The sequence below is a fragment of the Pseudoblastomonas aquimaris genome (genome assembly GCF_035481675.1).
In the GTDB taxonomy this organism is placed as follows: Bacteria; Pseudomonadota; Alphaproteobacteria; order Sphingomonadales; family Sphingomonadaceae; genus Alteriqipengyuania_B.
Genome location: NZ_JAYJJW010000001.1, coordinates 620,401 through 675,586 on the forward strand (window position 1 = coordinate 620,401; position 55,186 = coordinate 675,586).

At 65.7% G+C, this 55,186-nt stretch carries 58 protein-coding genes and 1 tRNA gene (2 of these 59 running past the window's edge); 38 read left to right on the forward strand and 21 right to left on the reverse strand.

Going from position 1 to position 55,186, the window contains the following annotated elements; translation table 11 throughout:
- Positions 1-763: the 5' portion of a phosphopyruvate hydratase gene (eno, locus tag VCJ71_RS02960; RefSeq protein WP_324638969.1), read on the reverse strand. The gene continues 521 nt to the left of window position 1, outside the view; the window shows 763 of its 1,284 coding nt (coding positions 1-763); the start codon lies at positions 761-763; its stop codon lies off the left edge, out of view.
- 152 nt (positions 764-915) lie between these two features.
- On the opposite strand from eno, the gene VCJ71_RS02965 reads away from it, so the two are divergent.
- From VCJ71_RS02965 to VCJ71_RS02985, 5 genes are all read left to right on the forward strand, one after another.
- Entirely contained in the window at positions 916-1,467 is a 552-nt protein-coding gene (locus tag VCJ71_RS02965) for a hypothetical protein (RefSeq protein ID WP_324638971.1), read from the forward strand.
- A gap of 43 nt (positions 1,468-1,510) precedes the next feature.
- Complete coding sequence (locus VCJ71_RS02970; protein ID WP_324638973.1) at positions 1,511-1,924, forward strand: phage holin family protein; 414 nt, start codon at positions 1,511-1,513, stop codon at positions 1,922-1,924.
- Positions 1,921-2,262: a hypothetical protein gene (locus tag VCJ71_RS02975; protein ID WP_324638974.1), complete on the forward strand. Its 342-nt coding sequence runs from the start codon at positions 1,921-1,923 to the stop codon at positions 2,260-2,262. The genes VCJ71_RS02970 and VCJ71_RS02975 overlap by 4 nt, the downstream gene beginning before the upstream one ends.
- Positions 2,263-2,314: 52 nt before the next feature.
- Entirely contained in the window at positions 2,315-2,863 is a 549-nt protein-coding gene (locus VCJ71_RS02980) for a hypothetical protein (RefSeq protein WP_324638976.1), read from the forward strand.
- A gap of 115 nt (positions 2,864-2,978) precedes the next feature.
- Positions 2,979-3,203, forward strand: coding sequence for a DUF4170 domain-containing protein (locus VCJ71_RS02985; RefSeq protein WP_324638977.1), 225 nt, complete (start codon positions 2,979-2,981; stop codon positions 3,201-3,203).
- Positions 3,204-3,281: 78 nt separating this feature from the next.
- Here the strand turns inward: VCJ71_RS02985 and greA are convergent, their stop codons facing one another.
- The gene (gene greA / locus VCJ71_RS02990) at positions 3,282-3,749 is read right to left on the reverse strand and encodes a transcription elongation factor GreA (protein ID WP_324638978.1); all 468 of its coding nucleotides are present in this window, start codon (positions 3,747-3,749) and stop codon (positions 3,282-3,284) included.
- Between the two features lie 102 nt (positions 3,750-3,851).
- Positions 3,852-7,184 (reverse strand): carbamoyl-phosphate synthase large subunit, encoded by a 3,333-nt coding sequence (carB, locus tag VCJ71_RS02995; RefSeq protein ID WP_324638980.1) that lies wholly within the window; start codon positions 7,182-7,184, stop codon positions 3,852-3,854.
- A gap of 66 nt (positions 7,185-7,250) precedes the next feature.
- On the opposite strand from carB, the gene VCJ71_RS03000 reads away from it, so the two are divergent.
- Complete coding sequence (locus tag VCJ71_RS03000) at positions 7,251-7,598, forward strand: endonuclease domain-containing protein (protein WP_324638982.1); 348 nt, start codon at positions 7,251-7,253, stop codon at positions 7,596-7,598.
- Between the two features lie 448 nt (positions 7,599-8,046).
- On the opposite strand, the gene carA is transcribed toward VCJ71_RS03000, so the two are convergent.
- Positions 8,047-9,255 (reverse strand): glutamine-hydrolyzing carbamoyl-phosphate synthase small subunit, encoded by a 1,209-nt coding sequence (gene carA / locus VCJ71_RS03005; RefSeq protein ID WP_324638983.1) that lies wholly within the window; start codon positions 9,253-9,255, stop codon positions 8,047-8,049.
- 185 nt (positions 9,256-9,440) lie between these two features.
- Here carA and VCJ71_RS03010 point away from each other — a divergent pair, with 185 nt between their 5' ends.
- The 9 genes from VCJ71_RS03010 to VCJ71_RS03050 all read left to right on the forward strand — a co-directional run bounded on the left by VCJ71_RS03010 (position 9,441) and on the right by VCJ71_RS03050 (position 18,455).
- Positions 9,441-9,893 (forward strand): GatB/YqeY domain-containing protein, encoded by a 453-nt coding sequence (locus tag VCJ71_RS03010; protein WP_290135189.1) that lies wholly within the window; start codon positions 9,441-9,443, stop codon positions 9,891-9,893.
- Positions 9,890-10,648, forward strand: coding sequence for a hypothetical protein (locus VCJ71_RS03015; protein WP_324638986.1), 759 nt, complete (start codon positions 9,890-9,892; stop codon positions 10,646-10,648). Before VCJ71_RS03010 ends, VCJ71_RS03015 begins: the two co-directional genes overlap by 4 nt.
- Positions 10,648-11,298 carry a hypothetical protein gene (locus tag VCJ71_RS03020; protein ID WP_324638988.1) on the forward strand — a complete coding sequence of 217 codons (651 nt, stop codon included), beginning with the start codon at positions 10,648-10,650 and terminating at the stop codon, positions 11,296-11,298. Before VCJ71_RS03015 ends, VCJ71_RS03020 begins: the two co-directional genes overlap by 1 nt.
- Before the next feature lie 41 nt (positions 11,299-11,339).
- Positions 11,340-13,283, forward strand: coding sequence for a DNA primase (dnaG, locus tag VCJ71_RS03025; protein WP_324638990.1), 1,944 nt, complete (start codon positions 11,340-11,342; stop codon positions 13,281-13,283).
- A 9-nt stretch (positions 13,284-13,292) separates the two neighbouring features.
- A complete protein-coding gene (rpoD, locus tag VCJ71_RS03030; protein ID WP_324638992.1) occupies positions 13,293-15,302 on the forward strand; it encodes an RNA polymerase sigma factor RpoD in 2,010 nt (669 codons plus the stop codon).
- A gap of 222 nt (positions 15,303-15,524) precedes the next feature.
- The gene (gene rpiB / locus VCJ71_RS03035) at positions 15,525-15,974 is read left to right on the forward strand and encodes a ribose 5-phosphate isomerase B (protein WP_324638993.1); all 450 of its coding nucleotides are present in this window, start codon (positions 15,525-15,527) and stop codon (positions 15,972-15,974) included.
- Positions 15,971-17,254 carry a serine hydroxymethyltransferase gene (glyA, locus tag VCJ71_RS03040; RefSeq protein WP_324638994.1) on the forward strand — a complete coding sequence of 428 codons (1,284 nt, stop codon included), beginning with the start codon at positions 15,971-15,973 and terminating at the stop codon, positions 17,252-17,254. The genes rpiB and glyA overlap by 4 nt, the downstream gene beginning before the upstream one ends.
- A 3-nt stretch (positions 17,255-17,257) precedes the next feature.
- Positions 17,258-17,734: a transcriptional regulator NrdR gene (nrdR, locus tag VCJ71_RS03045; RefSeq protein ID WP_324638996.1), complete on the forward strand. Its 477-nt coding sequence runs from the start codon at positions 17,258-17,260 to the stop codon at positions 17,732-17,734.
- On the forward strand, positions 17,718-18,455 hold the full coding sequence (locus tag VCJ71_RS03050; RefSeq protein ID WP_324638998.1) for an RNA methyltransferase: 738 nt from the start codon (positions 17,718-17,720) through the stop codon (positions 18,453-18,455). The genes nrdR and VCJ71_RS03050 overlap by 17 nt, the downstream gene beginning before the upstream one ends.
- 11 nt (positions 18,456-18,466) lie before the next feature.
- Here the strand turns inward: VCJ71_RS03050 and VCJ71_RS03055 are convergent, their stop codons facing one another.
- Positions 18,467-19,489, reverse strand: a complete 1,023-nt coding sequence (locus VCJ71_RS03055; protein ID WP_324638999.1) for a hypothetical protein — start codon at positions 19,487-19,489, stop codon at positions 18,467-18,469.
- Between the two features lie 48 nt (positions 19,490-19,537).
- Here VCJ71_RS03055 and VCJ71_RS03060 point away from each other — a divergent pair, with 48 nt between their 5' ends.
- The 3 genes from VCJ71_RS03060 (at position 19,538) to VCJ71_RS03070 (ending at position 21,612) form a co-directional block, all read left to right on the forward strand.
- Positions 19,538-20,488, forward strand: coding sequence for a TauD/TfdA family dioxygenase (locus tag VCJ71_RS03060; protein ID WP_324639001.1), 951 nt, complete (start codon positions 19,538-19,540; stop codon positions 20,486-20,488).
- 193 nt (positions 20,489-20,681) lie between these two features.
- On the forward strand, positions 20,682-21,296 hold the full coding sequence (gene rpsD / locus VCJ71_RS03065; RefSeq protein WP_324639003.1) for a 30S ribosomal protein S4: 615 nt from the start codon (positions 20,682-20,684) through the stop codon (positions 21,294-21,296).
- Between the two features lie 109 nt (positions 21,297-21,405).
- Positions 21,406-21,612 carry a hypothetical protein gene (locus VCJ71_RS03070; RefSeq protein ID WP_290135201.1) on the forward strand — a complete coding sequence of 69 codons (207 nt, stop codon included), beginning with the start codon at positions 21,406-21,408 and terminating at the stop codon, positions 21,610-21,612.
- On the opposite strand, the gene VCJ71_RS03075 is transcribed toward VCJ71_RS03070, so the two are convergent.
- The 7 genes from VCJ71_RS03075 to VCJ71_RS03105 form a co-directional block, all read right to left on the reverse strand.
- On the reverse strand, positions 21,576-21,878 hold the full coding sequence (locus VCJ71_RS03075) for a chorismate mutase (protein WP_324639006.1): 303 nt from the start codon (positions 21,876-21,878) through the stop codon (positions 21,576-21,578). The two genes, VCJ71_RS03070 and VCJ71_RS03075, sit on opposite strands and share 37 nt — an antisense overlap.
- 17 nt (positions 21,879-21,895) lie before the next feature.
- Positions 21,896-23,023, reverse strand: coding sequence for a tRNA guanosine(34) transglycosylase Tgt (tgt, locus tag VCJ71_RS03080; RefSeq protein ID WP_324639008.1), 1,128 nt, complete (start codon positions 23,021-23,023; stop codon positions 21,896-21,898).
- A 17-nt stretch (positions 23,024-23,040) separates the two neighbouring features.
- The gene (gene queA, locus VCJ71_RS03085) at positions 23,041-24,069 is read right to left on the reverse strand and encodes a tRNA preQ1(34) S-adenosylmethionine ribosyltransferase-isomerase QueA (protein WP_324639009.1); all 1,029 of its coding nucleotides are present in this window, start codon (positions 24,067-24,069) and stop codon (positions 23,041-23,043) included.
- Positions 24,070-24,144: 75 nt separating this feature from the next.
- On the reverse strand, positions 24,145-24,834 hold the full coding sequence (locus VCJ71_RS03090; protein ID WP_324639011.1) for a peptidylprolyl isomerase: 690 nt from the start codon (positions 24,832-24,834) through the stop codon (positions 24,145-24,147).
- 74 nt (positions 24,835-24,908) lie between these two features.
- Complete coding sequence (coaD, locus tag VCJ71_RS03095) at positions 24,909-25,436, reverse strand: pantetheine-phosphate adenylyltransferase (protein WP_324639012.1); 528 nt, start codon at positions 25,434-25,436, stop codon at positions 24,909-24,911.
- The gene (locus VCJ71_RS03100; protein ID WP_324639014.1) at positions 25,436-26,350 is read right to left on the reverse strand and encodes a polyprenyl synthetase family protein; all 915 of its coding nucleotides are present in this window, start codon (positions 26,348-26,350) and stop codon (positions 25,436-25,438) included. Before VCJ71_RS03100 ends, coaD begins: the two co-directional genes overlap by 1 nt.
- 4 nt (positions 26,351-26,354) lie before the next feature.
- Positions 26,355-26,606, reverse strand: coding sequence for an exodeoxyribonuclease VII small subunit (locus tag VCJ71_RS03105; protein ID WP_324639016.1), 252 nt, complete (start codon positions 26,604-26,606; stop codon positions 26,355-26,357).
- On the opposite strand from VCJ71_RS03105, the gene VCJ71_RS03110 reads away from it, so the two are divergent.
- A complete protein-coding gene (locus VCJ71_RS03110; protein WP_324639018.1) occupies positions 26,605-27,405 on the forward strand; it encodes a hypothetical protein in 801 nt (266 codons plus the stop codon). The genes VCJ71_RS03105 and VCJ71_RS03110 overlap by 2 nt on opposite strands.
- 6 nt (positions 27,406-27,411) lie before the next feature.
- Here VCJ71_RS03110 and VCJ71_RS03115 read toward each other — a convergent pair whose 3' ends face one another.
- The gene (locus tag VCJ71_RS03115) at positions 27,412-27,708 is read right to left on the reverse strand and encodes an NINE protein (protein ID WP_324639020.1); all 297 of its coding nucleotides are present in this window, start codon (positions 27,706-27,708) and stop codon (positions 27,412-27,414) included.
- A 112-nt stretch (positions 27,709-27,820) separates the two neighbouring features.
- On the opposite strand from VCJ71_RS03115, the gene purL reads away from it, so the two are divergent.
- Genes purL through VCJ71_RS03130 form a run of 3 tightly spaced genes read left to right on the forward strand, consistent with a single transcriptional unit; the run spans position 27,821 to position 31,112 of the window.
- Positions 27,821-30,064, forward strand: coding sequence for a phosphoribosylformylglycinamidine synthase subunit PurL (gene purL, locus VCJ71_RS03120; protein WP_324639022.1), 2,244 nt, complete (start codon positions 27,821-27,823; stop codon positions 30,062-30,064).
- Positions 30,065-30,079: 15 nt separating this feature from the next.
- Positions 30,080-30,409, forward strand: a complete 330-nt coding sequence (locus VCJ71_RS03125) for a DUF6122 family protein (RefSeq protein WP_324639024.1) — start codon at positions 30,080-30,082, stop codon at positions 30,407-30,409.
- A gap of 16 nt (positions 30,410-30,425) precedes the next feature.
- Entirely contained in the window at positions 30,426-31,112 is a 687-nt protein-coding gene (locus VCJ71_RS03130; RefSeq protein WP_324639025.1) for a nitroreductase family protein, read from the forward strand.
- Positions 31,113-31,116: 4 nt separating this feature from the next.
- On the opposite strand, the gene VCJ71_RS03135 is transcribed toward VCJ71_RS03130, so the two are convergent.
- A complete protein-coding gene (locus tag VCJ71_RS03135; protein ID WP_324639028.1) occupies positions 31,117-31,959 on the reverse strand; it encodes a Coq4 family protein in 843 nt (280 codons plus the stop codon).
- A 57-nt stretch (positions 31,960-32,016) separates the two neighbouring features.
- Positions 32,017-32,901 carry a phosphoserine phosphatase SerB gene (serB, locus tag VCJ71_RS03140; protein ID WP_324639030.1) on the reverse strand — a complete coding sequence of 295 codons (885 nt, stop codon included), beginning with the start codon at positions 32,899-32,901 and terminating at the stop codon, positions 32,017-32,019.
- Here serB and miaA point away from each other — a divergent pair.
- The 5 genes from miaA to VCJ71_RS03165 all read left to right on the forward strand — a co-directional run bounded on the left by miaA (position 32,894) and on the right by VCJ71_RS03165 (position 37,648).
- The gene (gene miaA / locus VCJ71_RS03145) at positions 32,894-33,847 is read left to right on the forward strand and encodes a tRNA (adenosine(37)-N6)-dimethylallyltransferase MiaA (protein ID WP_324639032.1); all 954 of its coding nucleotides are present in this window, start codon (positions 32,894-32,896) and stop codon (positions 33,845-33,847) included. The genes serB and miaA overlap by 8 nt on opposite strands.
- 29 nt (positions 33,848-33,876) lie before the next feature.
- The gene (ilvC, locus tag VCJ71_RS03150; RefSeq protein ID WP_324640861.1) at positions 33,877-34,869 is read left to right on the forward strand and encodes a ketol-acid reductoisomerase; all 993 of its coding nucleotides are present in this window, start codon (positions 33,877-33,879) and stop codon (positions 34,867-34,869) included.
- Positions 34,870-34,873: 4 nt separating this feature from the next.
- Complete coding sequence (locus tag VCJ71_RS03155; protein WP_324639034.1) at positions 34,874-35,926, forward strand: amidohydrolase family protein; 1,053 nt, start codon at positions 34,874-34,876, stop codon at positions 35,924-35,926.
- 33 nt (positions 35,927-35,959) lie between these two features.
- A complete protein-coding gene (locus VCJ71_RS03160; RefSeq protein WP_324639036.1) occupies positions 35,960-36,598 on the forward strand; it encodes a rhomboid family intramembrane serine protease in 639 nt (212 codons plus the stop codon).
- A gap of 69 nt (positions 36,599-36,667) precedes the next feature.
- On the forward strand, positions 36,668-37,648 hold the full coding sequence (locus VCJ71_RS03165; protein ID WP_324639038.1) for an NAD(P)H-dependent flavin oxidoreductase: 981 nt from the start codon (positions 36,668-36,670) through the stop codon (positions 37,646-37,648).
- On the opposite strand, the gene VCJ71_RS03170 is transcribed toward VCJ71_RS03165, so the two are convergent.
- From VCJ71_RS03170 to VCJ71_RS03180, 3 genes are all read right to left on the reverse strand, one after another.
- Positions 37,645-38,187, reverse strand: a complete 543-nt coding sequence (locus VCJ71_RS03170; RefSeq protein ID WP_324639039.1) for an AHH domain-containing protein — start codon at positions 38,185-38,187, stop codon at positions 37,645-37,647. The genes VCJ71_RS03165 and VCJ71_RS03170 overlap by 4 nt on opposite strands.
- A complete protein-coding gene (locus tag VCJ71_RS03175) occupies positions 38,184-38,927 on the reverse strand; it encodes a hypothetical protein (protein WP_324639041.1) in 744 nt (247 codons plus the stop codon). Before VCJ71_RS03175 ends, VCJ71_RS03170 begins: the two co-directional genes overlap by 4 nt.
- Positions 38,928-39,065: 138 nt before the next feature.
- Positions 39,066-39,554 carry a flavodoxin family protein gene (locus VCJ71_RS03180; RefSeq protein WP_324639043.1) on the reverse strand — a complete coding sequence of 163 codons (489 nt, stop codon included), beginning with the start codon at positions 39,552-39,554 and terminating at the stop codon, positions 39,066-39,068.
- 80 nt (positions 39,555-39,634) lie between these two features.
- Here VCJ71_RS03180 and recJ point away from each other — a divergent pair, with 80 nt between their 5' ends.
- The 11 genes from recJ (at position 39,635) to VCJ71_RS03235 (ending at position 50,834) form a co-directional block, all read left to right on the forward strand.
- A complete protein-coding gene (recJ, locus tag VCJ71_RS03185; RefSeq protein ID WP_324639044.1) occupies positions 39,635-41,425 on the forward strand; it encodes a single-stranded-DNA-specific exonuclease RecJ in 1,791 nt (596 codons plus the stop codon).
- An 81-nt stretch (positions 41,426-41,506) separates the two neighbouring features.
- Positions 41,507-41,581, forward strand: a tRNA-Glu gene (locus VCJ71_RS03190).
- A gap of 72 nt (positions 41,582-41,653) precedes the next feature.
- Positions 41,654-42,826 carry a sensor histidine kinase gene (locus VCJ71_RS03195; protein ID WP_324639046.1) on the forward strand — a complete coding sequence of 391 codons (1,173 nt, stop codon included), beginning with the start codon at positions 41,654-41,656 and terminating at the stop codon, positions 42,824-42,826.
- A gap of 126 nt (positions 42,827-42,952) precedes the next feature.
- On the forward strand, positions 42,953-44,317 hold the full coding sequence (locus tag VCJ71_RS03200; RefSeq protein WP_324639048.1) for an OprO/OprP family phosphate-selective porin: 1,365 nt from the start codon (positions 42,953-42,955) through the stop codon (positions 44,315-44,317).
- A 93-nt stretch (positions 44,318-44,410) separates the two neighbouring features.
- On the forward strand, positions 44,411-45,448 hold the full coding sequence (locus VCJ71_RS03205; RefSeq protein ID WP_324639049.1) for a substrate-binding domain-containing protein: 1,038 nt from the start codon (positions 44,411-44,413) through the stop codon (positions 45,446-45,448).
- Between the two features lie 14 nt (positions 45,449-45,462).
- The gene (gene pstC / locus VCJ71_RS03210; RefSeq protein ID WP_324639050.1) at positions 45,463-46,848 is read left to right on the forward strand and encodes a phosphate ABC transporter permease subunit PstC; all 1,386 of its coding nucleotides are present in this window, start codon (positions 45,463-45,465) and stop codon (positions 46,846-46,848) included.
- Positions 46,841-48,091, forward strand: coding sequence for a phosphate ABC transporter permease PstA (pstA, locus tag VCJ71_RS03215; RefSeq protein ID WP_324639052.1), 1,251 nt, complete (start codon positions 46,841-46,843; stop codon positions 48,089-48,091). The genes pstC and pstA overlap by 8 nt, the downstream gene beginning before the upstream one ends.
- Entirely contained in the window at positions 48,091-48,900 is an 810-nt protein-coding gene (pstB, locus tag VCJ71_RS03220; protein WP_324639054.1) for a phosphate ABC transporter ATP-binding protein PstB, read from the forward strand. The genes pstA and pstB overlap by 1 nt, the downstream gene beginning before the upstream one ends.
- Complete coding sequence (gene phoU, locus VCJ71_RS03225) at positions 48,900-49,568, forward strand: phosphate signaling complex protein PhoU (protein WP_290135226.1); 669 nt, start codon at positions 48,900-48,902, stop codon at positions 49,566-49,568. The genes pstB and phoU overlap by 1 nt, the downstream gene beginning before the upstream one ends.
- A 10-nt stretch (positions 49,569-49,578) precedes the next feature.
- Entirely contained in the window at positions 49,579-50,274 is a 696-nt protein-coding gene (gene phoB, locus VCJ71_RS03230; protein ID WP_324639056.1) for a phosphate regulon transcriptional regulator PhoB, read from the forward strand.
- Positions 50,275-50,336: 62 nt separating this feature from the next.
- On the forward strand, positions 50,337-50,834 hold the full coding sequence (locus VCJ71_RS03235; RefSeq protein ID WP_324639057.1) for a hypothetical protein: 498 nt from the start codon (positions 50,337-50,339) through the stop codon (positions 50,832-50,834).
- Here the strand turns inward: VCJ71_RS03235 and VCJ71_RS03240 are convergent.
- The 3 genes in view from VCJ71_RS03240 to VCJ71_RS03250 are tightly spaced (at most 27 nt apart) and all read right to left on the reverse strand, a layout consistent with a single transcriptional unit that may run on beyond the window.
- Positions 50,820-51,008 (reverse strand): hypothetical protein, encoded by a 189-nt coding sequence (locus VCJ71_RS03240; protein ID WP_324639059.1) that lies wholly within the window; start codon positions 51,006-51,008, stop codon positions 50,820-50,822. The genes VCJ71_RS03235 and VCJ71_RS03240 overlap by 15 nt on opposite strands.
- Before the next feature lie 27 nt (positions 51,009-51,035).
- Positions 51,036-51,755 (reverse strand): extensin-like domain-containing protein, encoded by a 720-nt coding sequence (locus tag VCJ71_RS03245; RefSeq protein ID WP_324639060.1) that lies wholly within the window; start codon positions 51,753-51,755, stop codon positions 51,036-51,038.
- A gap of 2 nt (positions 51,756-51,757) precedes the next feature.
- On the reverse strand, positions 51,758-55,186 hold the 3' portion of the coding sequence (locus tag VCJ71_RS03250) for an error-prone DNA polymerase (RefSeq protein WP_324639061.1). 189 nt of this gene lie beyond the right edge of the window; 3,429 of the gene's 3,618 nt are visible here — the last part of the coding sequence; its start codon lies off the right edge, out of view — the gene reads right to left on this strand; the stop codon is at positions 51,758-51,760.

The window sequence follows — 55,186 nt, forward strand, 5'->3', positions numbered from 1 at the left end:
GGTACTTGCCGTCGCGGAAGAATTCGGTCGCCGCGCAATCGAGCGCGAGGACGATGTCCTTCCACGGCGTGAAGCCGGCCTGTTCGATCGCCTTCATGATCAGGTCCAGCGCTTCGCGCGTGCCGCCGATCTGCGGCGCGAAGCCGCCTTCGTCACCCACGGCGGTGGACAGGCCGGCCTGCGTCAGTTCCTTCTTCAATGTGTGGAAGACTTCCGCGCCCCAGCGAACCGCTTCGGCCAGGCTGCCGGCGCCGGTCGGCATGATCATGAATTCCTGAATATCGATCGCGTTGTCGGCATGCTCGCCGCCGTTGATGATGTTCATCATCGGCACGGGCAGCAAATGCGCGGACACGCCGCCGATGAAGGAATACAGCGGCAGGCCGCGGGCGTCCGCTGCCGCCTTCGCCACCGCGAGGCTGGTGCCGAGGATCGCATTCGCGCCAAGGTTGCCCTTGTTGTCCGACCCGTCGAGCTCGATCATGGCGAGGTCGATTTCGCGCTGGTCTTCGGCATCGAGGCCCATGATCCTCTCGGAGATGGCCTCGTTGACGGCCTTCACCGCCTTGAGCACGCCCTTGCCGAGATAGCGGTCGTCGTCGCCATCGCGCAGTTCCACCGCTTCATGCGCGCCGGTCGAGGCGCCCGACGGGACTGCCGCCCGGCCGAACGAGCCGTCTTCGAGCAATACGTCGACCTCCACCGTGGGATTGCCCCGGCTGTCGAGGATTTCGCGGGCGTGGATGTCGAGGATTGCGGTCATGGCGCGGGCATCTCCGTTGTGGTGTTTTGCGCCGTCTAGGGATCGGAACAATTCGTCGCAAGCGCCGTTGCTATAATGACAACCGTCTGCGCGGGCCGCGCCCCGCAGCGCATACGAAAACAAGAACCCGTCAGGGACGAAAGGATTACACAATGGCCGATACCTCTGCGACCACCCCGAAAACACGCACCACCAAGGCCCCGAAGGTGGAAACCGTCGAAGCGACCAGCGTCGACACGATGGCGGAAACCTCGCCCAACAAGGCAGAGGCCAAGGCCCGTTTTTCCAAGGCGATCGACGAAGCCAAGGCAGGCGCTGCCGCCCTTCGTGACGAAGCGAAGGTCCGCGCAGCGGGTTATCGCGAACAGGGCAAGTCGAAGAGCGGCGACCTGAGCGCCGAAGCGAAGACGAAGGCTCGCGGCCTCGCGCAGGACGGCAAGACTGCCGCGAGCGACGCCTTGTCCGGCCTTGGCCGACTGGTTTCCGAAAACGCCAGCGTGGTAGACGAGAAGCTCGGTGCGAAATACGGCGATTATGCCCGCTCTGCTTCGCGCAGCCTGCAGGAAACCTCCGCCAAGCTGGAGCAGAAGGAACTGGACGAGCTGGCCGAGGATGCCCGCGAATTCGTCCGCAAGAGCCCCGGCCTTGCAGTCGGTCTCGCCGCTTTCGGCGGTTACATGATCTCGCGCCTTTTCCGCCGTTAAGCGGTTGGGCAACGAGGGCGTGGACCGACCACAGACCGACCAGATGAATGGAGAGCCCCTGCCTGAAACGGCGGGGGCTTCCCCTGTCTCCGCTTACGACGACGAAGCCGGCGACGGCAGCCACGACGGCTCGCTGTTCGACGATGTCAGCGCGTTGATTTCCGACGGCAAGACCTACCTTGACGCGGAGTTGCAGTACCAGAAAACCCGCGCACGCTATGCCGGCAAGCATTCGGGCCGGGCGGCTGTGTTCGGCCTGCTGGCAGTGCTCTGCCTTTTCTTCGGCCTTATCGGGCTGACCGTGGGAGGCGTCCTGCTCTTGATCCCCCGGATCGGGCCGATTGGCGCAACGGCAGTCGTCGTGGCGGTATGGCTGGTGCTGTGTGCCATCTGCGGTTTCATCGCCGGCGGCCATGCTGCCCGCGTCTCCCGAGCCATATCGCAGGACAAGCCATGACCCCGCTGGAAAGACAATTCGTCGAAGATCGCGCCATGCGCGATTCCGCAAAAGCGCTCTTTTCCGCCGACGTGGCCCAAGTCCGCAGCGATCTCGCCAACCGCGGCGTGGGTGAACGCATCGGCGCGCGTATCGGCGAAGGCGCGGTCGACATGGCCGACGAAGCGCTGGAAATGGCGGGAGACAACAAGGGCGTGATCGGTGCAGCCCTTGGCGCGCTGCTGCTGTACCTCTTCCGCAACCCACTCATCGACTGGCTATTCGGCGATGACGAAAGCGGATCGGACGAAGAGCGCGACGCGCGCGACGACGGGTGGGACGAAGCGGAACAATACTGACCGCGGGCGCATTGGTTTGGTAGATATCCCAAACACTTGCCCAGAGGACACCATGAGCAACCTGACCGTAGTTTCCGACAACGACGCCGCCACCAACCAAGCCGCCATGACCGAAGAGGAAAAGCGCGAGGCAATCCGCGCGCGTATCGAAGCCGGCGAAGCCGACCTCGAGCGTCGGCAGGAAACCAGCTTCACCGACCAGCTGGCAGAAGCCCGCGATGCGGCGGTCGAGTACACCAAGAAGAACCCGTTGACCGTGGTAGCCGGTGCGGTTGTTGCCGGCATCGCCATCTCGGCGCTGTTCCGGAATTCGCCGACCCGCCGGGCGGGACGCCGCGGGGCCGCTCTGGCCGCACTCGCGGCCGATGCGGTCATGGAATATGGCGAAGCCGCCCTCGCCTCGATCAGCGAAGCCGGCCGCAGTGGCTTGCAGTCGCTCGATGATCTGGGTGATCGAGCGGGTTACGAAGCGCGTCACCTCGGCCGTGCCGCCAAGTTCCGGGCCGCCGACGCCAGCGATCGTTCGCGCCTGGTGGGCCGCCGCGCGATCAAGGGTTCGCGCCGTTCGATCGAACGCGCAGGTCGCTATTTCCAGCGCTGAACGCGCAGCCCGCGCGGGTTGACTGCAATCGAATTTCCCCGTCCGGGCCTTGCCTGCGGTGGGGAATTTCGTATGGCGCGCACTGAAACCAGATAACGGACAGGAAGGTGGCCCGATGGCCGATCAGGAACTTTACCAGGTAATGGGCGGGCGCGTGAACGACCCGCGCGGCCACGACTTCAAGGATCCGGAAAGCATCCACGTGGTGGGCGTGTTCCGCAGTTACGACGACGCGGTCGAGGCATGGCGGGGCCAGGCCCAGCGTACAGTCGACGATGCGGAGATGAAATACGTCATCGTCCACTTGCACAAGTTGTTCGAACCGGACGTAAAGGTATGACCGCCCAGCCAGCGGATACGAAAAAGGGCTGCCGGATCGCTTCCGGCAGCCCTTTTTGTTTGCCCAGGGGCTGGTGCCTCAGATGAATTCGATCTTCTTGACGAGATAGAACTTGTCCCCGCTCGGCACGGTCACTTCGATCTCGTCGCCGACTTGCCGGGTAATGAGCGCGCGGCCCAGCGGCGAGCTGTAGCTGATGCGCCCCTTCTTCGCGTCGGCCTCGGTCTGGCCGACGATCTGGTACTTAACCGGCTTGTCGTCTTCGTCCAGCAGGGTGACGGTGGCGCCGAACACGATCTTGTCGCCCGAAAGGGAAGTCGGGTCGATGATCTGCGCCCGGCTGACACGGTCTTCCAGGTCGCCGATCATGGCTTCGACCTGGCCCTGGCGTTCCTTCGCGGCATGGTATTCCGCGTTTTCGGAGAGGTCGCCATGCGCGCGCGCTTCCTCGATCGCGTCGACGATTTTCGGACGTTCGGCGCGCAGCGCCTTCAGTTCGGCGGTGATCTGCTCATACCCTTCGGCGAGCATCGGCACTTTTTCCATGGTCCGTCTTTCTCTCTCGCTCCCCGCACAACCGTGTCAAAACCGCCCTGCCCGCTCCCATGAAGGGTGCGGCCCTGTGGTCCGGTCTGTCGGGGAAAATCTCTATCCGTCGGTGCTGTAATAGTCCTGAAGCGGCCGGACTTCAAGCTGGCCGTCGCGCGCGGCGGCGATGGCCTGCACCGCGGCTGCGCTGGCAGCCGCGGTCGTGTAGTACGGAACCTTGCTGTCGAGTGCGCTGGCGCGGATCGACTGGGAGTCCTTCAGCGACTGCCAGCCTTCGGTCGTGTTGATGATCAGCGCCACTTCGCCGTCGATGATGCGGTCGACGATATGGGGCCGCCCTTCGGCCACCTTGTTGACCCGCGTTACGGACAGACCCGCCTGCGCGAGGAAGCTTTGCGTGCCGCCTGTTGCTATCACATCGAAACCAAGCAATATCAATGACTTGACGGGCTCAAGGATCACCTGCTTGTCGCTATCCTTGACCGACACGAACACGGTGCCGCTTGTCGGCAGGATCATGCCCGCCCCGATCTGCGACTTGCGGAACGCGGTGGGGAAATCGCGGTCGATCCCCATCACCTCGCCGGTGGAGCGCATTTCGGGCGAGAGCACCGGGTCGCTGCCGGGGAAGCGGGCGAAGGGGAAGACCGCTTCCTTCACCGCCATGTAGTCGAGCTCGCGGCGCACGGCGGGGAATTCCGACAATTTCTTGCCCGCCATAATCCGCGCGGCCCACTTGGCGATGGGCTGGCCGATGGCCTTGGCGACGAAGGGCACCGTGCGGCTCGCGCGCGGGTTGACCTCGATCAGGTAGACCTCGCCATCCTTCACCGCGAACTGCACGTTCATCAGCCCGACCACGCCGAGCTCGATGGCAAGCGCCTCTGCCTGGCGTTCCATTTCCTCGACGATTTCGGCGGGCAGGCTGTAGGGCGGGATGGTGCAGGCGCTGTCGCCCGAGTGCACGCCCGCTTCCTCGATATGCTGCATCACGCCCGCGATGCGAACCTCGCTGCCGTCGCAAAGCACGTCGACATCGCATTCGATGGCGTCGCGCAAATACTGGTCCACCAGCACCGGACTGTCGCCCGACACGTTGACCGCATTCTCGATATAGTCGTCGAGCTGCGGTTCGCTGTCGACCACCTCCATCGCGCGGCCGCCGAGGACATAGGACGGGCGCAGCAGCACGGGATAGCCGATCCGCGCGGCCGCCGCGGCGGCTTCGTCGCGGCTGCGGGCAATGCCGTTGGCAGGCTGTTTCAGCTTCAGCTTGTTGACCAGCTTGGCGAAGCGTTCGCGGTCTTCGGCCAGGTCGATGGCGTCGGGGCTAGTGCCTAGGATCGGGATCCCCGCATCTTCCAGCGCCTGCGCCAGCTTCAGCGGCGTCTGACCGCCGAACTGCACGATCACGCCGGCAAGCTCGCCCTTCGACATCTCCACGCGCAGGATTTCCAGCACGTCCTCGTCCGTCAGCGGCTCGAAATAGAGGCGGTCGGAGGTGTCGTAATCGGTGGAGACGGTTTCCGGGTTGCAATTGACCATGATGGTCTCGAACCCGTCTTCCTCCAGCGCGAAACAGGCGTGGACGCAGCAGTAATCGAACTCGATGCCCTGCCCGATCCGGTTCGGGCCGCCACCCAGGATGACCACTTTCTTGCAGTCGCTCGGGTTCGCCTCGTCCTCTGCCTCCCCGAAGGACGGCGCTTCGTAGGTCGAGTACATGTAGGGCGTGATCGCTTCGAACTCGGCGGCGCAGCTGTCGATGCGCTTGAACACGGGCAGCACGCCCAGCTTGTAGCGCAGCTTGCGCACTTCCTCTGCGCTGGTGGCGCCGGCCATGGCGCGCAAGGCATCGTGCAGCAGCCCGCTGCGCTTCGCCTGCGTTTCCGCGAGGCCCCCCGCAACACCGACGGAGCGCACGGCCAGCGTGGCGAGGCGGCGGTCCGAAAAGCCCATGGATTTCAGGCGGCGCACTTCCTCCGCCGTGTTCGGCAGGCCGTTATGCGCAATCATCCGCTCTTCGTAGATGATCGCCTCGATCTGGCGCAGAAACCACGGGTCGTAATGGGTGACCGCGTGGATTTCATCGAGCGTCAGCCCTTCGCGGAAAGCCTGTGCGACATTGAGGAGGCGGTCGGGCGTCGCTTTCGAAAGCGCGGCGGTGATGACCTCGCGGCTCGTGCCCTCCAACTTCAGCACCCGGTTGAACCCGTCGAGCCCGGTTTCGAGGCCGCGCAGCGCCTTCTGCATCGATTCCTGGAAGTTGCGGCCGATGGCCATGACTTCGCCGACCGACTTCATCGCGGTGGATAGCTCGTTCTTCGATCCCTTGAACTTCTCGAAGGCGAAGCGCGGGATCTTGGTCACGACATAGTCGATGGTGGGCTCGAAACTGGCCGGCGTGGCGCCCGTGATCTCGTTGGTGATTTCGTCCAGCGTGTATCCGACGGCCAGCTTCGCCGCGACGCGCGCGATGGGAAAGCCGGTGGCCTTGGATGCGAGCGCGGAAGAGCGCGAGACGCGCGGGTTCATCTCGATCACGATCAGGCGGCCATCCTTGGGATTGACTGCGAATTGTACGTTCGAACCGCCTGTTTCCACGCCGATTTCGCGCAGCACCTTGATGCTGGCGGTCCGCATGATCTGGTATTCCTTGTCGGTCAGCGTCAGCGCCGGCGCGACGGTGATGGAATCGCCGGTGTGGACGCCCATCGGATCGACATTCTCGATCGAGCACACGATGATGCAGTTGTCGTTGCGATCCCGCACGACCTCCATCTCGTATTCCTTCCAGCCGAGGAGCGATTCCTCGATCAGGACTTCGGTGGTGGGGCTGGCGTCGAGCCCGCCGCGTACGATGCTTTCGAACTCGGCCCGGTTGTATGCCACGCCGCCGCCGGTCCCGCCAAGCGTGAAGCTGGGCCGGATGATGGAGGGAAGGCCTGTCCTTTCAAGCACTTCGAAGGCTTCTTCGACAGAGTGTGCGATGCCGCTGCGTGCGCTTTCCAGCCCGATTTTGTCCATCGCCACGCGGAATTTCTGGCGGTCTTCGGCCTTGTCGATGGCTTCGGCATCGGCGCCGATCATCTGCACGCCCAGCCGTTCCAGCGTGCCGTCGTTGAACAGCGCCAGCGCGCAGTTGAGCGCCGTCTGCCCGCCCATCGTGGGCAGGACCGCGTCGGGCCGCTCCTTCTCGATGATCTTGGCGACGATTTCCGGCGTGATCGGCTCGACATAGGTCGCGTCGGCAAACTCCGGATCGGTCATGATCGTGGCGGGGTTGGAGTTGACCAGGATCACCCGGTACCCCTCCTCCTTCAGCGCCTTGATGGCCTGCGTGCCGGAGTAATCGAACTCGCACGCCTGCCCGATAACGATAGGCCCCGCGCCGATCACGAGGATGGAGGAAATGTCAGTGCGTTTGGGCATTCAGGCAGCTTTCGTGATACGAAACTCCCTTCCCTTGAGGGAAGGGTCGGGGATGGGTGTACGGCGTTGGCTGAAAAGAGACTGACCGCAACCGCGCGCAATCTGCGGCGCGACATGACGGACGCCGAGAGAAAGCTGTGGCAGCACTTGCGTGCGAGCCAGCTCGGCGTGAAATTCACGCGGCAATTCCCGGTCGGGGGATACATCGTCGACTTCGCCTGCCGCAGCCTCAGGCTCGCGATCGAATGCGACGGCGGGCAGCATTCGCGCGAAAGTGACGCCGCGCGAACGGAGGTGATCGAAGCCCACGGCTACCGCGTCATCCGCTTCTGGAATCACGACATTAACGAAAATCCGGACGGCGTGTTGGCGATGATTGCTGCCGAGATCGAACTCGCGCGCAACCAGCGATGACGACCTCCCCTTCCTTGGAGGGAAGGGGTCGGGGGATGGGTGTACAACGCCTGCGATGTCGTCTTGCCCCATCACCGCCGAACCCCCATCCCCAACCCTTCCCCACGGGGAAGGGAGTTTTTGGTCCTGATGACGAGGTATAGAGAAAATTTCGGTGCGTTTGGACATTATTGGCCTGCATCCGGCGTTACGTATACTTCGCTGCCGACTTCGGGACCGACCTTTTTCCCAATGGATTTCGTGTATCTGAGCACGCAACTTGCTCTCTCAAACTCCAAATTCTTTGAAAGAGTAAGTCGGCCATCGTCAGCGTCGAAGTCACCTTCTCCCAATTGGCAGTCAGCGATGATTGTTTGAAGCTCGATATTACTAAGTTTTTCGGCAACAACGTAATCCGAACCACCACAAGCAGCACAAATCAGTCCAGTCGAGATTGCAATAAAGGACCTCACCCCAAAATCCCCACAAACTTCTCGAACAAATAAAAGCTGTCCTGCGGCCCGGGGCTCGCTTCCGGGTGGTACTGCACGCCGAACGCCTTCTTGCCGCTGATCGCGATGCCGCAATTGCTGCCGTCGAACAGTGAGACGTGGGTCTGCTCCACGCCGTCCGGCAGAGTGTCGCCGTCCACAGCGAAGCCGTGGTTCATGCTGGTGATTTCGACCAATCCCTGCGTTTCGCCCCAGCTTTCGCCCACGCGCTGGACGGGGTGGTTCGCGCCGCGGTGGCCCTGGTGCATCTTTACCGTCTTCGCGCCCGCTGCAAGCGCCAGCATCTGGTGGCCGAGGCAGATGCCGAAGATCGGCACGTCGCGGTCCAGCAGGCCCTTGATTACCGGCACCGCATATTCGCCCGTCGCCGCCGGATCGCCAGGGCCGTTGGAAAGGAACACGCCGTCCGGTTCATGCGCCAGCACGTCCTCCAGGCTCGTGCGCGCGGGCACCACGGTCACTCTCGCGCCGGCTTTCACCAGGTTGCGGAAGATATTGTCCTTGCTGCCGTAATCGATGGCGACGACGTGCGGCTTGGTCTTGCCGCCCTCGTCCGCCCACGCGGCGCGGCCGTAGCCCTTGCCGAGCGTCCAGCTGCCGCCGCCCCATTGTTCCTGCTTTTCCCGGCTGACGATGCGGGCGAGGTCCATGCCTTCCAGCCCCGGCCAGTCCTGCGCCTTGCCCAGCAGGGCGTCGAGATCGAAATTGCCGCGCGGGTCGTGGGCGATCACCGCGTTGGGCGCGCCAAGCATGCGAATGCGGCGGGTCAACGCGCGGGTGTCGATGCCGGACAGGCCGATCTTGCCGTGCTTCGCCAGCCATTCGCCGAACTCCCCGCCGCTGCGAAAATTGCTGGCGGGGGTGATCGCCTCGCGCACGATGCAGCCGACTGCGCTGTCGACACCGCTGCCAACCGCGCTTTCGACATCCTCGTCGTTCACGCCGACATTGCCGATATGGGGAAAGGTGAAGGTGACGATCTGCGCGGCGTAGGAGGGATCGGTCATCACCTCCTGGTAGCCGGTCATCGCGGTGTTGAAGCAAACTTCGCCCACCGCGCTGCCGGTCGCGCCGATGCCGTGGCCCCACATGATGGTGCCGTCGGCCATGACGAGGACTCCCGTCGCCCCTGCAGGTTGCGCGCGTGAAGATGCGGTACGGGCCATAGGGGGCGCTCCGAGTAAGGGGTTTTCCGGCGATGTCGCTAAGCGTCGGCGGCTATACCCGCAGCATGGCTTCGTCAACGGCCCTTTCGCGCAAAGTTTTGCCCGATGCCCCCCGCTTGGCCTAGGACGGGGGAAACCATCCACAGGATTCGCCGCATGCGGCACACAGGAAAGCGACACTTACGATGATCAGGGACGATATCCAGGCCGCCACGAAGTCCGCCATGCTGGACCGCAACAAGGAACGCACCGCCGCGCTGCGCCTGATCCAGGCGAAGCTGAAGGACCGCGATATCGAACTGCGCACCGCCGACAAGAAGCCGGAAGACGATGCGCTGGTAACCGAAGTTCTTCAGAAAATGGCGAAACAACGCCGCGAAAGCATCGAGATGTACACGGCCGGCGGCCGCACGGAACTGGCCGAGCAGGAACAGGCCGAGCTGGCGGTGATCGAGGAATTCCTGCCCGCCCAAATGAGCGAGGAAGATACCAAGGCCGCCATCGCCCGCATCAAGGCGGATACGGGCGCCGAAGGGATGAAGGACATGGGCCGCGTGATGGCCGAACTGAAACAGCGCCACGGCGCCGAGCTCGACATGAGCAAAGCCAGCGGGTGGGTGAAGGAGAGTTTGTCGTGAAGAATATCGCACTCGTAGCCGCCATCGCCGCCGGGCTGACCCTGTCCGCCTGCTCCAGCGAGCCGGAAGGTGTCGAAGGCAGCGATGCCGCCGACCTCGAAACGCCCGAAACCGATGGCGAAGCGGCGCTTGACGCCATGGCGCTGAAGGCGGGCGACTTCGGCGAATTGCAGCTGGGCGCCAAGATCGTCGGGACGCAGGGGCCGGAAGTGAAGGCGGCCATTTCCAACGAGGCGGGCAATTTCGGCGACATGACATCCTATGTCGCCTGCCCCAACGGCATGCCGGAATGCGATCCGAAGACCGCGCCCGAGGGCACCGTCTACACCTATGTCCACATCGTCTATCCGGGCGAGGACAATGACGGCAGCACCGGGGTCGGCGCGGGCAACACGTCCAGCGATGTCGAGCGGGCGACCGCGTTCCGCATGACGCGCCCGGCCACCGGCTTCACCGGCAATGTCGGCTTCTCAAAGGCGGAAGCGATCGCTGCCGTGGGCGAGAAGGCCGACGTGGTCGTCACCTGCGACGGCGGCGCGCTGGTCTGGACCGTGTCGGCCGGCGATGGCGGCGACCAGTGGGAAGCGCGCGAGCCGATCACCTTCTGGTGGCAGAGCACCGTGCCGCCGTCCGGCCCGGCCGATGCCTACCAGCTGACGGCGAATTATACCGATGCAGTAGGCTCCGGCCCCTATCCCGGCGGCGCGGACGGCGCTAGCAATGCGTGCAACGACACTGCGGAGCCTGCCGGATAATGAAACGCCTCGTCCCGATCCTTTTGGGCAGCCTGATGGCGACCGCCTGTGCCACCACCGGCGATTACGATCCGGATCGGGGCCGCGATTTCGTGGACGCGGCGGGCGATTATCCCGACCTGACCGACGGGCGTTACACCCGCGCGCCGGTCGTCGGGAACGAGCCGGACGACACGTATGACGTCCTCGCCCGCGATTTCGACCGCGTCGTGCTCGGTCCGCGCAAGCGTGTGCGGGATACGACACCGCCCGAATACATGGTCGAGGCCGACCGCGGGGTGATGCGCGAAGTCTATGTCGCCTGCCCCATCGACGTGCGCCCGTGCGACCCCCTCGCCCCGCCTGCCGGAGTGGAGGTGACCTATATCGCCACCCTCACCCCGTTCGGGGCCGGTAGCACGCAGGCCGTCGGCCAGTACGTGCGCCGCACCGGCTTCAACGGTATCGGCGGCTTCTCCTATGGCGAGGCGCGCGCCGCCTTGGGCGACGACGGCGCCTTCTCGCTTGCCTGCATCCGCGATGAGCTCGTGCTGGAGCGGCGCCTTGGCGATGCCTGGACCCGCGGGGAGACCGTGACGCTGTTCTGGCAAGGCACCCATCTGCTCGACAGCCGCGAGCCCGACGACGAATGTGGTTCGGAAGCCCGCTGACGGGCTTGCGCTTCACGCCCCCGCCGCGCCATTAAGCCGCGATGGCGCTTTCCCCCCAATGGTTGGACGAACTGCGTGCGCGAACCACGCTGTCGACGCTGGTCGGGCGGACGACGAAGCTCACCCGCGCGGGGCGTGAATTCAAGGCGTGTTGCCCGTTCCATGACGAAAAGACGCCCAGCTTCTACGTCAACGACGCCAAGGGCTTCTATCACTGCTTCGGCTGCCAGGCGCATGGCGACGCGATCCGCTGGCTGACCGACCAGCAGGGCTTGCCGTTCATGGATGCGGTAAAGGAGCTTGCCGCGGCCGCAGGGATGGAAGTCCCCGCGCCGGACCCGCGCGCCGCACAGCGGGCGGAGGAACGCGCCAGCCTTCATGACGTCACCTCCGCCGCGCAAAACTGGTTTCGCGCCAACCTCTTGGGCGAGAAAGGTGCTGCCGCGCGGCAATATCTCGACGCGCGCGGGATTGATGCGAAAACGAGCGAGGAATTCGGCTTCGGCTACGCGCCCGACAGCCGGCAGGGCATCAGGGAAGCGCTGGCGGATTTCGACCGGGCGATGCTGGTCGATGCCGGGATGCAGATCTCGGTCGAGGAAAAGGAGCCTTACGACCGATTTCGGGCGCGGTTGATGCTGCCGATCCAGGATGCGCGCGGGCGGGTGATCGCCTTCGGTGGCCGCATCCTCGACACGGGCGACACAAACGCCCCGAAATACCTGAATTCGCCGGAGACTTCGCTCTTCGACAAGGGCTCTACGCTTTACAATCTCCACCGCGCCGGGCCAGCTTCGCGCAAGAGCGGGCGGGTGCTGGTGGTGGAAGGCTACATGGATGTGGTCGCGCTGGCCGCCGCCGGTCTTCCCGAAGCGGTCGCCCCGCTCGGCACGGCGCTGACCGAACGGCAGATCGAGCGGCTGTGGCAGCTGGTCGATCGGCCCATCCTGTGTTTCGACGGCGATGCCGCAGGCCAGCGGGCGGCAATGAAGGCGGCGGTGCGCGCCCTGCCCCTGCTGCGCCCGGGCCACAGCCTGTGCTTCGTGACCCTGCCCGCCGGCAAGGACCCGGACGACGTGGTGAAACAGGGCGGTGCCGGTGCGATGGAACGGCTGATCGCGCAGCCCCGTTCGTTGCTCGAGCTGATCTGGGAAACCGAGCTTGCCGCCGGCCCGCTCGACAGCCCGGAAGATAAGGCCAGCCTGAAGGCGCGGCTGATGGACCATGCCGAGACAATCGAGCACCCGGATATCAAGGCGCTCTACCGCCGCGAATGGCTGGAGCGGTTCGGCAATTTCGCCTACCCGCCGCGGCCGGAGCGGCCGTTTACTCCGCGCGGACCCGGTGCGCGCGGCGGCGGCAGGGGATGGAACCGCGAGCCCCCCCCGCGCCCCATGGACCGTGCCGTTGCCAGCCGGCTGCAGCGCGCACTCAACGGCAGCCGGGACACGCTCGGCCGGGCGGTCGTGGCAGGCTTGTTGCGGCATCCGGCGCAGATTTCGCGGCATGTTGACGCGCTCGCCCGTTACCGCCCGGGCGATGCCAACATGGCACAGGCGATCGAAACCCTTCTCGACTCGGCGGAATCGCTTGAAATAAATGGCGATGACACCATAACGCTAAGCGAGCGCCTCGAAACGCTGCCGGATACGAACGCCCGTTTCACCTTCCTGATGGAAGGACAAGATCCGCAAGCCGCCGCCGAGGACCTAGCCGAAGCCGTCGCCCTTCTGGTCGATCGGCCCGCGTTGGAGGAGGCCCTGGCGGCATCCACGGCGCGGTTCGAATCGTCTCTGGAGGATGCGGATTTTGCCGAGCAGCAGCGCATCCGCCGCCTGCTCGCCGAATTCGATCAGCGGTTGAAAGATTTGGCCCGCAAGCGTGCCGCGAACAGCGCGGATGGCGGCGGGAGTGACACAGAAACTGGCACTGGCCCCGGCACACTGGACAAAGCCGACAGCGCCAGCGACGAACGAATGGATTGAACGGGACATATGGCCTCCGACGCGAAGACCAAGCAGACCGAAGACGCACCGCTGATCGACCTCAACGAAGCGTCGATCAAGAAGCTGATCACCAAGGCTAAGAAGAAGGGGCACGTCACCTATGACGAGCTCAACGAAGCCTTGCCGCAGGACCAGATGTCTTCGGAGCAGATTGAGGACGTGATGAGCGCGCTCAACGACATGGGCGTGAACGTGGTTGAAAGCGACGAGGAAGCGGAGGCCGCCAAGGAAGCCGCGTCCGAGGTCGAGGAAATCCAGGCCGGCGAAAAGAAGAACGTCCCTGAGGCCAAGAAGAAGGAAACGGTGGAGCGGACGGACGATCCGGTCCGCATGTACCTGCGCGAAATGGGCGCGGTCGAGCTGCTCAGCCGCGAGGGCGAAATCGCCATCGCCAAGCGGATCGAGGCCGGGCGCGACACGATGATCATCGGCCTGTGCCAGAGCCCGATCACCTTCCACGCCATCATCCACTGGTCCGAGGCCCTGAATGCCGAGGAAATGCAGCTGCGCGAGATCCTCGATCTCGACGCGATGCTGTCCAAGGAACCGCCCGCCGACAAGCTCAACGACGACGCCGAAGACGATGACGACGACGGCGAAATCTCGGAAGAGACCGCCGGCCCGACTATCCGCGACGACGATGACGACGACAGCGACGACGAAGACGACGGCGATGACGAGGACGGCGAAGGTTCGTCCAAGAAGAAGGACGACGACGAGGAAGAGGACAACACCATGTCGCTCGCCCAGATGGAAGCGGCGCTGAAGCCCGATGCCATCGAGCGGTTCGCGCGCATTACCTCGCTATTCAAGAAGTTCGAGAAGCTGCAGAAGGAGCGCGTCGAGACCCTCGGCCGCGGCGAGCAGCTGCCGGCGGCAAAGGAGCGCAAGTACGAAAGCCTGGGCGAGGAACTGACCGCCGAGGTTGAAAGCATGCAGTTCCACGCGACCAAGATCGAATTCCTGGTCGACAACCTTTACGCCTTCAACCGCCGCCTGACCGCGCTGGGCGGGCAAATGCTGCGCCTTGCGGAGCGGCACAAGATCAAGCGGATCGACTTCCTCGACGCCTATGTCGGAAACGAGCTCGACGATGGCTGGATTGCCGAGAAGGCGAAGAAGGACAAGAAATGGGCGGCCTTTGCGGAGCGCGAGGCCGATGCCATCGACCGCATCCGCACCGAAATCGCCGATATCGCCAGCCAGACCGGCATGGCCCTGCCGGAATTCCGCCGCATCGTGAACATGGTGCAGAAGGGCGAGCGCGAGGCCCGAATCGCCAAGCGCGAGATGGTGGAGGCGAACCTGCGCCTCGTGATCTCGATCGCCAAGAAATACACCAATCGCGGGCTGCAATTCCTCGACCTGATCCAGGAAGGGAACATCGGCCTGATGAAGGCGGTCGACAAGTTCGAATACCGCCGCGGCTACAAGTTCAGCACCTATGCCACGTGGTGGATCCGGCAGGCTATCACCCGCTCGATCGCCGACCAGGCGCGCACGATCCGCATCCCGGTCCACATGATCGAGACGATCAACAAGCTGGTGCGCACGAGCCGCCAGTTCCTGCACGAGCAGGGCCGCGAACCAACGCCTGAGGAGATGGCGGAGCGCCTCTCCATGCCGCTCGAAAAGGTGCGCAAGGTGATGAAGATCGCCAAGGAGCCAATCAGCCTCGAAACTCCCATCGGCGACGAGGAAGATTCGCACCTCGGCGATTTCATCGAGGACAAGAACGCCATCATCCCGGTGGATGCGGCGATCCAGGCGAACCTCAAGGAAACCGTCACCCGCGTGCTCGCCAGCCTCACCCCGCGCGAGGAACGCGTGCTGCGCATGCGCTTCGGCATCGGCATGAACACCGACCACACGCTGGAAGAGGTCGGCCAGCAGTTCAGCGTGACCCGCGAACGCATCCGCCAGATCGAGGCCAAGGCGCTGCGCAAGCTGAAGCACCCCAGCCGCAGCCGGAAAATGCGCAGTTTCCTCGACCAGTAATTTTTTCGGGAACGCTTTTCGCGCCCGGTCATTGGTAATGTATCAGACGATGTAAAAATCGACTGGTTATGAAGAAGCCTCTTCGTGAGGCACGCTTCAGGAGCCCCGACACCCTAGCGGTGCCGGGGCTTTCCTGTTCTTAGGCGCCATTGCGGCCCGATATCGCTGGATTGTTTGTCGCACGGGGTCGCGCGAATCGCCCCCCTTCCCTATGGCGGCGCCATGAAAATCGCCATCGCCTCCGACCATGCCGCCATCGACCTCAAGAGCGCACTGCGCGACTGGCTGATCGAGCAGGGCCACGAAGTCGCCGACCTCGGGCCCGACAGTGCGGACAGTGTCGATTATCCGGACTTCGGCTACAAGCTGGCCGGCGTCGTGGCCGACGGCACGGCGGAGCGCGGTGTCGCCCTGTGCGGCAGCGGCATCGGCATTTCGATGAGCGTCAATCGAAATCCCGCGGTGCGCTGCGCGCTCGTGTCCGAACCGCTCAGCGCCGCCCTCGCCCGCGAACATAACGATGCAAACTGCATCGCGATGGGTGCGCGCCTGACGGGTGTGGACATGGCAAAAGCCTGCCTCACCGCCTTTCTCGACACCGAATTCGCCGGGGGCCGCCACCAGCGCCGCGTCGACAAACTCTCCAATCCGAACCTCGCAGGAACCGCATGACCGACAACCGTTTCTGGAACGACACGCTCGAACAGGCCGACCCGGAGGTTTACGCCGCGGTCCGCAACGAACTCGCGCGCCAGCAGGACAAGATCGAACTGATCGCCAGCGAGAACATCGCTTCCACGGCCGTGCTCGAAGCGACCGGCAGCGTGTTCACCAACAAATATGCCGAGGGATATCCCGGCAAGCGCTACTACGGCGGCTGCGACTATGCCGACGTGGTCGAAACGCTGGCGATCGAGCGGGCCAAGGAACTGTTCGGCTGCGAATTCGCCAACGTACAGCCCAACAGCGGCAGCCAGATGAACCAGGCAGTGTTCCTGGCCCTGCTGGAGCCGGGCGACACTTTCATGGGGCTCGATCTCAATTCGGGCGGGCACCTGACCCACGGCAGCCCCGTCAACATGAGCGGCAAGTGGTTCAACCCGGTCAGCTACGGCGTGCGCAAGGACGACGAGCTGATTGACATGGACGCGGTCGCCGAAACGGCGCGCGAGCACAAGCCGAAGCTGATCATCTGCGGCGGCACCGCCTATTCGCGCACGTGGGACTTCCCGCGCTTCCGCGAGATCGCCGACGAGATCGGTGCCTGGCTGCTGTGCGACATGAGCCACATTTCCGGCCTGGTCGCGGGCGGCGCGCACCCATCGCCCTTCCCGCACGCCCACGTGGTGACGACGACCACGCACAAGAGCCTGCGCGGCCCGCGTTCCGGCGTCATCCTGTGGAATGACGAGGACCTGACCAAGAAGATCAACATGGCGGTCTTCCCCGGCATGCAGGGCGGCCCGCTGATGCACGTCGTGGCGGCCAAGGCCGTGGCTTTCCGCGAAGCGCTGCGCCCCGAATTCAAGGATTACGCCAAAAGCGTGGTCGAGAACGCCCGCGCGCTTGCCGCCAGCATCGAGGAGCACGGACTGCGCGTCGTTTCCGGCGGGACGGACAACCACTCGATGCTGGTCGACCTCACGCCCAAGGACGTGACCGGCAAGGCGGCGGAAAAGGGCCTCGACCGCGCCTGGCTCACTTGCAACAAGAACGGCATCCCGTTCGACACGCGCAGCCCATTCGTGACCAGCGGCATCCGCCTCGGCACCCCGGCAGGGACCACGCGCGGCTTCGGCACGGACGAATTCCGCGAAGTCGGCAAGCTGATCTGCGAAGTCGTGGACGGCATGTCCCGCAATGGCGAAGACGGCGACGGCCAGGTGGAAGAGCGCGTGCGCGGCAAGGTCGCCGAAATGTGCGCCGCCTTCCCAGTCTATCCCGGCCGCTGAGCCATGCGCTGCCCGTTCTGCGCGCATGACGACAGCCAGGTAAAGGATTCACGCCCGGCCGAAGACGGCGGCGCGATCCGTCGCCGACGCCAATGTGGCAGCTGCGGCGCGCGCTTCACCACGTTCGAACGTGTCCAATTGCGCGAAGTTACCATCGTCAAAAGCGGTGACCGGCGCGAGGCTTTCGACCGGTCCAAGCTGGAACACTCCGTCAGCCTCGCCTGCCGGAAGCGCGATGTCAGCCGCGAACAGATCGACCAGCTCGTGTCCGGTATCCAGCGCCAGGTGGAAACGGCGGGCGAAAGCGAGATCCCCAGCCACCGCATCGGCGAAATGGTGATGGACGGTCTGCGCCAGCTCGACAGCGTGGCCTATATCCGTTTCGCCTCCGTCTACCGCGACTTCAGCGAGGCGCGCGATTTCGAGGAGTTCGCCAGCGCGATCCAGGAAGCCGGCGGGCGCGATGCGGCGAGTGAATAGCCAGCCGGTCATCGTCCTCGTCCGCCCGCAGCTGGGCGAGAATATCGGCAAGGCCGCGCGCGCGATGCTCAATTTCGGGCTGACCGAGCTGAGGATGGTGGAGCCGCGCGATGGCTGGCCCAATCCCTCCGCCGGGCCTGCTGCCGCCGGTGCGGACCAAGTCCTTGCCGACGCGAAGGTCTATGCCACCACGGCAGAGGCGGTGGCGGATTGCAGCCACGTCTGGGCGACGACGGTGCGCAAGCGCGGCGTGACCAAGCCGGTCCACACTCCGGAGGAAGCCGCGCGCGACATGGCCGGTGCCGAGGGGCGCTGCGCCATCCTGTTCGGGCCGGAACGCTCGGGGCTGGAGACGGCCGATGTCGCGCTCGCCCGGACGATCCTGACGGTGCCCATCAATCCCGAATTCGGTTCGCTCAACCTCGCGCAGGCGGTGATCCTGTGCGCCTACGAATGGTCGAAGGTCGCACGCGAACATACCGGCCTGGTCCAGCCCACGGACGAGGAAGCCCTGCCGCCGGCCCCGCAGGCCGAGCTTGAAGGGATGATCGCCCATTTCGAGGACCTGCTGGCGCCGCGCGGCTATTTCCTGCCCGAAAGCCGGGCGGAAGCCACGCGCCTGACTCTGCGCGGGATGCTCACGAAGCCGGGCTGGAACCACCTGGAGGTGCGCACGATGCGCGGGGTATTGTCATCGCTCGGCAAACCGCCGCGCGACTAAGAAGCGTCAGACTAGTCCAGCAGGTCGGTGCCCGGCCCGACAAGGGGGCGGCCCAGCTGGTCGGCCAGCCCACTTTCCTCCTTCGCCTTTTCCACCCACGCGCGCGCTTCCGCGATTTCGCCGCGCAGGCGCTCTTTCGCCTCGGCATCGCGGGCAACCCGCACTTCGGGGTCGTAGTCGAGCGCCGGGTTTTTCGAATAGCTGGCGAAAAGCTCGCCGCCGGCGATCTCTGCCGCCTCTCCTTCGCGCAGGGAAACGCCGAACAGGCGCGCCGCGGCCTCGATGGTCTCGACCGGATGGTCGAGGAACCACGCGGCATCGAGCGAATGCACGTTGCCATAGGCGTCGATCGCGCTTTCGAACGCCTTCATCTGCGCAAACCACAGCGCCGCCGCCTTGTGGGCAGCGCTCGGCGCAGCGTAGCGCGCGCCGAGGCGCAGCTCGCCGAACACGCGTTCGGTCCATTCGACATGGCCGGGCGTGCGCAGGATCGCAGCGATATAGGTCGAAAGCGGATAATGCAGCGCGATGGCCGGCGCGCCGGGCGCGCGGCGCATGACATCGTCGAGGATGAAGTTCACCGGCACGTTGGCCTTCGCCATCACCGGCGTGCCCGCGTCCCAGCGCTTGCCCAGCATTGACAGCGTCACGTCGAGCGCGCGGTCGAACGCGGCATCGCCCGCACCGTCCGCGCCCTTCATCACGCCGAGGCGGCGCAGGGCCGCAGGCTCCCGCAGCACGAGGCTGCGCCCGACATGGTCGAGCGCGCGCGCCAGCAGGGTGGAGCCGCATTGCGCGACATGGAAGATCCACCCGATGGGGCGTTCCGCAAGCGGCGGCCCGGCGTATTTCTCCAGCAGGCCCTTCAATGGCACACGGCCGCGCGGCAGGTCGCCGTGGCGGATGCGCGCATCGAGGAAGATCGACTTGTGGAACAGGTTGCGATCCATCTGCTGGATCACCGCGTCGCCGCCATCGAATTCATACAGGTAGATCGCCGGATCGCTGGCCAGCGTTTCGAGTGTAATCGCCATGGCGCGCGCCCTAGCACGCGGCATCGCGCTGCACTATAGAGCGCGGCCATGACGACTGCCGAAGCCCAGACGACGCCCTACGCCCTGTTCGAAGGACACGGCCAGCCCGTGACCGATGTCGATACGGGCGCGGTCCGCAGCGCCATCGAAACCAGCGGTGCGGTGCTGCTGCGCGGGTTCGAGCCTTCGCTGGAAGGCTTTTCCGCGCTCAGCCGGATGCTGTGCAGCCATTCGTCTTTCAACGAGAGCCCGAACCGCCAATTGCTGACGCAGGGCAATGCCGTGCAATCGGTCAATCTCGGCAGCGATCCTTTTCCGCTCCACCCGGAACTGTCGCGGGAGCCGTGGCGGCCCGATCTCGCCATGTTCGGCTGCATCAATCCGCCGGGCGTCGGCGGCCAGACCAATATCTGCGACGGGATCGAGATCGTCCGGCAGATGCCCGCGGAAATCCGCCAGGCGCTGGAAGGCAGCAAGCTCTACTACATCCAGCCCGCGTCCCCTGCCCTGCTCAAGTTCTGGCTCGGCACCGAAACGCCGGGCCGGGAGCAGATGGAGAACCCGCCGCCGTCGTGCCCCTATTTCTTTCGCAAGCCGCATGGGCAGATCCTGCGCGGTTTCATCCGCCCGGTGTTCGAACCCACGCTGTTCCAGGACGAGCCTGCCTTTGCCAATTTCGTGATGTTCGCACGCGATTACCTGCGCCTGCCGAACTTTCCCTCGCTCGACGGCAAGCCCTTCCCCGACGACTGGCTGGACGAAATCCGCAGCACCGCGCGCCGCCTCACCTATTCGCACGCGTGGCAGCAGGGCGACATTCTGCTGCTGGACAACAGCCGCTTCATGCATGGGCGCAAGGCAATCGCGAATGCGGAAGAACGGCGGATCGCCACGTTCTTCGGCTATCTCGAAGGCATCGAACGGCGGCCGCTGGAGCCGGAGAACCCCGTGTGGCGGCAGGACGACTTCGTCCCGCCCGATACGCCGCACGATACCTGAGCGGTAATTCTTGACTGTGCGCGCGGTCCTGCTATGCGCGCGCTTCACTTCGGCGGTGTGCCCTTGCGGCACCCCTCCGATTGGTCCCGCACCCCGGTGAAGCGGTGGCCGCGGCGGACGGAACGGTCCGTCGGTGCAGTGCCGGGTTGAACGGTTGCCGCAGGGGCAATCCAGCAAATCGAAGGAAAGACCTATGTCGAAGCGCAAGAGCGCCAAGTATAAACTCGACCGCCGGATGGGTGAAAACATCTGGGGTCGCCCGAATTCCCCGGTCAACAAGCGGTCTTACGGCCCCGGCCAGCACGGCCAGCGTCGCAAGTCCAAGATGTCGGACTTCGGCCTGCAGCTGCGCGCCAAGCAGAAGCTGAAGGGCTACTACGGCGACGTGACCGAGAAGCAGTTCCGCCGCACCTACAAGGAAGCGTCCTCGATGAAGGGCGACACCGGCCAGAACCTGATCGGCCTGCTGGAACAGCGGCTCGACATGATCGTCTACCGCGCCAAGTTCGCGCCGACGATCTTCGCTGCCCGCCAGCTGGTCAGCCACGGCCACATCCGCGTGAACGGCGTGAAGTGCAACATCGCCAGCCGCCGCTGTTTCGTGAACGACGTCATCAGCCTGGGCGACAAGGCCAAGGACATGGCGCTGGTCATCGAGGCGCAGAGCCTGCCGGAACGCGAAATCCCCGACTATGTCGTGGCCGACGGCACCGACAAGGTGACCTTCACCCGCGTGCCCAAGCTCGACGAAGTGCCCTACCCGGTCACGATGGAACCGAACCTGGTGGTCGAATTCTATTCGCGCTGATCGGGTATCATACCGAACACGAAAGGCGGCCCCGCGAGGCCGCCTTTTTTGTTGCCTGTCAGTGATTTACGCGGAACTTTGCGCAGGTGGCGAGCGTTTATCGAACGCTATGACCACCTTCTACCGCTTCATCACCGCGAAACGCCGTGGCAAGTGGTATCCGGTGCTGGAAGACGCGCAGCGATATGCCGAGAGGATCGGCGCCGGGTTCATGGATGCGGCCGGCAACTTCACGCCGTATCGCGGTACGATCCTGGAATTCTGCGAAGGTCCGCCCGATCAGTCGCGCAGCTGGTCCCACTCGACCAGTTCGTAGGCGATCGACGCTTCCACCAGCGTTTCCCAGATTGCGGCAATCTCTTCCGCCGGCAGGCCGCGCACCCCGGCATCGGCCCGTGCCGCAGCGATGACCGCGGCCTTGCGAGCCTCGTCGCGCACCACGTCGCGGCTCGGCTTGATACGGGCGGCGGCGCGCATGTAGCCGAAGCGCCGGTCGAGCAGCGCGACAAGCTCGCGGTCCGTCGCATCGACGCCTTCGCGCACTTCGGCCATGCTGGTGCAGTCTTCGGGCATTTTCGGCATCGGTCGGCAGGTCCCTGCTATTCTCGGCAATAATCGCGGCGGAAATCGGTGGCGAAGGCGGCAAAGCGCCCGCCCGCGATCGCATCGCGCATCGTTTGCATCAGCTGCTGGTAGAAGGAGATATTGTGCTCCGTCACCAGCATCGCGGCGAGGATTTCCCCCGACTTCACGAGATGGTGGAGATAGGCGCGGCTGTAGTTGCCGCAGGTCGGACAGGTGCAGCGCGGGTCCAGTGGGTCGCTGTCCTCCGCGTGGCGCGCGTTGCGCAGGTTGATCGCGCCGTCCCACGTAAACGCCTGCCCGTTGCGGCCCGAGCGGCTCGGCAGCACGCAATCGAACATGTCGACCCCGCGCTCCACCGCGCCGACAAGGTCGTCGGGCTTGCCGACCCCCATCAGGTAGCGTGGGCGGTCGGACGGTAGCTGCCCGGGCGCGAAGTCCAGCGTAGCGAACATGGCTTCCTGCCCCTCGCCCACGGCAAGGCCGCCGATGGCGTAACCGTCGAAGCCGATCTCGGTCAGCGCCTGGGCGGACTGGCGGCGCAGGCCCTCGTCCAGCGCGCCCTGCTGGATGCCGAACAGCGCGGCGCGGTCCGCGTGCTCTTCGCCGCTGTCGAACCCGTCGCGGCTGCGCTTTGCCCAGCGCATCGATAGTTCCATCGAGCGGGCGATCACGTCGCGCGGTTGGTCGGCGCGCGGGCATTCGTCGAAGGCCATCACGATATCGCTGCCGAGCAGGCGCTGGATTTCCATGCTGCGTTCCGGCGTCAGCATGTGCTTGCTGCCGTCGATATGGCTGCGGAATTCGACCCCTTCTTCGGTCAGCTTGCGAAGGTCCGACAGGCTCATCACCTGGTATCCGCCGCTGTCGGTCAGGATCGGGCGCTGCCAGTTCATGAATTCGTGCAAGCCGCCGAGCCGCGCGACCCGCTCCGCGCCCGGGCGCAGCATCAGGTGATAGGTGTTGCCGAGGATGATGTCGGCACCCGTCTGCCGCACCGTTTCCGGCTTCATCGCCTTGACCGTGGCGGCAGTGCCGACCGGCATGAAGGCGGGCGTGCGAATATCGCCGCGCAGCATGGATATGCAGCCCGTGCGCGCGGCCCCGTCGGTCGCGTCGATGGTGAAGGAGTAGCGGCTCGTCATCGGTTTGCCCCGCGCCTCTAGGGCAGCAGCAGAGAGGAGTCACCATAGCTGTAGAAGCGATATTCCTGCGCGATCGCATGGGCATAGGCCGCCATCATCCGCTCCCGCCCCACCAGCGCGCTCACCAGCATCATCAGCGTGGATTTCGGCAGGTGAAAATTGGTCATTAGCCCGTCGACCGCGCGGAAGCGGTAGCCGGGCGTGATGAAGATATCCGTGTCCGCTGCGAACGGCCGGATCGTCCCGTCCTCTCCCGCCGCGCTTTCGATGAGGCGCAGCGAGGTCGTGCCGACTGCGATCAGCCGTCCGCCGGCAGCGCGCGCCGCGTTCAGCCGGTCCGCCACTTCGGGCTCGATCCGGCCCCATTCGCTGTGCATCCAGTGCGCGTCCGTATCGTCGGCCTTCACGGGCAGGAACGTGCCCGCGCCGACATGGAGTGTGACGGTTTCGCGCATGATCCCTGCCGCGTCGATTTCGGCGAGCAGACGGTCGGTGAAATGGAGCGCGGCAGTCGGCGCCGCAACGGCGCCATCCTCTGCGGCGAAGATCGTCTGGTAATCCTCGCGGTCGGCTTCATCGGTGCCGCGCTTGCCCGCGATATAGGGCGGCAGGGGCAGCGTGCCGGCGCGTTCGAGCAGGATCTCGACCGGCTCCTCCCCGTGGAAGGCGAGCGTGAAGCTGCCATCCTCGTGCCGCATCTCTGCGGTCGCGGCGACATCGCTGCCGAATTCGACCACGTCCCCCGGGCGCAGGCGCTTGGCGTTGCGGACGAAGGCCTGCCAGCGCCTGAGGTCGATCCGCTTGTGCAACGTGGCGCCGATGCGCGCTTCGCCGCGCCGCCCTTCCAGCTGGGCGGGAATGACCCGGGTGTCGTTGAAGACGAGCACGTCGCCGGCGCGCAGCAGGGCGGGCAAGTCGCGCACGCCGCGATCCTCGAAAGCGCCTTCGCCCGGCACATAGAGCATGCGCGCCGCATCGCGCGGGCGCACCGGGCGCAGCGCTATCCGCTCCGGCGGTAGCTCGAAATCGAACAGGTCAACGCGCATGGCGTCGATCCCGGACAACCTTGGTGTATCGAAGGACGTTCATGGCGCGCGCCTTAGCGCCTGCGCCGCATCGCGTCACTCGGAGAGAGGCACCTCGGCCATGTCCGCTTCCGGCCCGGTCAGTTCCGGTGCCTGCTGCGGTAGCACGACCGGCTGCGGCATCGCCTGCGGCTTGTTGTCCGATGCGATGGAAGCCTGCAGGATGCGGGTCGGGTTCGCCGGCGGCTGACCGCGCTCGATCGCATCCACCGCGTCCATGTTCGAAATCACCCGGCCGAAGTTGGTGTAGTTCTGGTCGAGCGAGAAGCGTGGGTAGAACACGATGAAGAACTGGCTGTTGGCGCTGTCTTCCGCGCTGGCACGCGCCATCGACACCGTGCCGCGCACGTGCGGCAGGCGATTGAATTCGGCCTGCAGGTCGGGAAGCGAGGAAGAGCCGGTCCCGGTGCCGGTCGGGTCGCCGGTCTGGGCCATGAAATTGTCGATCACGCGGTGGAAGATCACCCCGTCATAGAAACCCTGCCGGGTAAGCGTCTTGATCCGCTCGACATGGTTGGGCGCCCATTCGGGCACGAGGCGGATGGCCACCCGCTCGCCGGTCGAAAGATCGAGATAGAGGATGTTATCCAGGTCCTGCGTCAGGTCGTAATTCGCGCGCAGCGGAATGGCGCGCTGCGGCGCGGGCGCGGCATCCTGCGCGCTCGCGGCGACGGGCGTTGCCAGGGCGGCCAGGGCTGCCAGCGAAGTGAAAAGCGTCTTGATCATCGTTTCCGTCTATCTGCGAGGAATGGATATGGTGCGGCACTTACCGACAGCGCGCTGTCCGCGCAATGAACGCCTCAGTAATCGCCGCGCTGGCCGGTCTCCGCCACCCGCGCATCGACCTCGTCCTTGACCGCAGGCGATACGAAGGGCCCGATATCGCCGCCGAACATGGCGATTTCCTTGACTAGCTTGGACGCGATCGGCTGCAGCGAGACATCGGCCATCAGGAACACGGTTTCCATATCGTCGTCTAGCTGCTGGTTCATGCCGGCCATCTGGTACTCGTATTCGAAATCCGCGACCGCGCGCAGGCCGCGGATGATGACGCTGGCGCCGGTCTTGTTGGCGAATTTGACCAGCAGCGCGTTGAAGCCGACGACATCGACATTGGAAAGGCCCATCGCCGCCACCTCGCGCTTGACCATGGCCAGCCGCTCGTCGGTATCGAACATCGGGTTCTTGCTGGGATTGGTCGTCACGCCGATGACCAGCCGGTCAACCAGCTTGCTGCCGCGCCGGATGATGTCCGCATGGCCTAGCGTGATCGGATCGAAGGTACCGGGATAGATGCCGACACGCTCTTTCTCGTTGCTCGCGGCCATTACCGGTCCCTTTCCACGATGAAGCGGGCAATTTCGCGCAGCAGTTCGGCTTCTTCGCCATAAGATCCGAGGTGGCCGATCGCCTGGTCCACCAGTGCACGGGCCTGCGCGCGAGCGGCGTCGGCGCCCATCAGCGACACGAAAGTGGCCTTCCCGGCGTCCGCATCCTTGCGCAGCGCCTTGCCCGCTTTCGCCTCGTCCCCTTCCACGTCGAGCAGGTCGTCGGCGATCTGGAACGCGAGGCCGATGTCGCGCGAATAGGCGTGAAGGTGCGCGCGGCCTTCCCGCGCCAGCTTGCCCAGAATCGCGCCCATTTCGACCGCCGCACCGAGGAGCGCACCGGTCTTCAGCTGCTGCAGCCGCGTGATCGCCTGGAGGTCGAAGCCCTCGCCCCCCTCCTCTTCGGCGATCATGTCCATCATCTGGCCGCCCGCCATGCCGGCGTGGCCGCTCGCCCGCGCAAGGCATTCGACGAGCTCGCACCGGGTGAAGGGATCGCCGCTCATCGCCGGGTCGATCAGGATTTCGAAGGCCAGGGCATGGAGCGAATCGCCGGCCAACACGGCCGTCGCCTCGTCGAAGGCGAGATGGGTGGTCTCGCGCCCGTGGCGCATCGCGTCGTCGTCCATGCAGGGAAGATCGTCGTGAATCAGCGAATAGGAATGGATCGCCTCCACCGCGCAGCCCGCTCGTACGGAGGTTTCGCGGTCCACGCCGAACAGGTCTGCCGTGGCGACTGTCAGCAGGGGCCGCAGCCGCTTGCCGCCGCCGATCACGGCATATCGCATAGCCTCGACCAGCCGGGCACGCCGGTCGCCCGGCACCGGAAGCAGCGCATCGAACTGCGCGTCCACTTCGCCCTGAACGCGCGCGAGTTCCTGCGCCAGCAGCCCGTCGGCGAGTTTCAGGCCCACCGGATCAGCCCTGCTCGTCGAAGGGAACGGTGGCCGAGGCCTTGCCGTCCGGCCCGGCAACGATCTTCTCGATCCGTGCCTGCGCCGCATCCAGACGCTTCTGGCAATGTTCGCGCAGCTTCTCGCCGCGCTCGTACAGGTCGATCGATTGTTCCAGCGGCACTTCGCCGCCTTCGAGCTGCCGCACCACGTTTTCGAGCGCGCGCAGCGCGTCCTCGAAGCTCATTTCCGAAATGTCGGGAGTACCCTCTGCCATGGGGCCGAGCATTGACCTTGGCGGCGCGCGCGGTCAAGCGGTGGCTGCGGCGATGGGCCGCGTGGTGCACAGCCAAGAGGTAACAGACGTGTTCATCGGCCACTTCGCCCCCGCGCTGGTTGCGGCAGCCCATGTCGAAAAAACCGGGCAGGCGCGGGTGCTGGGCGGCATGTTCATCGCTGCGCAGCTCGTCGATTTCGCCTTTTTCATCCTCGTGCTGCTGGGGGTAGAGCAATTCCGTATCGTACCGGGCATCACCGCGATGAACCCGCTGGACCTCTATCTCATGCCCTTCACCCACAGTCTTGCGGGCACGCTGGGATGGGCCGGGCTGTTCGCCCTGCTGACTGCCCTGTTCCTGCGTGACGTGCGCTTCGCGATCCTCGGCGCCGGCGTGGTGCTGTCGCACTGGTTCCTCGACCTTCTGGTCCACCGGCCCGACCTGACCCTGGCGGGAGAGGCGCCGAAGCTGGGTCTCGGCCTGTGGAACGTGCCGTGGGCGATCGTGCCGCTGGAGCTGCTGATGACGCTGGGCGCGTTCTTCTACTACGCGGTCAAGACCCGCCAGCGCGACGGGAAGACCGACCACGCGCTCTACACCTTGCTGGTGGTGCTGGTGATCGTGCAGCTTTTGAACTGGTACGGGCCGATGCCGGAAAACGGGCCGATGGAAGTCTGCTTCCAGGCGCTGATCGTTTTCACCATCCTCGTCCTGCTGGCCGCATGGCTCGGCTCCACGCGCGAGTACTGGCGGATGAGGGACCTCGAACCACCAAGCGCTATGCCAACCCGAAAATAGGCCCGACTACGTGTGGAGCCACTTCCACACGAAGAACACGATCTCGAACAGCACGAACACGCTGGCGATCACCACTTCCCAGAAGATAATCGTCGGATCGAGCTTCATCATTGTGGCAAAACCCGCGCAGGCGAACGGGATGAAGTAGAGATAGGCGATCTTGTGATCGTTCATGTAGAACCGGTGCGCCCCGGTCGCTCCGAGAAACGCGGCGATGACGATCGCGACGATGTAGTTGGTGTCGTCCACGCCCTTGTAGACATTGCCGGTGCGATACATCAGATCGCCGTGATATTCTGCCATCGGATTGCCCCCTCGGTCTTGCAAATTACGCATGCCCTTTACCGGCAAATCCTTACGGACAAATTGAAGCCGCCACTGGCGAAGCGCAGGCGCTCTCGCTAAAGCGCCGGCCATGTCGAACGCATCCGATACGATCACCCCCGAAGTCGTCGAAGCCCATGGCCTCAGCCCGGAAGAATACGAGCGCGTCCTGAACGCGCTGGGCCGCGAGCCGAACCTCGTGGAGCTCGGCATTTTCTCGGTCATGTGGTCGGAGCATTGCTCCTACAAATCCTCGCGCCTGCACCTGAAGAAGCTGCCGACGGAGGCACCGTGGGTGATCTGCGGGCCGGGCGAGAATGCCGGCGTGATCGATATCGGCGACGGGCAGGCGGCGATCTTCAAGATGGAGAGCCACAACCACCCGAGCTACATCGAACCCTACCAGGGCGCCGCGACAGGCGTCGGCGGGATCCTGCGCGACGTCTTCACCATGGGCGCGCGGCCGGTGGCGAACGCCAACGCCCTCCGCTTCGGACGGCCCGACCATCCGAAGATGAAGCACCTCGTCCAGGGCGTGGTCGCGGGCATCGGTGGTTACGGCAATTGCGTGGGCGTGCCGACCGTGTGCGGGGAGACGAATTTCCACCCGGCATACGATGGCAACATCCTCGTCAACGCGATGACGGTGGGTGTCGCCGATGCGGACAAGATCTTCTATTCCGCCGCGACCGGTGTGGGTAATCCCATCGTCTATGTCGGCTCAAAGACCGGGCGCGACGGCATCCACGGCGCGACCATGGCCAGCGCGGACTTCGAAGAAGATGCGGAGGCCAAGCGCCCGACCGTGCAGGTCGGCGACCCCTTCACCGAAAAGCTGCTGATCGAAGCCTGCCTCGAACTGATGGCGACCGATGCCATCGTCGCGATCCAGGACATGGGCGCGGCGGGCCTCACCTCGTCGTCCGTCGAAATGGCGACCAACGGCAAGGCCGGCATCCGCCTCGACATGGACAAGGTGCCGTGCCGCGAAGAGGGCATGACGCCGTACGAGATGATGCTGAGCGAAAGCCAGGAGCGCATGCTCATGGTGCTCAAGCCTGGCAAGGAAGCGATGGCCGCAGCGATCTTCGAGAAGTGGGAGCTCGATTTCGCAGTCATCGGCGAAGTCACGGATACGCAGCACATGGTGCTCGAATTCGGCGGCGAGGTCGTCTGCGACATCCCGCTCGGCCCGCTGGCCGCGGATGCGCCGGAATACGACCGGCCCTATCTCTCCAAGGACGAGTACAAGGATTGGGCCAAGGTCAAGCCGCTGGACGGAGTGCCGGAATGCCATGACGTTGGCGTGGACCTTCTGAAGCTGATGGCCAGCCCCAATCTCGCCAGCCGGCGCTGGATCGCCGAGCAATACGACAGCCAGGTCGGCGCGGACACGTTGCAGACCGGCGGCGATGCGGGCGTGGTGCGTGTGCACGGCACGAAGAAGGCGCTGGCGATCACCACCGACTGCACGCCGCGCTATGTCTATTCCGACCCCTACGAAGGCGGCAAGCAGGCCATTGCCGAGGCCTATCGCAACCTCTGCGCCGTCGGCGCGCGCCCGCTGGCGGTCACCAACTGCCTCAATTTCGCGAACCCGCAGCGGCCCGAGATCATGAGCCAGTTCGTCCACGCCCTGGAAGGCATGGGCGAAGCCTGCCGCACGCTCGACTTCCCGATCGTGAGCGGCAACGTCAGCCTCTACAACGAAAGCAAGGCAGCGGGCGGCGGCAGCGCCATCCTCCCCACCCCGGCCATCGGCGGGGTCGGCATCATCGACGACTACGCCGACATGATGACCATGGGTTTCAAGAACGAAGGCGACACGCTGTTCCTTGTCGGCCCGGAATTCTGGGCGACGCCTGACCCCACCCGTAGCCACCTCGGCAAGTCGCTGTGGCTGAGCGTGGTGCACGGCAGCGAGGACGGGCGGACCCCGCCGACCGACCTCATCGTCGAGCGCGCGGCGGGGAAGATCATCCACCAGCTGATTGCCGACGGCCTGGTCAATGCGATCCACGACCTGTCGGACGGCGGCCTTGCGGTCGGTCTTGCGGAAATGGCGCTTGCCGGCGGCCTCGGCGCTGAGGTCGAAGCCAATTCCGAATACACCGCCGCGCAGTGGTGGTTCGGCGAGGACCAGGGGCGTTACATCGTTTCCGTGCCCGATCCCGATGCGCTGATGGCCGCGGTCAATCGCGAGACCGAGAATGTGGAGACGGCGCAGATCGGTTTCCGCAAGCTCGGCACCGTGGGCGGAGACCGGGTCCTTGGCGTGACGCTGGCGGACCTTCGCGAGGCGCACGAAAGCTTCTTCCGCGACTGGATGGGTTGAGGCCTGGATCCCTCGGTGCCCGCGGCAGTCCAGTTCCTGCTGCACTACGGCGGTCATTTCGCCGCGCCTTTTGCTCTGGCCTCAGTATTCTTTCGCGACCGATGGCTGGCCGCGGGCGCGATCATGGCGGCGACCATCGCCATCGACATCGATCACCTGCTGGCGGACCCGGTATTCGATCCGGGCCGGTGCAGCATCGGCTTCCATCCGCTCCACACGATCTGGGCGGCGCTCGCCTATTGCGCGCTGCTGGCCGTGCCGCGATGGTGGGTCCGCGCGATTGCCGCGGGCTGCCTGTGGCATCTTGCCGTCGATGGCGGGGATTGCCTGATGCAGCGGTTTTGAGCGAGGCGACGAGACGATGAGCGACAAGCACCTGCCCTATCCCCCGATGCCGCAGCTTGCCGATGGGGAGCGGGTACAGCGCGCCCGCGACATATTCGAACGACTTAAGACCCGGCGATCCTGCCGCGACTTCACCGATGCGCCGGTCCCGCGCGAGATCATCGAATACGCCATTCGCGCCGCGGGCACCGCGCCAAACGGCGCCAACCACCAGCCGTGGCATTTCGTCGCCGTCTCCTCCCCCGAAACGAAACGCGCCATCCGCAAGGCGGCCGAAGCCGAGGAGCGCAAGTTCTACGGCGCGGACGGGGACAAGCCGAAGGCGAGCCAAGAATGGCTCGGCGCGCTCGATCCCATCGGCACCGATGCGGCCAAGCCGTTCCTCGAAACCGCGCCTTGGTTGATCGTCTGTTTCGCGCAGCGCACCGGCGGGATCGAAGAAGACGGGAAAACCCAGAATTACTACGTCAACGAAAGCGTCGGCCTCGCCTGCGGAATGCTGATCGCGACACTGCACGAGGCGGGTCTCGCCACGCTCACCCACACGCCCAGCCCGATGGGCTTCTTGCGCGATATCTGCGGCCGCCCCACGCACGAGAAGCCGCTGATGATCGTGGTTGCGGGGCATCCGGCCGACGGAGCCACCGTGCCTGCCCACGCGCTGAAGAAAAAGAAGCTGGAGCAGATCGCCAGCTGGCTGTGATGGCTCAGGCCGGTTCGGCTGCAGCTCCCTCGCCCGGGGCGATCAAATTGTAGGGATCGATCCCTTCCGCGCGCCAGACCTCGTGGCATTTGCGATACAATGTCGGCTCAGGGATGCCCAGCATCCGGCGCGCCTGTTGCAGGTTGGTCGCCAGCAAGTCGCGGATCGACTGGTGCATCAGCTTGTCCGCACCCTTGCCGATGCGGTGCGCCTGCCGGACCGCCTTGAGTACGGGCGCTTCGCTCTCGCTCACGATCTTGCGGATGTGCAGCGCGCCTGCATAGCCGATCAGCAAATTGGCGAGGCTTGGTGCCTGGCCCTGGTTGAACAGCAGGACGCATTGTTCGCCCAGCGCGTCGCGGCCGTAGCCGGTGAGGACGTGCTGCAAGTCGTGCGTGTCGCGGGAACGGTCGGAATACCACTGCACGAGGTCGTCGTACCGCTTGCGGCCGAGCTTGTGCGATTCGGCGACCAGCCCGGCGGCAGACAACCCCTCACCCTCCATGAAGTCGCAATAGGCATGAGCCACGCTGCCCTTCGGCATTTTGCGCAGCGCGACATGATCGTCGAGTATTTCGGGAAGCGCCTGTTCCGTATGGCGCAGCTGCTCGCCCTTCTCGCTCAGCGCCAGTGTGCGCACACGGCCCATGAAGCTGCGCGGTGGAAGCGATTCGTAGATGCGGAAGACATGGCTGGTGTCTTCCTTGTCCTTCAGCAGCTCGCGAAAATGGTGCACCGCGCGCAAGGGGCGATAGCGCAGGACACGGCGGTCCGGATGGCGCAGCGGCGTGCCGTCGAAGGCGCTTTCTGCCGCATGGCGGGGGTCGATGGCTGTCGTCGCGTTCATGGCAATCGTCGGTGCGTGCAAAATCCTAATTTCCGGTGAGCCGTAACGTTCCCGAAATCACGCATTGGCGCCATCGTGCTGCGACAGGCCGAGCAAGGCCAGCGCTGCGGTGAGGTCCCCCCGCTCGATCCAGCCATCCGCGGCAGCGCGCGCCTTGGCCTTGGCGTGGTACGCGATCCCGTAAGTCGCGGCTTCCAGCATGGGGATGTCGTTCGCCCCGTCACCCATGGCGAGCGTGATCGCAGCGTCGCCGATGGCTGCGGCCTCTTCTTCCAGCGTGTCCCGCTTGGTCGCGCTGTCGCAGATCGGGCCGACGACCTCGCCGGTCAGCTTGCCGCTTGCCACGCCGAGCCGGTTGGCGACCACGCGGTCGAAGCCGAGCATCTCGGCGACCGGATCGGCGAAATGGTGGAAGCCGCCAGTTACCAGCACGCAGCGGCAGCCCCGTGCCTTCAGCCCGGCGAGCAGCGTCCGTGCACCGCTCATCGGGCGGATACGCTCTTCCAGGCATTGCGCGATGGCGCTTTCGTCGAGCCCTTCCAGCAGCGCGACCCGTTCGCGCAGGGCGCCGGCGAAGTCGAGTTCGCCTGCCATCGCCCGTTCGGTGATCGCCGCAACCCGGTCCTTGACCCCGGCGAAATCGGCGAGCTCGTCGATGCATTCCTGCCCGATCATCGTGGAGTCCATGTCGGATACGAACAGCTGCGGCGCGGCAATCGGTTCGTCCGCGACGAGCACGTCGGCGCTGCCGAAACTTTTATCGATCACGCCGCGCATCTGCGCCGCATCGCCGCCGGTCGCGGCGACCTGCACCACCTCGCCGTTCGCGTCGAGCAAGCCCGCGCGGGCCACCCTGATGCCACCTGCCTCCAGTTCGGCCAGCGCCGCGTCGAGGCGTGCTGACAGGTCGTCCATGTCTGCTATCAGGCGGGCGATGGGCATTGCAGGCACTCCGGAAAACCGGCGGGACAAGCCGCCGCTCGCGCTCATTGCAGGGCCGACGGCGAGCGGCAAGAGCGCGTTCGCGGTTGCCGCGGCGCAGGCGATCGAGACGCGGGGTGGCAGCGCGGTCATCGTCAACGCCGACAGCGCGCAGGTTTACGCCGACTTGCAGGTGCTGAGCGCCCGGCCGGGCGATGCCGAGATGGCCGGAATAGAGCATCGCCTGTTCGGCGCATGGGATGGCGCACAGGCCTGCACCGCCGCCGACTGGGCGCAAGCGGCCAGGCACGTCATCGGCGAGGCGCATGCGAGCGGCAGGGTGCCGATCCTGTGCGGCGGGACGGGGCTTTACCTGAAGACGCTGATGGAGGGCATTGCCCCTATTCCCCCGATCGATCCCGCTGTGCGTAACGAGGTCCGGGACTTGCCCACCTCCGATGCCTACGCCGCCCTCCAGCGCGAGGATCCGCAGCGCGCCGCAAGTCTTGCGCCGGGCGATAGCCAGCGCATTGCCCGCGCCCTCGAAGTCGTCCGTTCGACCGGGCGCACGCTCGCGGACTGGCAGGCGCGCAAGGAAGGCGGGATCGGCGCGGAAATAGCGCTCAGCCCGTTCGTGCTGCTGCCTCCCCGCGACATATTGTACGAGCGGTGCGATGCGCGTTTTGCATCCATGTTCGACCAAGGCGCAATCGGCGAAGTCGAGGCGCTGCTCGCCCGTAGCCTGTCGCCCGACCTGCCGGTCATGCGCGCCATCGGCGTTCCCGAGATCGCGGCCCTGCTGCGCGGCGAGATCTCGCGCGACGAATGCATCGCCCGCGCCGCGCAGGCGACGCGCAATTACGCCAAGCGCCAGTACACCTGGTTTCGTCGCCAGCCCCCCGCTGCCTGGCCGCGCGCCGAAGCGCCGCCCGATCCGGAAGCGTTTGTCGCCGCCATGGCGCTCTGATAGCGCGGCCCGGAGGAGAGAGCATGCCGATCACGATCTACCGCGAAGACGATGTCGATTACTCGGTCCTGGCCGGCAAGCGCGTCGCCATCGTCGGATACGGCAACCAGGGGCACGCCCACGCGCTGAACCTGCGCGACAGCGGCCATTGCGAAGTCGTGGTCGGCGCGCGCGACAATTCGCCGAGCGGCGATGCGGCACGGCAGGCGGGCTTTGCAGTCCTGCCGGTTGCCGAGGCGGCCGCATCCGATATCGTCATGCTGCTCGCCCCGGACGAGACGCAGCCGGCGATCTATGCCGACCATATTCGCGATGCGATGAAGCCGGGCGCGGCACTGGGCTTCGCGCATGGCTTTGCGGTCCATTACGGGCTGATCGAGCCGCGCTTGGACATCGACGTCATCATGGCCGCGCCACTCGGTCCCGGCAAAGGGTTGCGCGCGGAATATGTTGCCGGGCGCGGCCTGCCCGCCCTCCTCGCCGTGGCGCAGGATGCTAGCGGATCGGCCAGGGACCTCGCGCTCGCCTATGCCGGCGGCATCGGCGCCGGGCGCGCGGCGATCCTGGAGACCACTTTCAAGGACGAGACCGAAACCGACCTGTTCGGCGAACAGGCGGTGTTGTGCGGCGGGATGCCGGCGCTGATCGTCGCCGCGTTCGAAACGCTGATCGAAGCCGGCTACCCGCCCGAACTCGCCTATATCGTGTGTCTGCACGAAACGAAGCTGATCACCGACCTGCTGCAGAAAGGCGGCATCGCGGCGATGAATCTGGCGATTTCCAACACGGCGGAATTCGGCGGCAATGCGGTGGGCAAGCGCCTCGTCACGCCCGATACGAAAGCGGAAATGGAGCGCGTGCTGGCCGAAGTGCGCGATGGCCGCTTCACCGAAGAATTCATTGCCGACGCCAGGGCGGGCAATCCGGCGCTTCGTGCCGACAGGGCCCGGCAGGCCGACCACCCGATTGAAGCCGCCGGCACGCGCGTGCGCGGCCTCATGCCGTGGCTGAAGGAGGAATGACCCGATGACCGAAGCGATCCTCGACCCCGACCTGCCGATCATCGACCCGCATCACCATTTGTGGGACTTGCGTCCGCTGGTGCCGATGTTCCCCGAACCGCGCCATGCCTTCATCGAGGCGATCGCAGGCGCGGCTCATTACACGTTCGACCAGCTGCAGGCCGACACCGCGAGCGGGCACCGCATCGTCGGCACCGTCTTCATGGAATGCGGCGCCTTCTACCGCGCCGATGCGGAAGAACACCTGAAGCCGGTCGGCGAAGTGGAGTTCGTGAACGGCGTCGCGGCGCAGGGGGCGAGCGGGCTCTACGGCGAATACCGCCCCTGCGCGGCCATCGTCGGCCATGCCGACCTTACGCGCGGCGCGGCGGCGGGCGAGGTCCTCGACGCGCTGGCGCAAGCGGGCAGCGGCAGGTTCCGCGGCATTCGCCACCAGGGCGCGTGGGACGCCGATCCCGAAGTCCTCGGCCCGCCGTTCCATGCACCGGAAGGGCTGTACCGGATGGACGCTTTCCGGGAAGGTTTCGCGCAGCTCGGCACGCGGGGGCTGACGTTCGATGCCTGGGTGCTGGAACCGCAGTTGCCCGACGTGATCGACCTCGCCCGCGCCTTCCCCGACCAGCCCATCGTGCTCGACCATTGCGGCACCCCGCTCGGCATCGCCTGCTATGCAGGCAAGCTGGAAGAGCATTACCCGCGCTGGAAAGAACGCATTAGCGAACTCGCTGCGTTCGAGAACGTGACCGTGAAGCTGGGCGGGCTGGCGATGGCGTTCTGCCAGCTGCCCGACCGGGGGCCTGCCGCAGGCCTAGGCTCGGAAGAGCTGGCCGCCTTGTGGAAGCCCTATATCGAGCACTGCATCGAAGCCTTCGGGCAGGATCGCGCGATGTTCGAATCCAACTACCCGGTCGATCGCTGGGGCGCGAGCTATCCGGTGCTGTGGAACGCCTTCAAGCGCCTCGCCGCGGGCGCAAGCGAGAGCGAGAAGCGCGCACTGTTTGCGGGCACGGCGGCGCGTATCTACGGCATCGAACACATCCTGCCCGCCGCCGCTTGAACGCGCGGACCGGCAGCGCCATCTCGAACAGACATGGATACGATCGACCGCGAACCCCTGCCCGGTGTGCCGCAAACGGCTTTCCGGCCCGCCGGCCTCCTGGCCCTGCTGATGATCGCCGCCTATTTCGGCGTGGCAGACCCCATCGACCTCGGCGTTTCGCCGCTCGCTCTGGAACAGGGGCGATGGTGGACTCTGGTGACGCATATGTTCGCCCATTCCGGCCTCATCCACCTCGCTTTCAACGCGCTGGTCCTCTTCTTCCTAGGCGGACCGATATTCGCGCGGATGGGAGAAGGGGCGATGGCGTGGGCGCGCTTCCTGCTCTTTTTCCTCGCCTGCGGCCTTGGCGGTGCCTTCCTCTATGTCGCGTTGAATCCGGCATCCTACATCCCCGCCATCGGAGCGTCGGGCGCGGTGTTCGGCTTCGTCGGGCTGATGGCGCGGCTGCCCTTCATGCGCCCCGGCCAACCCATGCCGCAGGTGGACGCTAACGGCATCCGCCCGCTGACCGGCGAGTTGCTGCTGCGCAACCTGTTCCTGATCGGCATCCTCAGCCTGGCCGGTCTCGTCATGCCGATTGCCTGGGAAGCGCATCTCGGCGGGTTCCTCGTCGGCCTGCTCTTGGGCCCGCTATTCCTGCAGCGCCGAAATCGCCCCGTCCGCCGCTAAATCCCTCGACAGCAGCGCTGCGGCTTTGCATAGGGCGCCTTAACCGATCGCTTAACAAAGGATCCGCCGATGGCCCTGCCCGCCCTGTTCGACAATCTCCGCCTGCCGGTCATCGGCTCCCCGCTGTTCATCATTTCGGGGCCGGAGCTGGTCATTGCACAGTGCAAGGCAGGTATCGTCGGCAGCTTCCCGGCGCTCAATGCCCGCCCCTCCGGCGTGCTCGACGAATGGCTGGCCCGGATCACCGAGGAACTCGCCGCGCACAATCGCGACAACCCGGACCGCCCCGCCGCGCCTTTCGCGGTCAACCAGATCGTCCACCGCACCAATGGCCGGCTCGAAGAAGACATGCAGGTGTGTGCCAAGTGGCAGGTGCCGATGGTCATCACCTCGCTCGGCGCGCGCGAAGAGATTTTCGAGGCCGTGCGCGGTTGGGGCGGCATCACGATGCACGACGTGATCAACAACCGCTTCGCCAGAAAAGCGATCGAAAAGGGCGCCGACGGCCTGATCCCGGTGGCGGCCGGCGCGGGCGGCCATGCGGGCACCCAGTCGCCCTTCGCCCTGATGCAGGAAATCCGCGAGTGGTTCGACGGGCCGGTGGCGCTGTCGGGCTCCATCGCCAACGGCCGTTCGATCCTCGCCGCGCAGGCGCTGGGGGCCGACTTCGGCTATATCGGTTCCGCCTTCATCGCGACCGAGGAAGCGAATGCGGACCAGCCCTACAAGGACATGATCGTCGGCAGCGGCGCGGACGACATCGTCTATTCCAACCTCTTCACCGGTGTGCACGGCAACTACCTGCGCGGCTCGATCGAGAACGCGGGGCTCAATCCCGACGACCTGCCCGAAAGCGATCCCAGCAAGATGAACTTCGGTTCCGGCGGGAACAGCAAGGCAAAGGCGTGGAAAGACATCTGGGGATCGGGCCAGGGCGTCGGCGCGGTGAAGGCCGTGCAGAGCGTGGCGGACCGGGTCGACCAGCTGGAGCGTGAATACCATGAAGCGCGCGCAGCCCTGGCAGAGGCCGCCGCGCGCTTTTCCACTTAGGTCGCGGCCCACAGCTCCTCGACCATCGCGTCTAGCGTCGTGAAATCGCCCATCGGCCGCAGCGGATCGCGGCGGTTGAGCTGCACCGCCCCGCCGCCCGCCAGCAGCCGCTTGCGCAAGGCCCGCTGCAGAAGCCGGATCCGCATGCGTGCCGTGTCGATCGCAGTCTCTTCGTCCTGCAAGCGATCGGCCTGCCACGCGGCCTCGATCCGGCCGAGCCGCTCAGCCACCATTTCCGAATAGAGGCGATGCGGGCCGCGATGGAGCGGCAATTGCAGGCGCAATACCGCGCTTTCACGGCACGGCAGCAGCATGCCGTTGGCGCGAAAATCCTCGAAGCGCGGACCAACCGGCTCCACCGCCTCGAACAGGCCGCGAAATTCCTGCATCCGGCGCAGCTGGACGGGCAGGATATGGTGGCGTTGCAGGTCCGGGCGATAGGCGGGCGTTCCGGCGACGTTGACTTTGCGGAAAGGCAGGACCGAACGGCCATGCGTATCGCGGGCTGCCCCCGCGCTGCTTCCCGGGCCCTCTTTCATTCGGCTTCGGTGCTGGCCGGAAATGCGCGGATGAAGCGGCCATTGCGCGACAGGCGCAGGTCGAGGACGTGCTCGCCGATTTCCCTGCGCCCGTCTTCCGGCACGAACACGCCTTGCCGGACCAGCTCGTCCACCAGGCGGACCGCGACATGGGCCCGTGCTTTCGCGTCCTCTGCCACCGAGGGTTCGACCCGCAGTTCGTGGCCCGTCAGCATCGCCAGCCCGCGCGTCTGCAACCCGCCATCCACTTCGCCCACCATCGCGGTTAGACCGAGCGCCGGGAACACACCTCCCGCCAGCCATTCGCCCACGATGCGGGTGAAATAGGCCGGCGCCATGAGCGTGTTGGCCCCGCCCCAGCCCACGGCGACGACACCGTCCAGCCCGGCCAACGCCCGTCCGACTGCCATCAGCGAACGATAGACCGGCGGCAAGCCGATCCCGTCGACGATATGCGGCCCGGGGCGCAGTTCGATCGCCTCGCAATCGAGCAGGCCCTGTTCTTCGCGCAGGCCGAACCGCTGGGCACCGTCCATCATGCCGACGCCGGTTCCAGGTGCGAGCCCGACGAGGTCGTAGGTCAGCCCGTCTGCCAGTAGCTCGGCCCAGCCCGGCTGCCCCTGCCCGGCGTCGGCATTTACGCCGTCACTCTCGTGCGAAACCTGGAACGCGCCGCCGGTGGCCATCCGCTTCACTTGCGCGAGACCGGGCCGATCCCCTGGCGCGAAAAGAAACGCCATTCCGACATCGCTTGCAGCCAGATTGTGTGTCGCAGAAGAGATAGCGTCGTTCCCGTCGTAGTCACTATCTTGATGGCCAGAATTGCCAAACCGGTCCAGAGTTTACAGGCGCAAAGCCTCCATTACGGAGCATTCTATTCAAAACGCGCCCATGGCCAGTCCCTCGGCCAGCGCCTCGCCAAGGTCGCGTGCCTGCGCCAGCGCCGTTTCGGGCACTTTCTTGGCAGCGAGTATTTCCTCCGGCGTCTGGGCGGCGAAATTCACGATGACGGGTTCGGCAACGCGGCGCAGCCGCCAGCCTTTCGCGATCCGGTCGATCTGCGCCTGCGCGCCCGCCCCGTCCGATCCGGCGGCGATGATCGTGGCATAAGCCCGGCCCTGGATCCGGCCGAGCACGGGGTAATAGCACCGGTCGAACATTTCCTTCATCAGGCCGCTCATGGTGGCGAGGTTTTCGGGGCAGACGAACAGATAGCCGCCGGCGCCCAGCAGATCGTCCGGCTCGACCGCGTCCGCCGACAGCAGGCGGGCACCCTCACCCGCCCCGTCCGCCGCGGCCTCAGCAAGAGCGCGGGCGCCGCCGGTGCGGCTGTGCCAGGCAACGAGGAGGTGCGGGGGGTCCGACATGCAACAACAGTCGCCCGTGGCTGTCGATTGTCAATCCCGCCCGCTTCCGCAACGCGCGCCCGGCGGCTAGGCTGCGCGCCATGCCCGACCCGCTGACCTCCTCGCACGTACTTGGCGTTTCCCATTCGCTGTCCGGCCAGAGCTGGATCTGGCGCGGCGGCAACAACGCCTTCGGCATGGCAGGCGGCGCGGAAGAGGATATCGTCACCCAGCTCCTCCTCGCCCGCGGGGTGGAGCCGGGCGATATCGAGAAGGAACGGCAGCCGACCCTGCGCGCCTTCCTTCCCGACCCGTCGGAATTCCGCGACATGGACACGGCGGCGGAGCGGCTTGCCCAGGCGGTGCTGACGGGCGAGCAGGTCACCGTCTACGGCGATTACGACGTCGACGGCGCCACCAGCGCGGCGCTGCTGATCCACCTCCTCCGCATGCTGGGGACCGAGGCCGACCACTACATCCCCGACCGCCTGCTGGAAGGCTACGGCCCCAGCGGGGAGGCGCTGGTCAAGCTGGGCGAAAGCGGGTCGAGCCTGGTCGTCACGGTCGATTGTGGGGCGATGGCGCATGACGCGCTGCGGCAGGCACATGATGCGGGGCTCGACGTGATCGTGGTCGACCACCACAAATGCTCGCCCGAGTTGCCGCGCACGGTGGCGCTCGTGAACCCCAACCGGCTCGACGAGAGTGATATCGGCGCCTCCCACGGGCACCTTGCCGCCGTGGGCGTCGCCTTCCTGCTCGCCATTGCCACGGTCCGCACCTTGCGCGAGCGCGGCTTCTTTTCCGATCGCAAGGAGCCGGACCTGCGCGGCCTGCTCGACCTCGTGGCGCTGGGCACGGTGGCCGATGTCGCGGCGCTGCGCGGGCTCAACCGGGCATTCGTGGCGCAGGGCCTGAAGGTCATGGCGCGGCGCGACAATATCGGCATGGCGGCACTGATCGATGCCAGCCGCCTGAAGCGCGCGCCGCAGTGCAGCGACCTCGGCTTCGCGCTCGGACCGCGCATCAACGCCGGTGGCCGCGTGGGCGAAGCGACGCTGGGCGTGCGCCTGCTGACCACGCGCGACCCGGAAGAAGCGGCGGAGATCGCCCGCCAGCTTTCGGAGCTGAACGAGGATCGCCGCGCGATCGAGGCGGCGGTGCAGGAAGCAGCGGAGGACCAGCTGGCGGCGCAGCACAACCGCGCCGTTCCGGTGGTCGCCGGCAAGGGCTGGCATCCCGGCGTGATCGGCATCGTTGCCGGGCGGCTCAAGGAGAAGACTGGCAAGCCGACGATCGTCATCGCGCTCGACGCCGACGATGCCGGACAGGGCAAGGGTTCGGGCCGGTCCATCGCGGGAGTGGACCTCGGCGCGGCCATCATCGCCGCGCGCGAGAACGACCTGCTCGTCGCCGGTGGCGGCCATGCGATGGCGGCCGGGCTGACAATTGCGGAGGACCGGCTCGAGGCATTCCGCGACTGGCTCGACACCACGCTGTCGCGTCAGGTCGAGGCGGCGATGGCGGGGCGCAAGCTCGCGCTCGATCTCTCGCTGACACCCGGCGGCCTCACCCCCGAACTGATCGAGACCATGGAAGCCGCCGGACCCTATGGCATGGGCTGGCCGGGGCCCAAGGTGGCCATCGGGCCCGTCCGGCTGGTCAAGGCCGACATCGTGGGCACGGACCACCTGCGCCTGATCGCAGCCGGCGACGACGGGGCCCGGATAAAGGCGATCGCGTTCCGCGCCGCCGAATCGGACATGGGACAGGCGATCCTGTCCGCGCCCGGAGGCCGCCGCCTGTGGCTGGCGGGCCGCGCGAAGATCGACGATTGGGGCGCCCGCCCGGCGGCGGAATTGCACCTGGAAGACGCCGCCTGGGCCGACTGAAAGCCCGCGAGGCGAAAAAAGCCCATCAACCGGGTTGACCCGCCCCGCCGTGCCCCTTAGAGGCGCGTCACCGCATCGGATGGCCCCTTCGTCTAGCGGTTAGGACGCGGCCCTTTCACGGCTGAAACACGGGTTCGATTCCCGTAGGGGTCACCACCGATGCACTCCCCACACATTGTCGGCGACACTGGCTTGTGCGGCGGCGAACCTCGCCGCTAAGGGGCGTTCATGCGCCCTCGCCGCGAATTGCCGATCGTCCCGCTGATCCTCGCCGCCATCGGCGCGGTGGCCGTCGGTGTCGCTTCGGAACAGGCGTGGCTCGCCCTTGTGGTGTTCGGCCTGTGGGCCTGCACCTTCTGGCTGGTGCCGGTGCAGGCGGTGGAAACCCAGTCGAAACGCAGCGACCTCAGCCTGACGCAGGACAATGTTCGCCGCCTGCTCGACAACATGGCGACCCCGCTGCTGCTGGTGGACGAGCGGCGCATCGTGATCGCCAACGCCGCTGCTCGCGAGATTCTCGGCCAGCATGTCGTCGGGCAGGATCCGCGCATCGGGCTGCGCCATCCCGCCGCGGTCGCCCTGCTCGATTCGAACGACGGCGGGACCGACATGATCACCGGCCTGACCGGCCGCAAGAGCGTGTGGCAGATGACGCGCCAGTCGGTCGACGGGCGGTTCTGGCTGATCGAGCTGCTCAACCGCACGATCGAAGCCGACGTGAGCCGCGCGCATACCGATTTCGTCGCCAATGCCAGCCACGAGCTTCGCACCCCGCTCGCCAACATCATCGGTTACGTCGAGACGCTGCTGGATACCGACGGCGAAATCGACCCCGCGATGCAGGACAAGTTCCTCGGCACCACCCTGCGCGAGGCGCGGCGGCTGCAGGCACTGGTCAGTGATCTCATGTCGCTCTCCCGCGTGGAGGCGGAAAAGCACGAACTGCCCGAACAGTCGATCGACCTGGTCGAGACGGTCCGCAAGGCGGCGAGCGAAAGCGGCAAAATCGAACAGCGCCACCGGGTCGAGGTTTCGCTGCCGGATGCGCCCATGACCATTCGCGGCGATGGCCAGCAGCTGGAACAGCTGGTGCGCAACCTCGTCGACAATGCGCTGAAATACGGCGGAGAGGACCAACCGGTATCCGTCGTGCTGACCGGGGATGGCAGCCGCGCCAGCCTGCGCGTGGTCGACCGGGGCGAAGGCATTGCCAGCGACCACTTGCCGCACCTCACCCGCCGGTTCTACCGCACCGATCCGGGGCGCAGCCGCGCTGCGGGCGGTACCGGCCTCGGCCTCGCCATCGTGAAGCATATCGTGGAGCGCCATCGCGGCCGGCTCGATATCGACAGCAAGCAGGGTGAAGGCACCACGGTTTCTGTGCGGCTGCCCCTGCTCTGACGGCTGCGCGGAAAGCGCAGTTTTCCACCGTTCATTTCCGCACCGTCGCCGCTTGTCACAAAAGCGCAACATCGCATCGCCAAGGGCGTCACATTCGTCACCAACCCGTCAATTCGAGGTTTGATAATGCGTCGTTCGCTTCTTGCCGGGGTGCTGCTTGCCGGCACCGTCCTTTCGCCGACCGTTGCCCAGGCACAGGATGCCGCCGCGCCCACCGATGCCGAGATCATCGCCGAGATGCGCGCCGAACTCGCCGCCCTGCGCGCCCGTGTGGACGAGCTGGAAGGCCGCACCCGGGCCGCCGAAAGCAGCATCGCGGTGCAGGCGGAAGGCCAGCAGGAAATCCGCACGGCAATCGCGGAAGTCGAAGCCGCGCCGGCCACGACCACCGCTTTCAAGGGTGCGCCCCAAGTCTCCTCCGACAGTGGCTGGACCTTCAAACCCCGCGGCCGCGTGATGGTGGACGCCGGAACCATCTCCGCCCCCGAAGGGATCGACGACGGTTTCGGCAGCAAGCTGCGCCGTGTCCGCCTGGGCGTACAGGGCGATATGCCGGGCGGATTCGGCTACAAGGTGGAAGCCGATTTCGCCGGAAACGAAGTCGACCTGACCGATGCCTTCCTGTCCTACGAGGATGGCGGGTTCGAAGTGCGCGCCGGCCAGTTCAACAATTTCCAGTCGCTTGAGGAGCTGACCAGCAGCCTCAACACCTCTTTCATCGAGCGCGCCGCCTTCACCGATGCCTTCGGCTTCCGCCGCAAGGTCGGGGTCGGCGGGCAGTGGTCCGGCGGTGACGTGCTGGTCCAGGCCGGTGCCTTTGCCGACAACAGCGAGACCCTGCCCGACGGTAGCCGGTCTTACGACGCGCGCATCGTCTTCATGCCGAAGACGTCGTTCGGCCAGCTGCACCTTGGCGCGTCGGTCCACCAGACCGATCTCGATGACGGCGAAACCGTCCGCTACCGCCAGCGCCCGCTGGTGAACTTCACCTCCGTGCGCCCGGTCAACACTGGCTCGCTCGATGCGACCGGCGAGTTCGGCTACGGTGCGGAAGCGGCCCTGATCAGCGGCCCGTTCCATTTTGCGGGCGAAGCCTTCTGGCAGCAGCCGGAGCTTGTCGCCGCCGCATCCGACCCGACTTTCTTCGGTGGCTATGTCGAAGCCGGCGTGTTCCTGACCCCGGGGGATTCGCGCGGCTACAAGGGCGGCACGTTCGACCGGATCAAGCCGTCCAGCCCCGTCGGCGAAGGCGGTTTCGGCGCGGTCCAGTTCAATGTCCGCTACGACCGGCTCGACCTGTCGGACGACGGGATCGTGGGCGGCACGCAGGATGGCTATTACGCCTCGCTCGTCTGGTCGCCGACCGCCTACACCCGCCTGATGCTGAATTACGGCCACCTCGAATATGGCGATGCCGCCGTGCCTGCCGCCAATGGCGACCGCGACTATGCCATCGATGTCGTCGGTGCCCGCGCGCAGGTCGATTTCTGATCCGGTGACGCGGGTTTGCGGCGGTCACGCTGCTTTCGCACAAGCGTCACAATTCAACCCTAACGAAGCCGCACTTCCCGATAGGAGCGTAATATGAAATTCGTACTTCGTACTTCCCTGCTGGCTGTCGCCGCAGTGTCCCTCGCCGCTTGCGGTTCCAGCAGCGATTCGCGCGACAACGTCCGCGCCGTCGGTTCCTCGACCGTCCTGCCCTTCGCCAAGAAGGTCGCAGAGGAATACGGCCGCGCCAATCCCGAGATGAACGCCCCGATTATCGAATCGAACGGCACGGGCGGCGGCATCGAGCTGTTCTGCGCCGGCGTCGGCACCCAGCACCCCGACATCGCCAACGCTTCGCGCCGGATGAAGGCGAGCGAATTCGAAACCTGCCAGAAGAACGGCGTGACCGAGATCACCGAAATCGAAGTCGGCCTGGACGGCATCGCCTTTGCCGCTGCCAAGGACGGCATCGACATCGCCCTGACGCCGGAGCAGGTGTACATGGCGCTGGCCGCCAACCCCTATGGCGAGGAGCAGACCGCGACCAAGTGGTCCGACATCGATCCCTCGCTGCCCGACATCGACATCCTCGTGTACGGTCCGCCGGAAACCTCGGGCACCAGCGATGCGCTGAAGGAACTGATCCTGACGCCGGGTTGCGCATCCAATGCCGACATGGCCGCGATGAAGGAAAGCGATGAAGAGCGTTACGAGGAAATCTGCACTTCGTTGCGCACCGACGGCGCCTATTCCAAGCAGGGCGAGCAGGACAACCTGATCGTCAAGAAGCTGGCGCAGACCCCCAACGCGATCGGCGTGTTCGGTTACTCGTACCTCGAAGAGAACCTCGGTTCGCTGAAGGGCATCGCGATGAACGGCGTCGAGCCGACGTACGAGAACATCGCCGACTTCAGCTACCCGGGTGCCCGTCCGCTGTTCATCTATGTGAAGAAGCAGCACATCGGCGCCATTCCGGGCCTCGAAGGCTTCCTCGCACAGTGGGGCCAGATGTGGGGCAAGGACGGTCCGCTGACCTCGATCGGCCTGATCGCCAACCCGGACGACAAGGCCGCCGACATGATGTCGCGGCTAACCGCCCTGCCCACCCTTGACGGGGCCGAGCTGAAGTAACAACAGCCGCGTCAATGTCGATTACCATCCTCTTTCTCCTCGCTCTGGGTCTCGGGGTCGCGGGCTGGCTTGCCGGCCGCGCCCGGGCCTGGAGTTTCCAGAGCGCGGACCCCGGGCGCCGATTGCGTGCGCGTCCGAACTATCATGGATGGTATCTCGCTTTGTGGATCGCCGTTCCGGCGATCCTCTTCGTTGCGCTGTGGGGTGCGCTGGCGCCCGAACTGGTCAACCAGTCCGTGCTGGCCCACCCCGCCGCGTCGTCCCTGCCCGAATTCGGCATCCAGCGGGACACGATCCTGTCGGAAGCCCGCGCCGTTGCGGAAGGCTCCGCCAACGCCGTCTTCAACGACGAGGCGCGCGACCTGGTGCAGCCCTTCCGCGATGCGATCGCGCAATACCGCCTGATCGGTATCGCCGCGACCATCGTGATCGCCTTCCTCGCCGGCGTGTTCGCCTTCCTGCGCCTGCGCCCCGATTTCGCCGCCCGCACGCGGGTGGAGCGCAGCGTCATGGCGCTGCTGCTGGTCGCCTCGCTCGTCGCGATCCTGACGACGCTCGGCATCTTCGTGTCGCTCATCTTCGAAACGCTGCGCTTCTTCGGCATGGTCGGCCCGATCGATTTCCTGTTTGGCACGCAGTGGAGCCCCAACCTGGGCAGCGCGTCCACCACGCCCGACCCCACCGAATACGGCGCGATCCCGCTGTTCTGGGGCACCATCTTCATCGGCGCGATCATTGCCATGATCGTCGCCATCCCGCTCGGCATGATGAGCGCCATTTACCTCACGCAGTACGCCCGCCCTGCCACCCGTAAGTGGCTCAAACCCGCGCTGGAGATCCTCGCCGGGGTTCCCACGGTGGTTTACGGCTATTTCGCCGCGCTGACCGTGGCGCCGTTCGTCCGCGACCTTGCAAATGGGGTCGGCATCCAGAACGCATCGAGTGAAAGCGCGCTTGCCGCAGGTCTGGTGATGGGTGTGATGATCATCCCCTTCGTTTCCTCCATGGCCGACGACAGCATGGCCGCGGTCCCAAGCGCGATGCGCGACGGCAGCCTCGCGATGGGCGCGACGGAGAGCGAGACGATCAAGAAGGTCCTCGTCCCCGCCGCCCTGCCGGGTATCGTCGCGGGCGTGATGCTGGCCGTCAGCCGCGCGATCGGCGAGACGATGATCGTCGTCATGGCCGCCGGCGCCGCCGCCAACCTGACGGCCAACCCGCTCGAAGCGATGACCACAGTCACGTATCAGATCGTCGCCCTGCTGACGGGCGAGAACAGCTTCGACCACCCTGCGACGCTCGCCGCGTTTGCGCTGGGCTTCGTCCTGTTCCTCGTCACCCTCGGCCTCAATTTCATCGCCCTGCGCGTCGTCAAGAGGTTCCGCGAAGCCTATGAGTAAGGCCGCCCTCCCCCCGACCCGGACCGACGCCTACCGCGCGCGGCTGAAGACCCGTTACGCCAAGGAACGGCGCTTCAAGCTGCTGGGCCTCGGCGCCATCATCTTCTCGGTCGCGATGCTGCTGTTCCTGCTAGGCACGATGACGTGGAACGGCATCGGCGGTTTCCAGCGGGCCGAGGCGCGCGTGGACTTCGATTTCCCGACGCTGGGCCTCGCGATGGACGACAACACGCTCGCCAGCCCGCAGGCCGTGCCCCAGCTGGAAACCGCGGGCCTGCGCGACATCGTCGAATTCTCCGCCGAAGAGCAGCTTGGTGCTGCCGCGACCGAATTGAATAGCGAGGCGTGGCGCGTCGCGGCCCGCCGCATCGTGGCGGACCCCTCCATCCTGCGGACCGAGAGCTCCATTTGGTTGCCGGTGTCGGACGACCTGGCCGCCGGTCTCGACGGCAGCGGCACACCGGAAATGGTCGCGCTGGCCCGCCATCTCGACAGCGAGGACCGACTGGCCAAGAATTTCGACCCGGGCTTCCTGACCCGCTCCGACGCAACGGACCCGCAGCTGGTCGGCATCTGGGGCGCACTGAAGGGCACATTGCTGACGATGCTGGTCACTCTGCTGCTGGCCTTCCCGATCGGCGTGCTTTCAGCCCTCTATCTCGAGGAGTACGCGCCCAAGAACCGGTGGACCGACCTGATCGAAGTTTCGATCAACAACCTTGCCGCGGTCCCTTCGATCATCTTCGGCCTGCTCGGCCTCGGCGTGTTCCTGACGATCTTTCCCAACTTCCGCTCCGCCCCGCTGATCGGCGGGATGACGCTGGCGCTGATGACGATGCCGGTGATCGTCATTTCGGGCCGCAACGCGATCAAGGCGGTACCGCCGAGCATCCGCGACGGAGCGCTCGCCGTGGGTGCCTCCAAGATGCAGACGGTGTTCCACCACGTCCTGCCGCTCGCCATTCCCGGTATCCTGACCGGCACGATCATCGGCATGGCCCGCGCGCTGGGCGAGACCGCCCCGCTGCTGCTGATCGGGATGCGCGCCTTCGTCGCCACCCCACCGAGCGACGTGACCGCGCCGGCCACGGTGCTGCCGGTGCAGATTTTCCTCTGGTCGGACGAGATCGACCGCGGCTTCGTGGAGCGTACCTCCGCCGCGATCATCGTCCTGCTGATTGTGCTACTGGTTATGAACGCGGCCGCGATCTACCTTCGCAACCGCTTCGAGAAGAGATGGTGATGAACAGCCAAGTGATCGACAACGCCGCCGCGCACGAGGGCATGGAAGCCCTCGATGCCAAGATGACGGCGGACAATGTCTCCGTGTATTACGGGCAGAAGAAGGCGATCGACGACGTGTCGATCAGCATTCCCGACAATTTCGTCACCGCCTTCATCGGCCCGTCGGGCTGCGGGAAGTCCACTTTCCTGCGCGCGCTCAATCGCATGAACGACACGATCGATTCCGCACGCGTGGAGGGTACGATCTGCCTCGACGGCGAGGATATCTACACCGGCGGGATGGACGTGGTGGAACTGCGCGCCCGCGTGGGCATGGTGTTCCAGAAGCCCAATCCGTTCCCGAAGTCGATCTACGACAACATCGCCTATGGCCCCAAGATCCACGGGCTTGCGGAAAGCAAGGGCGACCTAGACCGTATCGTCGAAAAATCGCTCCGCCGAGCCGGACTGTGGGAAGAGGTGAAGGACCGGCTCGAGGATAGCGGCACTGCGCTGTCGGGCGGCCAGCAGCAGCGCCTGTGCATCGCCCGCGCCATCGCGGTCGACCCCGAAGTCATCCTGATGGACGAGCCCTGCTCCGCGCTGGACCCAATCGCGACTGCCAAGATCGAGGAACTGATCGCGGAACTGCGCAATCGCTTCGCCATCGTGATCGTCACCCACTCAATGCAGCAAGCGGCCCGCGTGTCGCAGCGCACGGCCTTCTTCCACCTCGGCAAGATGGTGGAATACGGGCCGACGGACGACATCTTCACCAATCCGCGCGAAGAGCGTACGAAGGATTATATTACAGGACGTTACGGTTAATGAACGACCATACAGTCAAGGCGTTCGACGAGGACATCACCAAGCTCCGCGGTCTGATCTCGGAGATGGGCGGCCTTGCCGAACTCTCCATCCAGGAAGCGCTCGATGCGCTGGTCAAGGGTGACGAGGACCTCGCCAAGGGCGTGATCGAGCGCGACAAGAAAATCGACGAACTGGAAAACGCCGTCGACCGGCTGACCGTGCGCGTCATCGCCCTGCGCGCACCGATGGCGGACGACCTTCGCGAGATCATCGCCGCCATCAAGATCGCCGGCGTGACCGAGCGGATCGGCGACTACGCCAAGAACATCGCCAAGCGCGTCGGCCGGATTGAGGGCAAGTCGCATTTCGAACCGCTGACGCTGCTGCCCGCGATGGGCGAGATCGCAGCGGAAATGGTCCACGACGTGCTGACCGCATACGCAGCGCGCGATCCCGCAATGGCCGCCGAAGTGATCGAGCGCGACGACAAGGTCGATGCGTTTTACGACAGCATCTTCCGCAATCTCGTCAGTCACATGGTCGAAAACCCGGCCACGATCGGCACCGCGGCGCAGATGCTGTTCATCGCCCGCAATTTGGAACGCATCGGCGACCACGCGACCAACATCGCCGAGATGGTCTATTATTCCGCGACTGGCGAGTACCCGCCCGAGCACGAAGACTGAGGACCACGCCATGGCCCGCCCCCGACTGCTGCTGGTAGAGGACGATCCGGGCCTGTCGGAATTGCTGGAATTCCGTTTCCAGGCAGAAGGGTACGAGGTCGTATGCACGGCCGATGGCGACGATGCGCTGCTGCTCGCCGCCGAAACGCCGCCCGATCTCGTCATCCTCGACTGGATGATCGAAGGCACCAGCGGGATCGAGGTCTGCCGCCGCCTGCGCCGCGAGCAGGCGACCGCCCACGTGCCAATCATCATGCTGACCGCGCGGGAGGCGGAGGACGACCGTATCCGCGGGCTCGACACGGGCGCCGACGATTACGTCACAAAGCCCTTTTCGCCGCGCGAATTGCTCGCCCGCGTCTCCGCCGTGCTGCGCCGGGTACGCCCTGCGCTGGCAGGGGAATCGCTGTCGGTGGGCGACATCGTGCTCGATCCCGTGGCCCACAGCGTGGAGCGGCGCGGCCAGGCGCTGCACCTCGGCCCGACCGAGTTCCGCCTGCTTAAGTTCTTCATGGAAAGCCCGCGCCGCGTCTTCAGCCGCTCGCAATTGCTCGACGGCGTGTGGGGAACCGGCAGCGAGATCGAGGAGCGCACGGTCGACGTCCACATCCGCCGCCTGCGCAAGGCGATCGAGATCGACGGCAGCGACGACCCCATCCGCACCGTCCGCGCTGCCGGCTATGCGCTGGAGCCGGTAGGCGGCTGATGCAGCCGGTCATTTATGCGCTGCTGGCATTGACCGTAGCCGGATTGGTCGCAGCGGTTTTCATGTCCGCCAGACGGCAGAGGATGGAGCGAGAGCCCGAATTGCCGCTGCCATCGCTCGCGATCCGTGTGTCCGGTTGGCGGAAAGCGGAATTGCAGGCGATCCTCGCCAAGTTCGATGAAATGTATGGCGTTGGCAATGCGAAGCTGACGGCACTCGACGCCGGAATCTACGCCATCGGTTTCCGGTCCGGCCTGACGGCGACGAACGCCAGTTTCCTCGTCAACTACCTCCACTACCCACACGATTTCGATCTCGACAATCGCAAGATCGTTGCCGCCGCGCGCTATCCGGCCAAGGCCGCGTTCGGCCTGCCGCACATTACCGACGCGGACGATCGGTTGACGATCTACGTACCGGTGCCGGACGATCGCCATGACCGGGTGTGGGGCGTCGTCGGAAAGTCCGGCCGCGTCCTGGAACAGGATTTCGGGCGTATGGCGTGGAAGCCCGTCGATGGCAAAGTGCCCGATGCGGTGGGCCGGCTATTTGTCGGGTGAGCTGGGCAGCTTATGGGCAAGCCTCTGTCCGGCGCGGCGTCGCCAGCGCTTCCAGCCCCAATAGCATCCCCCCGCCGCCAAGGCGCAGCCGAGCAGGATGACGCCGCCCACGGTGATGGCCGCGGTAACCAGCGCCAGCATCAGCGACAGCACGAATTCCAGCACTTCCTTCATGCGCGCGAGGCCGTGCCAGCAGCCACGTCAGCGGCACACGCCGGTATAGCGGCCGGACTGGTCGAGATGGAAATGATCGGCGTGGGCTTCATTGTAATCGGGCGATAGCACGGTTGCGAAGATTTCGCATGCATCGTCACGCACTTGGCGCAAGAAACGCGCCTCCTCACCGTCGCCTTGCCAATCCCCCAGCACGCTGACGCGGCGACCGTCCTCCAGCACGAACGCCGCAATGTCGATGGCATTGCCGGTGGCGTGTTCGCTCCAGCGCCCTTCGGAAGCGCCGTACATCCGGCGGCAGCTGTAGGTACCGAAATGCTCGATCCGGGTGATGGGGGAGCCGAGGATTTCGCGCGCGGCGGGCTCCAGCGAGCGGCGCTGCCACAGTGCGAAACCCGCGGCGACGGGGCAGGTGCTGACTGGCCGCCCCGGCGCGAGTGGCGCGTTTGCGAGCACGGTGCGGTCATCCCTGCGGCACTCCCCCTTCCCGGCCGGATCGAGCGCGCGAAATTCGATGCCGCTGCGCTCCAGAACGGCGCGGCACTCCGCGGGATCGCTACGCAGTGCGACCAGCTTGGCCTGCGTCGCCCAGCCCGGCGGATCGCCCAGGTCGAGTGGTGCCCACGGATCGTGCTGGGGATGGTCGCCCAGCCACGCGCGGCCCGCCAGCACCACGCCGGCCAGCGCGAGCAGTAGAAGAATCCTGCGGTCCAGCTTGAATCGACCGACGCGGCGGGAAATTTGCATTGTCAGTGAAAGTCGCGGGACTTGGGAATGATCCGCACGTCGCGGGGGTGGCCGCCCGATTGCGGGCCGTGGAAGCCGCATTCCCGGTTGCCGGGCGGCGGTTCCTGCCACGGTTCGACCGGCTTGTACGGATCCTCCGCCCCTTCGCGCAAATCGTTGCGGGGGTTGGCCTTGCCCGACGGCAGCGGCGAATTGACATGGTCCGCACGGGCCAGCGGCGCGCTGAGCAGGTCGTCGGACAGGCGATACAGTTCGTGGCTGGCGTCGGTCATGTGGTGGGCGATGACGTGGATCACCTCGTCGTCGTACTCCACCCGCCCGCGCACTTCCATCAACCGCGCGCCCATCACCACGGTGCGCTGCTTTTCCTTCAGGTCCGGCCATACGACGAGGTTGATGACCCCCGTCTCGTCCTCCAGCGTGATGAAGCACACGCCCTTCGCGCTGCCCGGCCGCTGGCGGATCAGGACCACGCCCGCGACATGGACCATACTGCGGAACTTGCGCGCGCGCAGGTCGCATGCCCGCACGAAGCCGCGTTCCGCCAGGCCGGGTCGCAGGAAGGCCATCGGATGGGCTTTCAGGCTGAGGCGCGTGGTCTGGTAATCGGCCACCACTTCCTCCGACAGGGGCATCGAAGGCAATGCGGTCGCGCGCCCTTCTGCCCCTTCGTCCCGCGCGGCGGCGGCGGCGAACAGCGGCAGGTCCGGCGCACCGACCAGGCTGCGCGCATCCCACAGCGCCTGCCGCCGGGGCAGCTGCATCGAGGTGAAGCAGTCCGCACTGGCCAGGCGCTCGATATGCGCGGGCGAGATCCCGGCCCGATCGCGCAGGTCGCGCACGTCGCGATAGGGGCCGTTTTCCGCCCGTTCCGCCAGCAGCCGCGCGGCGACATGTTCGGGCAGTCCGTCGACCTGCCGCAGCCCGAGACGCAGCGCGAGGTGCCGGTCGAGGCTGCCCTTGTCTCCCTCGGAAGGTCCTTGTTCACCGACCTTCTCCAGCGTGCAATCCCACTCGCTGCCGTTCACGTCCGCCGGCAGCACTGCGACCCCATGCTCGCTCGCATCGCGCACGATCTGTGCAGGCGCGTAGAAGCCCATGGGCTGCGAATTGAGCAGCGCGCAGCCGAAGGCGGCCGGGAAGTGGCACTTGAGCCAGCTCGACACATAGACGAGATGCGCGAAGCTGGCCGCGTGGCTTTCGGGAAAGCCGTATTCGCCGAAGCCGCGGATCTGGTTGAAGCAGCGCTGGGCGAAGTCGCGGTCGTAACCGCGGTCCACCATCCGCTCCACCATCATGTCCTGCAATTCGTCCACCATGCCGCGGCTGCGGAAGGTCGCCATCGCCTTGCGCAGCCGGTTCGCCTCCTTGCTGGAAAACTTCGCAGCATCGAGAGCGATCTTCATCGCCTGCTCCTGGAAGATGGGCACGCCCAGAGTGCGCTCGAGGATGCTGGAAAGCTCGTCCGGCGGGCCGTGATCACGGCCCGGTGCGGGAATGACGACCGGCTCCTCCCCCCGCCGCCGCTTCAGGTAGGGATGCACCATGTCGCCCTGGATCGGCCCGGGACGGACGATGGCGACCTGGATCACGAGGTCGTAGAATTCGCGCGGGCGCAGGCGCGGCAGCATGTTCATCTGCGCCCGACTTTCGACCTGGAACACGCCGAGCGAATCCCCCTTGCGCAGCATGGCATAGGTTTCCGGGTCCTCGCGCGGGACGGTGGCGAGCTCCAGCGGTCTTTCGTAATGGTTTTCAAGAAGGTCGAGGCATTTCTTGATACAGGTCAGCATGCCGAGCGCGAGCACATCGACCTTCAGGATGCCCAGCGCTTCGATGTCGTCCTTGTCCCATTCGATGAAGCTGCGATCCGGCATCGCCCCGTTGCCGATCGGCACGGTTTCGGTCAGCGCGCCCTCGGTAAGGATGAAGCCGCCGACGTGCTGCGACAAATGGCGCGGCATTCCAATCATTTGCTGCGTCAGCTTGAGCACGCGCCGCAAGTGCGGATCGGCGATATCCATGCCGGTTTCCGCAACGTGCCCCTCGCCGATTTCCTTGCCCCACCCGCCCCACACGGTCTTCGCCAGCGCCGCCGTGACGTCTTCGGTCAGGCCCATCGCCTTGCCGACCTCGCGGATCGCCATGCGCGGGCGATAGTGGATGACGGTTGCCGTCAGGCCGGCACGGTGGCGGCCGTACTTGCGATAGAGGTACTGGATCACCTCCTCGCGCCGCTCGTGCTCGAAATCGACGTCGATATCGGGCGGCTCCTTGCGGTCTTCCGAGATGAAGCGGTCGAACAACAGCTGGTGGTGGACCGGATCGACGCTGGTGATGCCGAGGCAATAGCACACCGCCGAGTTCGCCGCGCTGCCGCGCCCCTGGCACAGGATCGGCGGATCGACGTCATTTCGCGCGAAATCGACGATGTCCTTGATGGTGAGGAAATAGCGCGCGAGGTCCATCTTGCCGATCAGCGCCAGCTCGCGCTCCAGCGTGTCGGCGATGTGCTCCGGCACACCCGCTGGATACCGCCTTTCCGCGCCCCACCACGTCTCGATCTCCAGGTGTTCCTGCGGACCCATCCCGTCGGGATAGATCTCCTGCGGGTATTCGTAGGCGAGCTCGTCCAGGGCGAAGTCGCACGCATCGGCAACCGCGCGCGCCGCCACGATGGCATGGGGCCAGCGCTCGAACAGTTTTGCCATCACTTCCGGCGGCTTGAGGTAGCGTTCGGAATTGCCGTGGAGCAAGTGCCCGGCCCGCGCGACGGTGGTCTTGTGCCGGATTGCCGTCATCACGTCCTGCAGCGGGCGGCGCTGCGGTGCATGGTAATGCACATCGTTGGTGGCGAGCAGCGCGAGGCCGTGCGCCTTTGCCAGCGCGTCGAGCCGGTCGATCCGGGCGATATCGTCTCCGGTGTACAGATAGCTGGCGGCAAGGTGGTGAAGGGTGGGAAGTTGCCGAGTGAGGTGCGCGAGGATTTCGGCGAAGCTTCCTTCCATCTCCACTCTCTCTACGTCACCCCAGACCTGATCCGGGGTCCCGCTTTCTTCCGAAGACAGCGGGACCCCGGCTCGAAGGCCGGGGTGACGAAAAGGGACGACATTGCTTTCGACCTCTATCGAGAACTTTGCGTCCAGATTACACGGCGGGATTGCGATCAACTGCACCCCTTCGCTGTGCGCGGCGAGCAGCGCGAGGTCGATGTCGCACTCCCCCTTCGCCTGCCATTCGCCGTCCAGCGTTTGCATCCGGCCCGCGCTGATCAGGCGGCACAGGCGTCCGTAGGCGGCCCGGTCACGCGGATAGGCGAGGAAGGCGAGGCCTTCGACCGTCTCGATCCGGCAACCGATCACGGGCTGCAGCTTCAGCGTGTTCGCCTCGGTATGGATGCGCACCACGCCGGCCATGGAATTCACGTCCGC

Coding starts and splice junctions, on each gene's coding strand:
- dnaG (WP_324638990.1), top strand. CDS start 11,340: ATGGCGCTTTCCCCCCAATGGTTGGACGAACTGCGTGCGCGAACCACG.
- phoU (WP_290135226.1), top strand. CDS start 48,900: ATGAACGACCATACAGTCAAGGCGTTCGACGAGGACATCACCAAGCTC.
- VCJ71_RS03200 (WP_324639048.1), top strand. CDS start 42,953: ATGCGTCGTTCGCTTCTTGCCGGGGTGCTGCTTGCCGGCACCGTCCTT.
- VCJ71_RS02970 (WP_324638973.1), top strand. CDS start 1,511: ATGAATGGAGAGCCCCTGCCTGAAACGGCGGGGGCTTCCCCTGTCTCC.
- VCJ71_RS03195 (WP_324639046.1), top strand. CDS start 41,654: ATGCGCCCTCGCCGCGAATTGCCGATCGTCCCGCTGATCCTCGCCGCC.
- carB (WP_324638980.1), bottom strand. CDS start 7,184: ATGCCCAAACGCACTGACATTTCCTCCATCCTCGTGATCGGCGCGGGG.
- VCJ71_RS02985 (WP_324638977.1), top strand. CDS start 2,979: ATGGCCGATCAGGAACTTTACCAGGTAATGGGCGGGCGCGTGAACGAC.
- VCJ71_RS03115 (WP_324639020.1), bottom strand. CDS start 27,708: ATGGCAGAATATCACGGCGATCTGATGTATCGCACCGGCAATGTCTAC.
- VCJ71_RS03155 (WP_324639034.1), top strand. CDS start 34,874: ATGACCGAAGCGATCCTCGACCCCGACCTGCCGATCATCGACCCGCAT.
- VCJ71_RS03170 (WP_324639039.1), bottom strand. CDS start 38,187: ATGAAAGAGGGCCCGGGAAGCAGCGCGGGGGCAGCCCGCGATACGCAT.
- miaA (WP_324639032.1), top strand. CDS start 32,894: ATGGGCATTGCAGGCACTCCGGAAAACCGGCGGGACAAGCCGCCGCTC.
- VCJ71_RS03130 (WP_324639025.1), top strand. CDS start 30,426: ATGAGCGACAAGCACCTGCCCTATCCCCCGATGCCGCAGCTTGCCGAT.
- phoB (WP_324639056.1), top strand. CDS start 49,579: ATGGCCCGCCCCCGACTGCTGCTGGTAGAGGACGATCCGGGCCTGTCG.
- greA (WP_324638978.1), bottom strand. CDS start 3,749: ATGGAAAAAGTGCCGATGCTCGCCGAAGGGTATGAGCAGATCACCGCC.
- purL (WP_324639022.1), top strand. CDS start 27,821: ATGTCGAACGCATCCGATACGATCACCCCCGAAGTCGTCGAAGCCCAT.
- VCJ71_RS03135 (WP_324639028.1), bottom strand. CDS start 31,959: ATGAACGCGACGACAGCCATCGACCCCCGCCATGCGGCAGAAAGCGCC.
- tgt (WP_324639008.1), bottom strand. CDS start 23,023: ATGACGAGCCGCTACTCCTTCACCATCGACGCGACCGACGGGGCCGCG.
- nrdR (WP_324638996.1), top strand. CDS start 17,258: ATGCGCTGCCCGTTCTGCGCGCATGACGACAGCCAGGTAAAGGATTCA.
- pstB (WP_324639054.1), top strand. CDS start 48,091: ATGAACAGCCAAGTGATCGACAACGCCGCCGCGCACGAGGGCATGGAA.
- VCJ71_RS03240 (WP_324639059.1), bottom strand. CDS start 51,008: ATGAAGGAAGTGCTGGAATTCGTGCTGTCGCTGATGCTGGCGCTGGTT.
- coaD (WP_324639012.1), bottom strand. CDS start 25,436: ATGGCCGCGAGCAACGAGAAAGAGCGTGTCGGCATCTATCCCGGTACC.
- glyA (WP_324638994.1), top strand. CDS start 15,971: ATGACCGACAACCGTTTCTGGAACGACACGCTCGAACAGGCCGACCCG.
- VCJ71_RS02965 (WP_324638971.1), top strand. CDS start 916: ATGGCCGATACCTCTGCGACCACCCCGAAAACACGCACCACCAAGGCC.
- pstC (WP_324639050.1), top strand. CDS start 45,463: ATGTCGATTACCATCCTCTTTCTCCTCGCTCTGGGTCTCGGGGTCGCG.
- VCJ71_RS03060 (WP_324639001.1), top strand. CDS start 19,538: ATGACGACTGCCGAAGCCCAGACGACGCCCTACGCCCTGTTCGAAGGA.
- VCJ71_RS03110 (WP_324639018.1), top strand. CDS start 26,605: ATGGGGCCGAGCATTGACCTTGGCGGCGCGCGCGGTCAAGCGGTGGCT.
- VCJ71_RS03050 (WP_324638998.1), top strand. CDS start 17,718: ATGCGGCGAGTGAATAGCCAGCCGGTCATCGTCCTCGTCCGCCCGCAG.
- recJ (WP_324639044.1), top strand. CDS start 39,635: ATGCCCGACCCGCTGACCTCCTCGCACGTACTTGGCGTTTCCCATTCG.
- VCJ71_RS03070 (WP_290135201.1), top strand. CDS start 21,406: ATGACCACCTTCTACCGCTTCATCACCGCGAAACGCCGTGGCAAGTGG.
- VCJ71_RS02975 (WP_324638974.1), top strand. CDS start 1,921: ATGACCCCGCTGGAAAGACAATTCGTCGAAGATCGCGCCATGCGCGAT.
- VCJ71_RS03235 (WP_324639057.1), top strand. CDS start 50,337: ATGTCCGCCAGACGGCAGAGGATGGAGCGAGAGCCCGAATTGCCGCTG.
- rpoD (WP_324638992.1), top strand. CDS start 13,293: ATGGCCTCCGACGCGAAGACCAAGCAGACCGAAGACGCACCGCTGATC.
- queA (WP_324639009.1), bottom strand. CDS start 24,069: ATGCGCGTTGACCTGTTCGATTTCGAGCTACCGCCGGAGCGGATAGCG.
- rpsD (WP_324639003.1), top strand. CDS start 20,682: ATGTCGAAGCGCAAGAGCGCCAAGTATAAACTCGACCGCCGGATGGGT.
- pstA (WP_324639052.1), top strand. CDS start 46,841: ATGAGTAAGGCCGCCCTCCCCCCGACCCGGACCGACGCCTACCGCGCG.
- rpiB (WP_324638993.1), top strand. CDS start 15,525: ATGAAAATCGCCATCGCCTCCGACCATGCCGCCATCGACCTCAAGAGC.
- VCJ71_RS03160 (WP_324639036.1), top strand. CDS start 35,960: ATGGATACGATCGACCGCGAACCCCTGCCCGGTGTGCCGCAAACGGCT.
- VCJ71_RS03075 (WP_324639006.1), bottom strand. CDS start 21,878: ATGCCGAAAATGCCCGAAGACTGCACCAGCATGGCCGAAGTGCGCGAA.
- VCJ71_RS02980 (WP_324638976.1), top strand. CDS start 2,315: ATGAGCAACCTGACCGTAGTTTCCGACAACGACGCCGCCACCAACCAA.
- VCJ71_RS03020 (WP_324638988.1), top strand. CDS start 10,648: ATGAAACGCCTCGTCCCGATCCTTTTGGGCAGCCTGATGGCGACCGCC.
- VCJ71_RS03245 (WP_324639060.1), bottom strand. CDS start 51,755: ATGCAAATTTCCCGCCGCGTCGGTCGATTCAAGCTGGACCGCAGGATT.
- VCJ71_RS03055 (WP_324638999.1), bottom strand. CDS start 19,489: ATGGCGATTACACTCGAAACGCTGGCCAGCGATCCGGCGATCTACCTG.
- serB (WP_324639030.1), bottom strand. CDS start 32,901: ATGCCCATCGCCCGCCTGATAGCAGACATGGACGACCTGTCAGCACGC.
- VCJ71_RS03010 (WP_290135189.1), top strand. CDS start 9,441: ATGATCAGGGACGATATCCAGGCCGCCACGAAGTCCGCCATGCTGGAC.
- VCJ71_RS03205 (WP_324639049.1), top strand. CDS start 44,411: ATGAAATTCGTACTTCGTACTTCCCTGCTGGCTGTCGCCGCAGTGTCC.
- VCJ71_RS03105 (WP_324639016.1), bottom strand. CDS start 26,606: ATGGCAGAGGGTACTCCCGACATTTCGGAAATGAGCTTCGAGGACGCG.
- carA (WP_324638983.1), bottom strand. CDS start 9,255: ATGGCCCGTACCGCATCTTCACGCGCGCAACCTGCAGGGGCGACGGGA.
- VCJ71_RS03180 (WP_324639043.1), bottom strand. CDS start 39,554: ATGTCGGACCCCCCGCACCTCCTCGTTGCCTGGCACAGCCGCACCGGC.
- VCJ71_RS03165 (WP_324639038.1), top strand. CDS start 36,668: ATGGCCCTGCCCGCCCTGTTCGACAATCTCCGCCTGCCGGTCATCGGC.
- VCJ71_RS03090 (WP_324639011.1), bottom strand. CDS start 24,834: ATGATCAAGACGCTTTTCACTTCGCTGGCAGCCCTGGCCGCCCTGGCA.
- VCJ71_RS03175 (WP_324639041.1), bottom strand. CDS start 38,927: ATGGCGTTTCTTTTCGCGCCAGGGGATCGGCCCGGTCTCGCGCAAGTG.